Origin of the sequence: Chryseobacterium carnipullorum (genome assembly GCF_900142785.1) — a bacterium.
GTDB classification, from domain to species: domain Bacteria; phylum Bacteroidota; class Bacteroidia; order Flavobacteriales; family Weeksellaceae; genus Chryseobacterium; species Chryseobacterium carnipullorum.
Window position 1 is genome coordinate 115,344 of record NZ_FRCD01000003.1, and the last position, 57,671, is coordinate 173,014.

At 35.6% G+C, this 57,671-nt stretch carries 53 protein-coding genes (2 of these 53 cut by a window edge); 32 read left to right on the plus strand and 21 right to left on the minus strand.

Translation table 11 applies throughout. The features are described 5' to 3' along the window. From BUC06_RS04435 to rimP, 8 genes are all read right to left on the minus strand, one after another. Positions 1-661: the beginning of a LysM peptidoglycan-binding domain-containing protein gene (locus BUC06_RS04435; RefSeq protein WP_073330249.1), read on the minus strand. 1,277 nt of this gene lie to the left of the window's left edge; 661 of the gene's 1,938 nt are visible here — the first part of the coding sequence; the start codon lies at positions 659-661; its stop codon lies beyond the left edge, outside the window. 38 nt (positions 662-699) lie between these two features. Further along, on the minus strand, positions 700-2,286 hold the full coding sequence (gene bshC, locus BUC06_RS04440) for a bacillithiol biosynthesis cysteine-adding enzyme BshC (RefSeq protein ID WP_073330253.1): 1,587 nt from the start codon (positions 2,284-2,286) through the stop codon (positions 700-702). Positions 2,287-2,299: 13 nt separating this feature from the next. Beyond that, positions 2,300-4,237: a putative porin gene (locus tag BUC06_RS04445; protein ID WP_073330256.1), complete on the minus strand. Its 1,938-nt coding sequence runs from the start codon at positions 4,235-4,237 to the stop codon at positions 2,300-2,302. A gap of 137 nt (positions 4,238-4,374) precedes the next feature. Next, complete coding sequence (locus tag BUC06_RS04450; RefSeq protein ID WP_073330258.1) at positions 4,375-5,826, minus strand: RagB/SusD family nutrient uptake outer membrane protein; 1,452 nt, start codon at positions 5,824-5,826, stop codon at positions 4,375-4,377. Between the two features lie 12 nt (positions 5,827-5,838). Next, positions 5,839-8,637, minus strand: a complete 2,799-nt coding sequence (locus BUC06_RS04455) for a SusC/RagA family TonB-linked outer membrane protein (protein ID WP_073330261.1) — start codon at positions 8,635-8,637, stop codon at positions 5,839-5,841. A gap of 627 nt (positions 8,638-9,264) precedes the next feature. After that, on the minus strand, positions 9,265-12,234 hold the full coding sequence (gene infB / locus BUC06_RS04460) for a translation initiation factor IF-2 (RefSeq protein WP_073330264.1): 2,970 nt from the start codon (positions 12,232-12,234) through the stop codon (positions 9,265-9,267). 78 nt (positions 12,235-12,312) lie between these two features. After that, positions 12,313-13,548: a transcription termination factor NusA gene (nusA, locus tag BUC06_RS04465; protein ID WP_073330266.1), complete on the minus strand. Its 1,236-nt coding sequence runs from the start codon at positions 13,546-13,548 to the stop codon at positions 12,313-12,315. Positions 13,549-13,563: 15 nt separating this feature from the next. Next, positions 13,564-14,031 (minus strand): ribosome assembly cofactor RimP, encoded by a 468-nt coding sequence (gene rimP / locus BUC06_RS04470; protein WP_073330269.1) that lies wholly within the window; start codon positions 14,029-14,031, stop codon positions 13,564-13,566. A 217-nt stretch (positions 14,032-14,248) separates the two neighbouring features. Here rimP and BUC06_RS04475 point away from each other — a divergent pair, with 217 nt between their 5' ends. The 29 genes from BUC06_RS04475 to BUC06_RS04615 all read left to right on the plus strand — a co-directional run bounded on the left by BUC06_RS04475 (position 14,249) and on the right by BUC06_RS04615 (position 43,589). Further along, positions 14,249-15,568 carry a UDP-glucose dehydrogenase family protein gene (locus BUC06_RS04475; protein ID WP_073330272.1) on the plus strand — a complete coding sequence of 440 codons (1,320 nt, stop codon included), beginning with the start codon at positions 14,249-14,251 and terminating at the stop codon, positions 15,566-15,568. Between the two features lie 3 nt (positions 15,569-15,571). Further along, positions 15,572-16,651, plus strand: a complete 1,080-nt coding sequence (gene rfbB, locus BUC06_RS04480) for a dTDP-glucose 4,6-dehydratase (protein ID WP_073330275.1) — start codon at positions 15,572-15,574, stop codon at positions 16,649-16,651. Further along, positions 16,644-18,326, plus strand: coding sequence for a hypothetical protein (locus tag BUC06_RS04485; protein ID WP_139263292.1), 1,683 nt, complete (start codon positions 16,644-16,646; stop codon positions 18,324-18,326). The genes rfbB and BUC06_RS04485 overlap by 8 nt, the downstream gene beginning before the upstream one ends. Then, the gene (gene rfbA, locus BUC06_RS04490; RefSeq protein ID WP_073330280.1) at positions 18,323-19,186 is read left to right on the plus strand and encodes a glucose-1-phosphate thymidylyltransferase RfbA; all 864 of its coding nucleotides are present in this window, start codon (positions 18,323-18,325) and stop codon (positions 19,184-19,186) included. The genes BUC06_RS04485 and rfbA overlap by 4 nt, the downstream gene beginning before the upstream one ends. 204 nt (positions 19,187-19,390) lie before the next feature. After that, positions 19,391-19,804 (plus strand): sugar 3,4-ketoisomerase, encoded by a 414-nt coding sequence (locus tag BUC06_RS04495; RefSeq protein ID WP_073330283.1) that lies wholly within the window; start codon positions 19,391-19,393, stop codon positions 19,802-19,804. Between the two features lie 32 nt (positions 19,805-19,836). Then, a complete protein-coding gene (locus BUC06_RS04500) occupies positions 19,837-20,616 on the plus strand; it encodes an acyltransferase (protein WP_073330286.1) in 780 nt (259 codons plus the stop codon). Continuing rightward, positions 20,609-21,709 carry a DegT/DnrJ/EryC1/StrS family aminotransferase gene (locus tag BUC06_RS04505; protein WP_073330289.1) on the plus strand — a complete coding sequence of 367 codons (1,101 nt, stop codon included), beginning with the start codon at positions 20,609-20,611 and terminating at the stop codon, positions 21,707-21,709. Before BUC06_RS04500 ends, BUC06_RS04505 begins: the two co-directional genes overlap by 8 nt. Positions 21,710-21,963: 254 nt before the next feature. Then, positions 21,964-22,812, plus strand: coding sequence for an ABC transporter permease (locus BUC06_RS04510; RefSeq protein WP_073330292.1), 849 nt, complete (start codon positions 21,964-21,966; stop codon positions 22,810-22,812). Between the two features lie 40 nt (positions 22,813-22,852). Further along, complete coding sequence (locus BUC06_RS04515) at positions 22,853-24,088, plus strand: ABC transporter ATP-binding protein (RefSeq protein WP_073330296.1); 1,236 nt, start codon at positions 22,853-22,855, stop codon at positions 24,086-24,088. After that, positions 24,088-25,410: a glycosyltransferase gene (locus BUC06_RS04520; RefSeq protein WP_073330299.1), complete on the plus strand. Its 1,323-nt coding sequence runs from the start codon at positions 24,088-24,090 to the stop codon at positions 25,408-25,410. The genes BUC06_RS04515 and BUC06_RS04520 overlap by 1 nt, the downstream gene beginning before the upstream one ends. Before the next feature lie 3 nt (positions 25,411-25,413). Beyond that, positions 25,414-26,559 carry an ATP-grasp domain-containing protein gene (locus BUC06_RS04525; RefSeq protein WP_073330302.1) on the plus strand — a complete coding sequence of 382 codons (1,146 nt, stop codon included), beginning with the start codon at positions 25,414-25,416 and terminating at the stop codon, positions 26,557-26,559. A gap of 46 nt (positions 26,560-26,605) precedes the next feature. After that, positions 26,606-27,238: an acetyltransferase gene (locus BUC06_RS04530; RefSeq protein WP_073330305.1), complete on the plus strand. Its 633-nt coding sequence runs from the start codon at positions 26,606-26,608 to the stop codon at positions 27,236-27,238. Positions 27,239-27,305: 67 nt separating this feature from the next. Then, positions 27,306-28,457 carry a dTDP-4-amino-4,6-dideoxygalactose transaminase gene (rffA, locus tag BUC06_RS04535; protein WP_073330307.1) on the plus strand — a complete coding sequence of 384 codons (1,152 nt, stop codon included), beginning with the start codon at positions 27,306-27,308 and terminating at the stop codon, positions 28,455-28,457. A gap of 12 nt (positions 28,458-28,469) precedes the next feature. After that, entirely contained in the window at positions 28,470-29,084 is a 615-nt protein-coding gene (locus BUC06_RS24350; RefSeq protein ID WP_073330310.1) for a DapH/DapD/GlmU-related protein, read from the plus strand. Positions 29,085-29,087: 3 nt separating this feature from the next. Then, positions 29,088-30,212: a glycosyltransferase WbsX family protein gene (locus tag BUC06_RS04545; RefSeq protein WP_073330313.1), complete on the plus strand. Its 1,125-nt coding sequence runs from the start codon at positions 29,088-29,090 to the stop codon at positions 30,210-30,212. Further along, positions 30,205-31,059 carry a glycosyltransferase family 2 protein gene (locus BUC06_RS04550; protein ID WP_073330314.1) on the plus strand — a complete coding sequence of 285 codons (855 nt, stop codon included), beginning with the start codon at positions 30,205-30,207 and terminating at the stop codon, positions 31,057-31,059. The genes BUC06_RS04545 and BUC06_RS04550 overlap by 8 nt, the downstream gene beginning before the upstream one ends. Continuing rightward, entirely contained in the window at positions 31,059-31,925 is an 867-nt protein-coding gene (locus BUC06_RS04555) for a glycosyltransferase family 2 protein (RefSeq protein WP_073330317.1), read from the plus strand. The genes BUC06_RS04550 and BUC06_RS04555 overlap by 1 nt, the downstream gene beginning before the upstream one ends. Before the next feature lie 14 nt (positions 31,926-31,939). After that, a complete protein-coding gene (locus tag BUC06_RS04560) occupies positions 31,940-32,866 on the plus strand; it encodes a glycosyltransferase (protein ID WP_073330320.1) in 927 nt (308 codons plus the stop codon). An 85-nt stretch (positions 32,867-32,951) separates the two neighbouring features. Next, a complete protein-coding gene (locus tag BUC06_RS04565) occupies positions 32,952-33,620 on the plus strand; it encodes an NAD-dependent epimerase/dehydratase family protein (protein WP_073330323.1) in 669 nt (222 codons plus the stop codon). A 7-nt stretch (positions 33,621-33,627) separates the two neighbouring features. Then, positions 33,628-34,578, plus strand: coding sequence for a glycosyltransferase family 2 protein (locus BUC06_RS04570; protein ID WP_073330326.1), 951 nt, complete (start codon positions 33,628-33,630; stop codon positions 34,576-34,578). Positions 34,579-34,587: 9 nt separating this feature from the next. Beyond that, positions 34,588-35,376, plus strand: coding sequence for a glycosyltransferase family 2 protein (locus BUC06_RS04575; RefSeq protein ID WP_073330329.1), 789 nt, complete (start codon positions 34,588-34,590; stop codon positions 35,374-35,376). A 10-nt stretch (positions 35,377-35,386) separates the two neighbouring features. Then, positions 35,387-36,352, plus strand: a complete 966-nt coding sequence (locus tag BUC06_RS04580) for a glycosyltransferase (protein WP_073330332.1) — start codon at positions 35,387-35,389, stop codon at positions 36,350-36,352. A 25-nt stretch (positions 36,353-36,377) separates the two neighbouring features. Further along, entirely contained in the window at positions 36,378-36,677 is a 300-nt protein-coding gene (locus BUC06_RS04585; RefSeq protein ID WP_073330335.1) for an acyltransferase family protein, read from the plus strand. Positions 36,678-36,753: 76 nt separating this feature from the next. Further along, entirely contained in the window at positions 36,754-37,677 is a 924-nt protein-coding gene (locus tag BUC06_RS04590) for a glycosyltransferase family 2 protein (protein WP_073330338.1), read from the plus strand. A gap of 47 nt (positions 37,678-37,724) precedes the next feature. Then, positions 37,725-39,521 (plus strand): asparagine synthase (glutamine-hydrolyzing), encoded by a 1,797-nt coding sequence (asnB, locus tag BUC06_RS04595; protein WP_073330341.1) that lies wholly within the window; start codon positions 37,725-37,727, stop codon positions 39,519-39,521. Beyond that, positions 39,518-40,456 (plus strand): glycosyltransferase family 2 protein, encoded by a 939-nt coding sequence (locus BUC06_RS04600; RefSeq protein WP_073330344.1) that lies wholly within the window; start codon positions 39,518-39,520, stop codon positions 40,454-40,456. Before asnB ends, BUC06_RS04600 begins: the two co-directional genes overlap by 4 nt. Positions 40,457-40,458: 2 nt before the next feature. Then, complete coding sequence (locus BUC06_RS04605) at positions 40,459-41,394, plus strand: glycosyltransferase family 2 protein (protein WP_073330347.1); 936 nt, start codon at positions 40,459-40,461, stop codon at positions 41,392-41,394. A 218-nt stretch (positions 41,395-41,612) separates the two neighbouring features. Beyond that, positions 41,613-42,557, plus strand: a complete 945-nt coding sequence (locus tag BUC06_RS04610; RefSeq protein ID WP_073330786.1) for a glycosyltransferase family 2 protein — start codon at positions 41,613-41,615, stop codon at positions 42,555-42,557. A gap of 90 nt (positions 42,558-42,647) precedes the next feature. Next, positions 42,648-43,589 (plus strand): glycosyltransferase family 2 protein, encoded by a 942-nt coding sequence (locus BUC06_RS04615; protein ID WP_073330350.1) that lies wholly within the window; start codon positions 42,648-42,650, stop codon positions 43,587-43,589. On the opposite strand, the gene BUC06_RS04620 is transcribed toward BUC06_RS04615, so the two are convergent. The 10 genes from BUC06_RS04620 to BUC06_RS04665 all read right to left on the minus strand — a co-directional run bounded on the left by BUC06_RS04620 (position 43,581) and on the right by BUC06_RS04665 (position 53,528). Further along, positions 43,581-44,504, minus strand: a complete 924-nt coding sequence (locus BUC06_RS04620; RefSeq protein ID WP_073330352.1) for a hypothetical protein — start codon at positions 44,502-44,504, stop codon at positions 43,581-43,583. The genes BUC06_RS04615 and BUC06_RS04620 overlap by 9 nt on opposite strands. A gap of 1 nt (position 44,505) precedes the next feature. Continuing rightward, the gene (locus BUC06_RS04625) at positions 44,506-45,921 is read right to left on the minus strand and encodes an MBOAT family O-acyltransferase (protein ID WP_073330355.1); all 1,416 of its coding nucleotides are present in this window, start codon (positions 45,919-45,921) and stop codon (positions 44,506-44,508) included. A 21-nt stretch (positions 45,922-45,942) separates the two neighbouring features. After that, positions 45,943-46,656: an SDR family oxidoreductase gene (locus BUC06_RS04630; RefSeq protein ID WP_073330357.1), complete on the minus strand. Its 714-nt coding sequence runs from the start codon at positions 46,654-46,656 to the stop codon at positions 45,943-45,945. Beyond that, entirely contained in the window at positions 46,656-47,051 is a 396-nt protein-coding gene (locus BUC06_RS04635) for a MaoC/PaaZ C-terminal domain-containing protein (RefSeq protein ID WP_073330360.1), read from the minus strand. Before BUC06_RS04635 ends, BUC06_RS04630 begins: the two co-directional genes overlap by 1 nt. Further along, complete coding sequence (locus BUC06_RS04640; RefSeq protein WP_073330362.1) at positions 47,051-47,287, minus strand: acyl carrier protein; 237 nt, start codon at positions 47,285-47,287, stop codon at positions 47,051-47,053. The genes BUC06_RS04635 and BUC06_RS04640 overlap by 1 nt, the downstream gene beginning before the upstream one ends. 22 nt (positions 47,288-47,309) lie before the next feature. Then, positions 47,310-49,034 (minus strand): HAD-IIIC family phosphatase, encoded by a 1,725-nt coding sequence (locus BUC06_RS04645; RefSeq protein ID WP_073330365.1) that lies wholly within the window; start codon positions 49,032-49,034, stop codon positions 47,310-47,312. Between the two features lie 177 nt (positions 49,035-49,211). After that, a complete protein-coding gene (locus BUC06_RS04650; protein WP_073330368.1) occupies positions 49,212-50,240 on the minus strand; it encodes an acyltransferase family protein in 1,029 nt (342 codons plus the stop codon). Between the two features lie 78 nt (positions 50,241-50,318). Continuing rightward, a complete protein-coding gene (locus tag BUC06_RS04655; RefSeq protein WP_139263294.1) occupies positions 50,319-51,176 on the minus strand; it encodes a hypothetical protein in 858 nt (285 codons plus the stop codon). Positions 51,177-51,293: 117 nt separating this feature from the next. Further along, on the minus strand, positions 51,294-52,727 hold the full coding sequence (locus tag BUC06_RS04660) for an MBOAT family O-acyltransferase (protein ID WP_073330373.1): 1,434 nt from the start codon (positions 52,725-52,727) through the stop codon (positions 51,294-51,296). A gap of 30 nt (positions 52,728-52,757) precedes the next feature. Further along, complete coding sequence (locus tag BUC06_RS04665) at positions 52,758-53,528, minus strand: class I SAM-dependent methyltransferase (protein WP_073330376.1); 771 nt, start codon at positions 53,526-53,528, stop codon at positions 52,758-52,760. Positions 53,529-53,627: 99 nt separating this feature from the next. Here BUC06_RS04665 and BUC06_RS04670 point away from each other — a divergent pair, with 99 nt between their 5' ends. Next, positions 53,628-54,467, plus strand: a complete 840-nt coding sequence (locus BUC06_RS04670) for a glycosyltransferase family 2 protein (RefSeq protein WP_073330379.1) — start codon at positions 53,628-53,630, stop codon at positions 54,465-54,467. Between the two features lie 2 nt (positions 54,468-54,469). Continuing rightward, a complete protein-coding gene (locus BUC06_RS04675) occupies positions 54,470-55,630 on the plus strand; it encodes a glycosyltransferase (protein WP_073330381.1) in 1,161 nt (386 codons plus the stop codon). On the opposite strand, the gene BUC06_RS04680 is transcribed toward BUC06_RS04675, so the two are convergent. Genes BUC06_RS04680 through BUC06_RS04690 form a run of 3 tightly spaced genes read right to left on the minus strand, consistent with a single transcriptional unit; the run spans position 55,627 to position 57,622 of the window. After that, positions 55,627-56,385, minus strand: coding sequence for an SDR family NAD(P)-dependent oxidoreductase (locus BUC06_RS04680; RefSeq protein ID WP_073330383.1), 759 nt, complete (start codon positions 56,383-56,385; stop codon positions 55,627-55,629). The two genes, BUC06_RS04675 and BUC06_RS04680, sit on opposite strands and share 4 nt — an antisense overlap. Next, positions 56,385-56,618 (minus strand): phosphopantetheine-binding protein, encoded by a 234-nt coding sequence (locus BUC06_RS04685; protein ID WP_073330385.1) that lies wholly within the window; start codon positions 56,616-56,618, stop codon positions 56,385-56,387. The genes BUC06_RS04680 and BUC06_RS04685 overlap by 1 nt, the downstream gene beginning before the upstream one ends. 29 nt (positions 56,619-56,647) lie before the next feature. Next, positions 56,648-57,622 (minus strand): ketoacyl-ACP synthase III, encoded by a 975-nt coding sequence (locus BUC06_RS04690; protein WP_073330387.1) that lies wholly within the window; start codon positions 57,620-57,622, stop codon positions 56,648-56,650. A gap of 44 nt (positions 57,623-57,666) precedes the next feature. Here BUC06_RS04690 and BUC06_RS04695 point away from each other — a divergent pair, with 44 nt between their 5' ends. Continuing rightward, positions 57,667-57,671, plus strand: the 5' end (the start) of a protein-coding gene (locus BUC06_RS04695; protein ID WP_073330389.1) for an acyltransferase. It continues 565 nt past the right edge of the window; the window shows 5 of its 570 coding nt (coding positions 1-5); its start codon is at positions 57,667-57,669; the stop codon falls past the right edge of the window.

Sequence of the window (57,671 nt, forward strand, 5' to 3'; positions counted from 1 at the left end):
TTTTTGATTTTTTTACTTTGATGGTTTCACCCGGCTTAAGTCCTTTTTCTTCCAATCCAGGATTTAAAGCATAAAGCTCTTGCTGGCTGATTCCAAACTGTTTCGTAATTCTGTAATAATTATCTTTTGCCTGAATGACATACATTGATGTCTCTAAAGATGCTGATGCATCCATTCCACTATGAGGTTCTGTAGGTCTGGGATCTACAGTAAGCGGAGCAACCTGTTGGTCTCCACCATATTTCTTAATACTATCAAGTGGCAAGGTGATCTCATCCCCTATTTTCATATGAGAATCAAGTTCAGGGTTCAACTTTCTGAGATCTGTCTCAGAAATCCGGTATTGTTTTGTAATTCCGTAAACGGTCTGTTTAGGCTGAAGAATAATTTTTCCAACTTGCGCATTTGATTTTGCTTTTTCAACGACAGCAGGTTTGGAAACTGCAGTGGTATGTTTCTCAGCTTTCACTGTTACCACGTCTCCTATTGCCAGCTTACCGTCTTTGAATTTTGGATTCAGCTTTAACAATTCATCTACAGTTATCCCGTATTTTTTTGCAATATTGTAAGGATTATCTCCTTTTATAACGGTGTGTGAGTTCTGAGCAGATACCCCCAAAACCATACATAAACTGGATAAAATAAAAAACCTCTTTATCATACTCGATAATTATAATTTACAAAAATACTTCTTTAAAATTAAATGGCAACAATTATTAATTTGGATTCTTGAACGACCATTTCTTCCCAACAATTTTCAAGCCATGAATAGCCATAGTCTGAAAAGAACACACTGAAGTTATACACGCGTTCCTGCCAGGTTTTTGAAGGATGAACATCTAAAAACAGATTCTCAAGCCTTTCGAGCAGCTCGCTCTGTTTTATTTTTTCTGCATGAAGCAAACGCTTTTTCATTCTCTTAAATGATTTCAGCTGTCTTACTTCTTCTGCCTTTACCATATTTCCGAAAGAATGCTCTGTAGTTGCTGCTATCGCTTTCAATTCAGAGAACCCTTTTTCCAGAAGCATTTCTTTTTCTTCAAGCAAGGATAATACGGTACTGTCTTTTAAAATTTTTTGATTGGTAATGGCCGTAAAACGTCCAAAGAAGTCTTCTATATTCAGATCTAGTTTTTCAATTTTTCCCACTGTTTTTTCTTTAATGAAAAGCATTGAATTCCTTGGGATCAAAACAGGAAAAGGAATTTGGACTGTGGTAAAATAATCTTTCAGTTCCAGCCAGTACATAATTTCGGCATTTCCACCAATATAGGCAAGGTTGGGAAGTACTTTTTCCTGGTAAACAGGACGCATTAATGCGTTCGGACTGAATCTTTCCGGGTAGCTTTCCAACTCCTGAAGGATTTCTGTCCTGGTGAATTTTTTATGTGTATCTACTACAATATATTTTTCACCGTCAAAATCTATTCTATCCCGCGTTTCGGAAAGATAGAAAAGATTGATGTCACGAGGATTGACCTGTACTTTCCCATACTTCTCTGTAAGGAAATCTACTTTATCTTTAGCATTCTTCTGTAAGCTGAAATTTAATAATTCGTCTTTGAAGATGTCTTTAATTTGCTTTTTAAGTTCTTTAGAGTCACCATCTACAATTACCAGTCCGAATTCAGAGAAAAGGCGGTTAACAAGCGTTTTAATAGCATCCGTTAATGTATTTTCTACCTTGTAAGCTTCTTTCATCATGAGGATGAGCTCTGTCCCGAATACGGAATCTTTAAATTCTTTTTCAAATTCTGAAATAAAGAAGGTATCACTGATCTCGATTCTACCTACAGCACCTCCTGACTTTTCATTGATCTCATAATAATTATTTTCAGTCTTAAAATGATTAATCTCTGCAAAATCATGATCTTCCGAAGCCATCCAATACACGGGAACAAAGTTAAAATCCGGAAAATTTTCCTTTAGATATGAGCAGGTTTTAATCGTCTGTAAAATTTTATAGACAAAGAAAACAGGGCCCGAGAAAAGGTTCAGCTGATGTCCGGTAGTAATGGTGAATGTATTCGGCTGTTTCAGGTTTTCAAGATTCTCCTTCTGTTTCGATGAAAGGGTAATATCTGACAACTGTTTTTCCAGTACATCAGATAAGATTTCTCTTTGCTCTGATGCAAAAGAATTTTGTTTGAGATGGATCTGATCTTTAAAGTGATCTAAAGAAAAGGTATTGTTTTCAAAGCCCTCAATTTTTTGGTTCAAAAAATCTTTTACCAATTGAGGAATGCTTTCTATATCGTTAAATGATATTTTATTTATTGTTTTCAACTTTGTTTGGCTTTTAGTTGAACAAATACCACACAATTCCAATGTTTAATCTGAAATCGTACACCGGATAATGTGGAAATGCGTATGCTTTGTTGTTGGAAATCACAGTTCCTATCTGTTGGCCTTCTACATAGAAGAACATTTTTTTAACCTTCATATTGATATAAAGATCGGCGATAGGCTGTCCTCCGATAGAGAATGAATCTGCGTTAGGAAGTATATACTCGTTCAAAATAGGGAAATAATCTCTTGATGCAAATTTCGAAAAATAATAGATCTTTACGCCCATCTGAACTTCTGCAGCGTTTTTAAAGGCCATGCTTTGGAAGAAGAAATTGGCTCTTCCGATGAAACTTGGCATGGGAAGGAGTTCTTTATTCGTCAGTGCATTCTGGAAATGAAGTCTTGTATTAAGGTGGAATTTCCCGAAGCTGAATGTAGCATCACCTCCGATCTGAGAAATATTCAGCGAACTGCTGCTCTGTTGTGGCGCTCCGTCTGCATTGAAATAAGTGTAGTTATCTATTCTGAAATAATTGGCGAAAATTTCTGTCTTGAACCATTTCAGATTAATACTTCCTCCGATCTCTGTTACTGTCTGATTTTTGGCATCTTCAAGATAGTAATTGTATTTGTTGTAAACGGAAGTATTTAAAAGGTAATTAAATGATGGATAAGCACTCTGGAAGTTAACTTTCGCATTCACAAAATAATCTTTTATAGGTTCAAATTTAATATTGTTTGCCGTTCTAAGATAGCTTCCGAACTGGCTTCCATTTGAAAATTCAAGGAAAGATTTCAGCTGGAATTTATCCCAAAGTTTTACCTGAAGATTTCCAACGGCTCCAATTCTGTTTTCTTTTAGTTCACCTGGAAGAGTGACTCCATTAACCGTAGCAATATCTCTCACTCCAAATTTTAACATCTGATAACGTACTCCTCCATCAAGCTTGAATTTTTCATTATTAAAAACAAGACTTACGGTATTACTGAAATTATCTGAATATTTTTTTGTGGTCAGTGGGAAACCGTTCGTCAATTCTGAAACGTTATCATACCAGTAAGATTCTACTGAACTCTGATTATAAAAATATTTGTTTCCCTGATGTGAAAGGGTATGCCTGATGCTGAAAGGAAATTTTTCTGCATTGAATGGGGTAAACTGGTGGGTAAGGTAATATCTTCTGTAGGAATACTGAGAGCTTGACGAAGCCAGATTAACCTGGGCATTCTGTCTGTTTTTATAATTACTGTCCCCGCTCTGGAAAAGATCATCTTCTGTAATTCCTCCACTTTCCTGATTGTTTACATTCTGATGAAGGTAATGGGTAAAGAGTTCATAGTTTCCACTTTTGGAAACATAATGTCCCGAAAATAAAGTATTGTTATTTGAAGCTAAGGAATTTCTATAAAATCCCTGAGAACGGAGTCCCATATATTCAAGGGCAAAGTTGAACCGCTTGCCGATATTCTGTGTGTAGGTAGATTTCAATGCAGCCCCATTCTTCATCGCTGTATGATATATAAAAGTGGCAGTAGGGGTTTTTACGTCATAGTATTTTACATCATCAGCACCAATGATCATATAGGCTTTATTGGAAGGCAGTAAGGACAGATTTTGTTCCGGATTCACCTCATAAACCAATGGATTGAATCCTGCTCCTATATTGGCCACCTGGGCTCTCCCGAAATTGTCGGTGTTATTGTATTGTGAAAAGATGTTGGTCTTATCAAAAGTCATCACCGTATCAAAAATCTTCTTTTCAGAAAACTGGGTCTGATAGAGATAATCATTGATTGTAGGTTTAAAAATTTTCAGAGAATCTTTCTTACCAGAGTCTATGACCAGGGTATCTTCTTCTTTTGGTAAATTTTTAATGTCTGTTTTATTAACGACCTGCGCCTTCGAGACAAAACCGAAGAAGATGATTATAAAGAGGATGTACTTCATGCGTTTATTTATATTGTTCAAAAATGACAGGGCACCTAAAAGATTGCATTGTTCATTTTTGTACAGCAAAAATAAGAAATAAAAGGAAATAAAAACCCCTGCAAAAAGCAGGGGTTAAATTATATGATTATTATTGATTAATAATCTGCATTTTGTTGAATATTCGGGTTTGCCTGAATAGCTGTAATAGGAATTGGCCATTGCCATTTTGTATCTCCAGCCGCAAGTGTTTGCTTACCAGGTACCGTTCCTGTACCATCAAATAAATCTCCTTTACCTGATCTTTGAACAGGAAGATTTAATCTTTTCAACGTATACCATCTGTCATTCTCACAAGCTAATTCCAATCTTCTCTCTTTATAGATCGCATTTAACAAAGCTGTTCCAGTTTCAGCTCCTGGAGTAAAACCACTGTATCTTTGTTGTCTCAGAGAATTAAGTAATGTTAATGCTTTAGTAAAATCTCCTGATTTATATGCCGCTTCAGCTACATTCAAAAGTACTTCAGCTGATCTTAAATATTTAATTGGCACTACATTAGCAGGTCCGCCGTTAGTTGAATATTTTGTGACGTGATTATATGTTTTACCATTGTACGCAGCTGTAGTATAATAAGTTGTTTTTCTAATATCAGTAGTAGGATATGCACTAAACAAATCAAAATCTACAACAAATTCAGATCTGTAACCAGCTCCAAATAATTGATTGTATGCAACTCCAACTGTAACAGCTTCTGTGGCAGAATTTGATATTTGAAATAAAACTCCATCAACACCTGAAGATTTCCAAATACTATTAAAATTTGTTCTCGTAGTAATACTTGGAGAAGCACTCAATGAAAGTTCACCATATTGGATCGTTTTAGCGTAGTCTCCCTTATATAAATATACTCTTGATAACAAACCGTAAACAGCAGCTTTACTAAATCTACCTTTATCTGCATCATTCTGTGTAATATTATCAGCCGCAAACAATAAATCTGCAATAATTTTGTCATAAACCTGAGCCACTGTCAAATTTCTAGACCCAGTTGTATTAGCAGGATCAAATTTTTCTGAGTAATAAATACCAATACTAGAGTTAGCATCTGCCGATTGAGTAGGTATTTTAGAGTATGCTCTCACAATATCAAAATGAACCATTGCTCTAATTGCTCTTGCTTCTGCTTCTGCATTAGCTTTCTGCGTACCAGATAAAACTCCATTATTTACATAATTTAAGACAAAATTAGCTCTACTTATTACAAAATATGCAGCAGAAAACAATCCAGTGGTCTGGCCATTATCTGATGAAAATTCAAAATTAGAAGCAGCAAAATTACTATTTCTTCCTGCAGAACCACGAACTAAATTATCTGAGGTCAGATCTGCCATTATTATCTGATTTCCTGCATCAGAAGTATAGTAGCCTGATGTTTTCATAGCTGTATATGCTCCATCTAAAGCTTGTCTGAATGATTCTGGTCTTGACATTGCTTGGTCAGCAGGCTCATTAATGGAAGAATATTGATCTAAATTTCTATCACATGATGTTAAAGATACGAAAGCAGTTAAAGCTGCAAAACTTATTTTTATTATATTTCTTTTCATAATACGATTACATTAAAATTCTAATTGCATACCTACCATTACAGTTTTAACAGCAGGATAAGTATAAAGATTATATGATCCAGGAACGAACAGTGAAGAAGAGTTCGCTGAACCTAAAGAAACTTCTGGTTCCCCATGAAACTTAGTCGCTGTAAACAAGTTTTGTCCCTGTACATATGCTCTAAGTTTATTAATTGGGAATCCATCACCAAAAAAGCTTTTATCAAATGTATAACCCAAAGTAAGAGATCTCAATCTTAAATAATCTGATTTTTCTACAAACTGATCTGAGCTACGAAGTCCGTTTTCGTCTACTTTTTGGAAAACTCCGGTATCTCCAGGGTTCTGCCAGTAATTAGCAGCAGCCTGCGCTACATTGTATCCTCCAACAGCACTTGTAGGATCAACAGCATTCTGATACATATTATTATAAGTATACCCTCCTAACTTAAATGAGAAGTCAGCGCTAAAATCCAATCCTTTATACTGAACAGTAGTACCAAATCCTCCAAAACTTTTAGGGAAAGGTGATTTATCTGTAAGAGGAACAGCATCAGATGCACTGTAAACATTTGTTACATTACCATTTTTATCATAATATAATGCATCTCCATTACTAGGATCTACTCCAGCAAATCTTACATTATAGAACATGTAAGGAGTTTCTCCAACTTTTAAATAAGTATAACCTAAATTTCTTTCTGTTTGCTCTCCTGCTAGTTTATCTAACTTAGCTTTTTGGAAAGAAATATTAGCATGAAGATTCAAATTGAAATCTTGCTTTTTAAGCACATCTACACTCAATTCCATTTCCAATCCTTTTTGAGTCATGTCTCCAGCGTTGATATACTGATAATATCCACCTTGTTGTTTATCAAAAGGAACCATTTGTACAAAGTCTTTCCTTTTATTCTGATAAACTTCTACTGATCCTCTGATTCTTCTATTCCATATTGAATAATCAATTCCTAAGTTAGTAATGGCATTAGATTCCCATTTCAGATTCTCATTCCCAATAACAAAGTTCCCTCCACTTAAAGTTCCTGGGTACAGCGTAGCACCAGTACCATACAATCCATAGCTTACGTTTGTTACGTTAAAATAATCTGGAAGTGAGCCATCATTTCCAGTAGTTCCGTAAGATGCTCTTAATTTTAGGTCATTAATAAAACCTCCACTTAAGAAATCTTCTTTTGCTATATTCCATGCTGCACTTGCAGACCAGAATATACCACTTTGGTTATTTATTCCGAATCTTGAAGATGCATCTCTTCTAACTGATCCTGTTAACAAATACCTACCAGCATAATCATAATTCACAATACCTGCTAAACTAAATAATGTATTTCGCACTTTAGTTCCTGTGAATGTATTTCTTGCAGAAGGAGTTGTAATTGAAGGCACACTAATTACCGGAGATTTTAACCCATATGCGCTTGCATTCAATGTTTCGTTAAAATTATCATTGTATTCAACAAAACCTAATACATCAAAATTATGTTGACCAAATGATTTTTTATAATTCAATGAGTTATTCCATGTATAATTGAATCCATAGAATGAATTTTTAGCTATTTGACCTGTAGGTACCTGTTGATTAACAGTTAAATCTAGGTTTGACCCTTTCTTCAACCAGCTTGTATTCATGAACCAATCAAAAAGTCCGTTAAAGTTTGTTTTAAACTTCAGTCCATCAATAATTTTGTACTCTGCAAATAAATTAACAGGAATACGTAATCTCTGATCTTGTCTCTTCCATGTACGTATCTGTTCTACAACATTTGAACCAGCACTCATTGTTTGATTATAGCTACCATCTGGATTATATATCGACTCAAATGGTGCATATAAATACATTGCTGCAAAAGGGTTCTGAGTATTGAAAATATCAGAGAAGTTATCAGTAACTTGATATTGTACTCCAAGATTAACCCCTACATTTAATTTTTCACTTAGTTTATTTGTGAAACCAAAATTCCCAGTATATCTATCCAATCCATTTATATCCCTTAGAATACCCGTATCTTTATCATATCCTAATGAATAATAAAATGTATTCTCTTTGGTACCTCCCTGAGCACTAAACAAATAAGATTGAATACTTGAATTTCTCAACAAATCTTTTTGCCAATTGTGATCATTAGCTGCCAAAGTATTTATTTCATCTTGTGTTCTTGGATCAAAGTCCAGGAAACCTAACTGATTTTGAAAATTTAGTAACTCTCTTGAATTCATCATCTTGTAATTATTGTCTTTTAGCTTTTCACTAAAACCAAACTTACTCTCAAATGAATATAACGTTTTACCAGAACGTCCAGATTTAGTAGTTACTACTACTACTCCGTTAGCTCCTCTTGCTCCGTACTGTGCTGTAGCAGCAGCATCTTTAAGAATAGTGATGGACTCAACATCTGCAGGATTGATTGCACTAAACTGTCTAGCAGTCATATACATCCCATTTACTACATAAGTAGGCTCTGATGATCCTCCGACACCAGCAACACCTCTTACTAAAATTGTAGCTACAGAGCCCGGTTGTCCTGTTACACTTTGTACAAACACCCCTGAAGCTCTTCCCTGTAAGGAGTTACCAAGAGAGGTAGTAGGCGTGTTTCGTCTGATCTCATCTCCGCTTACAACTGCCTGAGCCTGATTAATTTCATCTGCTTTTTTTCGCTGATAACCTGTAACTATTACTTCATCAATTTTAGTTTCATTGTTTACAGTATCATTTTTTACAGTTTGTGCGAAAGCAACCTGTCCCAAAAAGAACAGCGCCCCAGCACTTAATACACGTAGTTTAACATTCATATTAACAAATTTTAATATATTTAATTGGCAAATATGTTAATAAATATTAACATTCACAAGTATTATAAAGATATATGTAAAAGCTTTTATATATATGTTGTTTTTAACTATTAAGTGAAATAATAAAGATTAAACAATAATATCTAGCTTTATTTGTATAAATATTTTATTTTCAAGCATGTTATTTTTTTTAACAAATTATTATTAATACAAAAAATATTATTTAGAATCAATACAAATTAAAATAAAATATTAATGAATCGAAAAATAGTTTTATAAAATTTTGATTTTCATGCATTTAGTTCAATAATTACAATATTTTTTTTTTAGAGATTTGTATTTTATAGCTCCCTTATTCTTACGTTTTTAGTAGTCTAATACTATTTAATCCGGCATTAATTATAATGCTTTACTTCGTTATTAACATAATTTATAAAAAAGTTTTAAGAGTGACTTTACTGAAGTAAAAATCTTACTACACAATTATTTCATTTGTATCTTAGGATAATTAATATAAATAAAATAGATCTTATTAACCTACAGCATACTAAGTATTTACAAGAAAAACAATAAAAAAAAAGCCACTTTTTACAAAGTGGCTTTCCTATATCAATAGTTTAAAAACTATTATTTCAATTTCTTCTTAACCGCTACTTGTTCGTAAACTTCAAGAATATCTCCGATTTCAATATCGTTGTAACCTTTCAAGTTCAGACCACATTCATAACCTTTGGTTACTTCTCTTACGTCATCTTTGAAACGCTTCAAGCTTTCCAGTTCCCCGTCAAATTTCACGATACCATCTCTCAGTACTCTTACTTTCGAGCTTCTCGTTACTTTTCCTGAAAGAACCATACATCCTGCGATTGTTCCAACTTTAGAGATTTTGAATACTTCTCTGATCTCAACATTACCCATCACCTGTTCTTTGATTTCAGGAGAAAGCATACCTTCCATGGCTTCTTTCACCTCATCAATAGCAGCATAAATTACGGAGTATGTTCTGATCTCAATTTCTTCTCTATCAGCTAATTCTTTAGCATTAGCACCAGCTCTTACGTTAAATCCGATGATAATCGCATCAGAAGCTGTAGCTAAGTTAACATCAGATTCGGTAATCTGTCCAACTCCTTTATGAAGGATATTCACATTGATCTCTGCAGTAGATAGTCTTTGTAACTGATCCGATAATGCTTCTACGGAACCATCCACGTCACCTTTAAGGATAATGTTCAATTCCTTAAACTCGCCTAATGCGATTCTTCTTCCAAGTTCTTCAAGCGTAGTATGCTTCTTAGTTCTTATCGAAAGTTCTCTCTGTAGTTGTTCTCTCTTATTAGCAATGGTTTTAGCTTCACTTTCGTCTGCGTATACCTTAAATTTATCACCAGCTGTTGGTGCTCCATCTAAACCTAAGATGGTAACAGGAATTGACGGACCAGCTTCTTTAAGGTTTCTTCCTCTTTCATCAAGCATTGCTTTTACTTTACCGTGGTTTTTACCAGCGACTACGTAATCACCAACCTTTAAGGTACCGGTCTGTACTAACATTGTAGCAACATATCCTCTACCTTTATCTAATGAAGCTTCAATAACAACCCCTTGAGCAGCTCTATCCGGATTAGCTTTCAGATCAAGCATTTCTGCCTGAAGTAATACCTTCTCCAATAGAACGTCCATATTGTTACCAAACTTCGCAGAAATCTCCTGTGCCTGAACATTCCCACCCCATTCTTCAACTAAGATGTTCATTCCAGAAAGCTGCTGACGGATATTATCAGGATTTGCACTTGGTCTGTCCACTTTGTTCAATGCAATGATCATTGGCACTCCTGCTGCCTGTGCGTGAGAAATTGCTTCTCTCGTTTGTGGCATTACATCATCATCCGCTGCAATCACAATAATAGCAATATCGGTGATCTGAGCACCTCTGGCTCTCATCGCGGTAAACGCTTCGTGACCCGGTGTATCTAAGAATGTAATTCTCTGTCCGTTTTCTAATTTTACGTTGTATGCTCCAATGTGCTGTGTAATACCTCCTGACTCACCAGCAATAACATTCGTTTTTCTGATGTAGTCAAGTAGAGACGTTTTACCGTGGTCAACGTGACCCATTACCGTTACAATTGGTGCTCTAAAGGATAGATCCTCTTCAGTATCCATATCTTCTTCAGACTCAACTTCTTCCAAATCAGCATCTGAGAATTCAATTTTAAAACCAAATTCATCGGCAACCAATAATAAGGTATCAGCTTCCAGTCTTTGGTTCATTGTTACCATTACTCCCAGTGAGAAACAAGCAGAAATAACTTCTGTAGGAGAAACATTCATCAAACTAGCCAGTTCACCTACTGTGATGAATTCAGTTACTTTTAATGTTCTGTCCTGAGCGTCAATCTCTTGCTGACGTTCGTCCTGTTCTCTACGGTAGGTTCTCTTGTCTTTTCTGTGTTTTGCAGATTTAGACTTACCTCCTTTGTTGGTAAGCTTTTCAAGGGTTTCCTTAATCTGGTTTTTAACCTGCTCGTCAGTAAGCTCAACAGGCATCGTTCTTTGCCCCGGTCTGTTGTTGTTATTGTTTCCACCCGGGCCTTTCTTGAATCCTCCTCCTTGACCTGGTGGACGATTTCCCTGATTGTTTCCAAAACGGTTTCCTCCCGGACCTCCCTGTCCTGGTGGACGGTTTCCTCCTGGGCCTCCTTGTCCTGGTGGACGGTTTCCTCCCGGGCCTCCCTGGCCTTGCGGACGGTTTTGACCTCCTTGGTTATTGTTATTATTTCCAGAGTTTTGATTATTCCCTTGACCTGGTTGGTTCGGACCTCCTGGTTTTTCAATTCTCTTTCTTTTCTTTTTAGCGCCTGAACCAGGTTTTGGTGCAAATTGCGTTAAGTCTATCTTTTCACCTACGATCTTAGGACCATCAAGCTTTTGATAAACAGTTTCTATTTTCTGAGGTTCCTGAGATTCAGGCTCAGCTGGTTTTTGAGGCTCTGCCTTCTTTTCAGCAGCAGGCTCTGGCTGTTTTGGAGTTTCTTTCACAGGTTCTGCCGGTTTTTCCTCTTCTTTTTTCTCCTCCATTTTGGGTTTATCTTTTTTTACAGGTCTATTTCTAGATTCTATTTGGGACAGGTCAATTTTATCCAGAACTTTGAATTCCTGCTTTTCAGGAGCAGCTTTAACTTCCGGTTCAGCCACAACTTCTTCTTTCTTCTCTTCAACCTTAGCCACGACAGGCTCTGGTACTGGTGTTGGTGCAACAGGCACCTCTTCAACTTCAGGGGCTTTAGGTTCAAGATCAATCTTACCTAAAATCTTAGTTTCTGGTTTATTTGCTTTAGCTCTTATTACTTCAGGGGTTTTCTTTTCCTCAATTTCCAGTTTTTCTTCCGGAACTTTCGTGATCACCACCTCATGGGAAGCCTTTCTTTGTTCACCGTCTTTGGCAAACTCAGCCTCCAATGCAGAATATGCCGCTTCTTCTAATTGAGCGTTAGGATTATTTTCAACCTCGAAATCCTTGGACTGTAAAAACTCTACCAATCTAGACATCGAAATGTTGAATTCCTTAACCGCTTTATTTAATCTTATTTTTGGCATCTATATTATTTACTATTTTTTTTAATTCTTAAAATTAAAGTATTTCTTTTTTACTGTTTATTAAAATTTATTAAAATCTTAATCTTCAAATTCTTCTTTTAGAATACGCTTTACATCTTCGATGGTTTCCTCTTCAAGGTCTACCATATTTAAAAGACTTTCAGTATCCTTATCCAGTACTGATTTCGCAGTAGTAAGACCTACTTTCTTAAATTCATCCAAAATCCACTGCTCGATATCATCATTAAATTCTCTCAAATCAACGTCGTCATCTTCGCTAGCTTCTCTATATACATCAATTTCATATCCTGTCAACCAAGAAGCCAGTCTGATATTCTGACCTTGTTTTCCGATTACTTTGGAAATCTCTTCAACCGGTGTATAAACTAAAGCATAGTTTGAATCCTCGTTGATATCAATTTTATTAATGGTTACATTTCCTAAAGCTCTCTTAACCAAAATTTCAGGGTTTTTAGACCACTGAATAACATCGATGTTTTCATTTCTCAACTCTCTTACTACTCCATGAATTCTGGATCCCTTCACCCCCACACAGGCTCCTACAGGATCTATTCTGTCATCGTAAGCATCTACTGCGATCTTCGCCTTTTCGCCAGGAATTCTCACTACTTTTTTAAGCATAATGGTTCCGTCCTGGATTTCAGGAATTTCCAGCTCTAATAATTTCTCTAGGAATTTAGGTGCAGTTCTGGAAATAATAATTTGCGGTTTTGAACCTTTAAAATCTACTGTTTCAACAATAGCTCTGATATTTTCGCCTTTTTTAAAGAAATCGGACGGGATCTGGTTTTCTTTTGGTAAAATAAATTCATTCTCTTCATCATCCAACAGGATCACATGTTTGTGACGGATGTGATGAATCTCTCCAATAACAATTTCCCCGATTTTGTCCCTGAACTGCTCATAAAGCATTGCATTATTATGCTCCTGAAGTTTTGTAGCCAGGATTTGCTTTAAAGTAAGGATATTTCTTCTTCCCAATTGGGCAACAGGAATTTCCATTGTAAAATCTTCCCCTACTTCAAAAGTAGGATCAATTTTCTTTGCTTCAGAAAGTTCGATTTCCAGATCATCATCTTCAGACATCTCGTCCTCTACAATCGTTTTATTTAAAAATATCTGAAAATCTCCTTTATCAGGGTTTACAATGACATCAAAATGATCATCTGAATCAAATCTTTTTCTCAAAAGAGTCTTCAGTGAATCTTCAATAATCGCCATAAGATCGATCTTACTGATCCCCTTTTCGTCTTTAAAATCACCAAAGGATTCAATCAACGCTATATTATCCATCTATTCTTTTTTCTTTTAAAATTTAATTACTACTAACGCCTTTTTTATCTCAGAGTAAGGAATTTCTTTTTCCTCCTCCACATCCACTTTTCCTTTTCCGACCTCTTTCGGTTTTCGGTAGCGTAAAACAAGTGTGATTTTTTCATCATCCACTTTTACCAGTTCGCCTTCAATTTTGGTAGAATCATTCAGTAAAACTTCAATTTCTCTTCCAAAATTTTTCTTAAACTGTCTGGGAGCCGACAGAGGCTCACTCAATCCTGCAGACATCACCTGAAGGCTGAAGTCATGCTCTTCACGATCCATATTAAACTCTATGGCACGGCTTGCATCAAGGCAGTCCTGAAGAGTCACCCCATTATCACCATCCAAGATTACTGTGATATCATCTCCTGCAGAAATCTTAAGATCAACAAGAAACAAATCCTCTCTGGTATCAAGGAATTCGTTTAATAATTCTTCAATTCTTTTTCTAAACTCCATACATTAATTATCTTGATTTACCAGTACGAAAAAAGGCTTTCTTCCGAAGCCTTTTCATTTTTTCCTGTAAATCCTCTGCAAATATACGCATTTTTTCTAAAAAAGCAAAATCTACTTAGTTATCAAGTAAATACCTTATAATTTTTATTAAAGCAAATTAAAGAAGCAGGTGAAAGTATTTTTATTATTTTTGTCCTAAAATTTAAAAACATACATTTTGAATATAACAATTGTAGGAACAGGTTATGTAGGGCTGGTTACAGGTACTACCCTGGCAGAACTTGGCAATTCAGTTTACTGTGTTGATATTGATGAAAAGAAAGTAGAAGGTATGAAAAACGGCATTGTTCCCATCTATGAGCCGAACCTTGAAGAAATGTTTTTAAGAAACATTCAATCTGAAAGATTATTTTTCACCACCAATCTTAAGGAAGCTCTGGATAAAAGTGAAGTCATTTATCTTGCACTGCCAACACCTCCGGGTGAGGATGGCTCTGCAGATCTTTCATATGTCATTCAGGTTGCCAATAACATTGGAGAAATGATGACTGAATACAAAGTAATTGTCAATAAAAGCACCGTTCCTGTAGGAACAGCAGATAAAGTCAGAGAAGTAATTGCTTCCAAAACAAACATCCCTTTTGATGTCGTTTCAAACCCTGAATTTTTAAGAGAAGGCTTTGCAGTGGAAGATTCTATGAATCCTTCAAGAGTCGTTGTGGGGGCAAGCTCCGAAAAAGCAAAAAACATCATGGCTCAGATTTATCAACCCTTTACCAATACGGGAATCCCTATCATCTTTATGGATGAGAAGTCATCAGAGCTTACAAAATATGCATCCAACTCATTCTTAGCAGTAAAGATTACGTTCATGAATGAAATTGCCAATTACTGTGAAAAAGTAGGAGCTGATGTAGACAAAGTAAGACTTGGAATGGGAAGTGATGATAGAATTGGGCAACGATTTCTTTTCCCGGGAATTGGATATGGAGGAAGCTGTTTTCCTAAAGATGTAAAAGCGCTTATCAAGTCCGGAATACAGGAAGATTTCAATTTTCAGATTCTTGAGGCTACTGAAAGAGTAAATACCGCTCAAAAAGTAATTCTGGTTTCAGAGATTGAAAAATATTTCGGAGGAAATATCAAAGGAAAAAAAATCGCCATGTGGGGGCTAGCCTTCAAAGCCAACACAGATGATATTCGCGAAGCATCTTCTTTGGACAATATTGCCCTTTTATTGGAAAAGGGCGCAGAAATTGCTGCGTATGATTCGGTAGCGGAAAGTAATGTAAAGAAAATCCTTGGGGATAAAATTCATTACGCAAAAGGAATGTATGATGCACTGGAAGATGCAGACGCGTTGTTTATCGCTACAGAATGGCCTGAGTTTAAGAATCCTAATTTTGAACTGATGGCAAAAAAAATGAAAAACAAAGTCATTTTTGACGGAAGAAATATGTATCCTCTGGAGACTCCAGAACAAAATGGATTCCATTATAAAAGTATAGGAAGAAAAACAATAGAAAATAGAAATTAACAGATGAAAAATATAATCATTACTGGAGGAGCCGGCTTTATAGGCTCTCATGTAGTTAGAGAATTTGTGAACAATAATCCGGAAACTACGATCATTAACCTAGACGCCCTTACTTACGCGGGAAATTTAGAAAACCTGAAGGACATTGAAAACGAGCCCAATTATGTTTTCGAAAAGGCAGATATTACAAAGCCTGAAGAATTAAGAAAAGTTTTTGAAAAATATAATCCTGACGCTGTAGTACATCTTGCAGCAGAAAGCCACGTAGACAGAAGTATTACAGACCCAATGGCTTTTATTAATACGAATGTGAACGGGACGGCTAATCTACTTAACTTATGTAAAGAATTCTGGATATTAAATCCAGATCATACCCACGGAAGATTCCCTAACGAGAAAAGAAGTAATTTGTTCTATCATGTTTCTACAGACGAGGTATATGGAAGTCTTGGTGAAACGGGATTCTTTTTAGAAACAACTGCCTACGACCCTCAATCTCCATACTCTGCTTCGAAGGCTGCCTCAGACCACTTGGTAAGAGCATATGGAAATACCTATGGAATGCCATTTATAGTTTCCAATTGCTCCAATAACTATGGCCCCAATCACTTTCCTGAGAAACTGATTCCGCTTTGTATCTCTAATATTATCAACGAAAGACCATTGCCAATTTATGGTGATGGAAAATATACAAGAGACTGGTTATATGTTATAGACCACGCAAAAGCGATCCATCAGATATTTAATGACGCAAAAACCGGTGAAACATACAATATCGGAGGTTTCAATGAATGGCAGAATATTGACCTTGTCAAAGAACTGATCAAACAAATGGATGAAAAACTTGGAAAACCTGAAGGTTATTCTGAAAAACTAATCACATTCGTAAAAGACAGACCCGGACATGACAAAAGATATGCTATCGATGCAGATAAACTTAATAAAAATTTAGGATGGAAGCCATCCGTAACTTTTGAAGAAGGTTTAGGAAAAACGATCGACTGGTACCTTGAGAACAAAGAGTGGCTTGAGAATGTAACCAGTGGCGACTACCAAAAGTATTATAATTCACAGTATGAATAATATTTTAAACTTCGAATTAAATAAAATTTTAACACCCCGATTTTATCTCGTTTTTGCAATAATAACTATTATTTGTATTATTTTGAATGTTGAAATAATGGTAAATGATGACACATATGTCTATTTCAACTATGCTAAAAATTTTGTCAACGGTAATTATTTTGCATATGACTCAAGAAAAATTCCAAGTGAAGGATTTACAAGTTTAATCTACCTTTTACTCCTCATTCCTTTCGAGTACATAAAATTTCCATTACCAGTTGCTGGTTTTTTTATCAACTCCACTGCTCTAATTTTATCTGGATTTTTTTTACTAAAAGCAATAAACTTAAATACCAGCAAAAAAAGCAATGGTGTTTTGGCAGCTATCCTTTTCGTAAGCTTTTGCTTTATTGACAAAAATATCACAGGAATCATTGGATGGACTTTTGAGACCCTACTAAATCTGCTTTGTTTTTTAATAATGATCTATGGTTGTGTACGGATAAAAACCTCTCAGAAGGGAACATTATTATTATTTATTATTTATTTTATTTCTATCTTAATAAGACCTGAAAACATTGTTATATTCTCCCCTTTTTTACTCTATGTATTGCTAATTTTTGCAGATAAAATAAAATACATAAGACATTTTATTTACTTTCTTAGTGTATTTATTGCCTATCTTCTGGTTAAATATTTAATATTTGGTGATATTTTTCCTACTGGTTTCTACCGGAAAATGAGCAGTCCGGGATTGCTTAACAAGGATGGCATTTTATATGTAAAAGATTTTTTACTGGAGTATAAGTTTCATATTATATTTATTATTGTAGCAACAATCGGTTTTAAGATTCTAAAAAAAGACGAAAAATTTATTGATAAAAATATAATAATCTCTTCAGTTATTATCTGTTTTGTGACCATCCTGTTCTTTCTTAAAAGCAATCCACTTATTGGTGTTCATTTCCGCTACCTGATTAATATTATTGGAATGATTTATATTCTGATGTCATTCATTATTATCCAGATATTTTCAAATAAAAGAGGTGTCCTGCTTGCAGGTATTGCTATTTTACAGATCGGTAAGACTTCAGCTAATGTAAGAAATAATATTTTTTCATTTATTCCAGATACAGAGACTCAAATTAATCAACATAAATACATTCAGCTAGGAAAATATTTTAACGAAAATATTAAAAACCCTGGCGATATTTATTTTGCATTTGGAGACGCAGGGGCAATTCCTTATTCATTCTCTTGTAAATTTATCGATCTGAATGGTCTCTCTGAACCTTATTTGGCAAAATTAGTATCAAACAAGAATAGCTCTTTAAAAACAGAACTATATATAAGATATCTTAATAAATATAAGCCAGATATTATTGTCATACTAAACGGAGAAGAAAATCAGAAAAACCCTGTATTATTACACGGTCCACTACAAAAGCCCGATGAATATCGCTCTTTCTTAAAAAATCTATCTGAAAACGGATATTTATATGGAGGAACAATTAAGGCATATTATAAACTCCATATTGCGCTGAACAAAAATTCTAAAAATTTTGAAGAGCTATCAAATGCTTTGAAAAAATACAGCCAATATGAAAATCTTTCAGATCGCAATGGCAGATTTATCATAAATTTTGATGCAGGAAATATCCAATTCAATAGTATAAATACAAACTTAAAATGAAAGGAATCATATTAGCCGGAGGATCCGGAACAAGACTTTACCCTCTTACAATCGCAGTAAGCAAGCAGCTTATGCCTGTTTATGACAAACCAATGATCTATTATCCCCTATCAACGTTGCTACTGGCAGGGATCAAAGATATTTTGATCATCACAACGCCCCATGACCAGCCAGGGTTTATTAAGCTTTTAGGTGACGGATCTCAGATCGGATGTAACATAGAATATGTTGTACAACCAAGTCCAGACGGACTGGCTCAGGCTTTCATTTTAGGTGACACTTTCATCGGAAATGATCCTGTTGCCCTTGTTTTAGGAGACAATATATTCTACGGTTCTGAAATGGGCACCTTGCTTAAAAATAAAACCAATCCACAGGGTGGTGTTGTTTTCGCCTACCACGTATCTGACCCGGAAAGATACGGTGTTGTAGAATTTGACAATGATTTTAAGGCTATTTCTATAGAAGAAAAACCTTTAAATCCAAAATCAAACTATGCAGTTCCAGGGCTTTATTTTTATGATAATGAGGTTGTGGAAATAGCAAAAAATATTCAACCCTCCCCAAGAGGAGAGCTTGAAATCACGGACGTCAACAACGTTTATTTAAGCAAAGATAAGCTTGAGGTAGGTGTTCTTGACAGAGGTACTGCCTGGCTGGATACTGGAACTTTTGATTCTCTGCATGATGCTTCTGAATTTGTAAGCGTTATTGAAAAAAGACAGGGTTTCAAAATCGGATGTATAGAAGAAATTGCCTTCAGAAACAAATTTATCAACGAAGAAAAGCTACTGGAAACTGCCGAAAAATATGGAAAAAGCGGTTACGGTGAATACCTTAAACAACTCGTCAAAAAATAGCATTATAGTATTTATAAATTTCAACAACTATTGGCTTTACAGCCGATAGTTGTTAATATAAAACATTCTATTCCTTTATTGTAATCTGAAGCAGATATTTTGTTGTGGATTTTTATACAAAGTTATATAATAATAACAGGCTTCTTCCGATAGTAATTTTATAATTAACTTTGGGGACTTTAAAGAACTTTTTTAGAAACATTAATGGAATACAATACACCACAAATCGTTACATTTGACAAAATAGGATCATCACAACTTGGCTACATTACGATAGCAGAGACGCAGAAGAATGTTCCTTTTGAAATACAACGTGTCTACTGGACCTACTATACGCCTCATGATGTAACGAGAGGCGGCCATGCCCATAAGGAACTGCAGCAGATGATATTTGCTGTTTCCGGGACCATTATCTTTAATACGGAAGACGAGAATGGCAAAAAAGAGACCTTTACTTTAGATCATCCTACAAAAGGCTTATATATTCCAAAACTCGTATGGCGAGACATTCAGTTCTCACATAATGCTGTACTGTTGTGTCTGGCTTCAGAAATATATGATGAAGAAGACTACTTTAGAGATTATGAAGAATTTAAAAAAATTACAGCCCAAAAGTAAAGAAGTCAGAAATCATAATACCTAAAAAATATATGAAATTCAATAATAGGAATGTATATATCAGTGAAAAAGCCAAAATAGGCAAAAATGTCAGAATAGGCGACAATACTGTTATATATGACAATGTGATCATCGGTGATAATTCTATTATCTGTAACGACTGTGTGATAGGAGAACCTGTAAATGATTACTATTTTACCAGCAGTTACGAAAACCCTGAAACCCTTTTAAAAGAAGGTGCTTTTATCAGAAGCCATAGTATAATTTATGCAGGTTCTGTTTTTGGGGAAAATTTTTCTACAGGACATCGTGTAACCATACGAGAACATTCAAAATTTGGAAACAACTGCAGAATTGGAACTGTTTCAGATATTCAGGGATATGTAGAATTTGGAAACAATTGCTGGTTGCACAGCAATGTGCATATAGGACAGCAATCTAAAATTGGAAATTTTGTCTTTATTTATCCTTATGCTGTTTTCACCAATGATCCCACCCCTCCTTCAGACACCTGTATTGGTCCTACTGTTGGAGATTTCTCACAAATTGCCGTGGGTACAGTTCTTTTACCAGCTGCCGAGATCGGAAAGCATTGTTTAGTGGGAGCCCAGTCCCTAGTAGGTGGGAAATATGATGATTATTCTTTAATTATTGGAAATCCCGCAAAAAAGATCAAGGATGTAAGAGAGCTTAAATCCAGAAATGCAGATAAGTCTCACTATCCATGGCCTTATAGTTTTTCAAGAAATATGCCTTGGGAACATGAAGGTTTTGAAAATTGGAAATTAAAAAACGGTTACGAAAATGATTAACTTTTTAGATCTAAAAAAAATAAACCTAACGTATCAGGAAGAAATTGAAGATAAACTTTTAAGTGTCTTCAGAAGTGGCTGGTATCTTTTGGGAAATGAACTCAAAAACTTTGAAACCAACCTGGCTTCATACATCGGTTCTGAATATGCCTTGGGTGTAGCCAACGGTCTGGATGCCCTTCGTCTGATTTTCCGCGCTTATATTCAATTAGGTATAATGAAAGCAGGAGATGAAGTTATTGTTCCTGCCAATACATATATCGCTTCAGTTCTGGCTTTATCTGACAATGGACTAATTCCTGTATTTGTAGAGCCTGATGTCAACACTTATAATATTGACATTACAAAAATTGAAGAAAAAATAAGTTCAAAAACAAAAGCAATACTCATCGTGCATCTTCAGGGAAGAATTGTCTTTTCCGAAGAACTTAAAAATATTGCCGAAAAATATCATCTAAAAATAGTAGAAGACAACGCTCAAGCGATCGGAGCTGAATGGAATGGTATAAAATCAGGAAATCTTGGTGATGCTGCTGGATTCAGCTTCTACCCAGGTAAAAACCTAGGAGCCTTGGGCGATGCCGGAGCAGTGACTACAAATGATAAGGAACTTTTTGAAACCATTCGTGCGGTAGCAAATTACGGATCAAATCAGAAATATGTGAACATTTATAAAGGATTAAATTCCAGGCTGGATGAAATTCAGGCAGCTGTATTAGATGTAAAGCTAAAGTATATTGGTCACGAAAATGGAACCAGAAGAGAAATCGCTAAAAGATTTATCTCAGAAATCAATAATCCAAAGATTATCCTTCCTGCAAATCCTGCAGATGAAAACGAGCACGTATGGCATGTTTTTGTGATAAGAACCGAAAAAAGAGATGAACTTCAAGCTTATTTAACGGAAAAAGGTATTCACACCATCATACACTATCCTATACCTCCTCATAAGCAGGAAGCATATAAGGAATATAATGACCTTTCATTCCCTATCACCGAAAAAATGCATGATCAAGTATTGAGTCTTCCTATTTCATCGGTTTTAGAAGAAGAAGAAATCCAGACTATCATTAAAGCTGTCAATGATTTTTAAATCAGAAATGCATAATTAAATCCCCATTTTATGTATAAAAAACAGCTATGCGACTATTTCACATAAATGGTCTGTAAATAAAAATACAATATTACAAATTTTAAAAACTATTGGCTTTATGGTCAATAGTTTTTGTTCATAATAACAAATATTATTATATTAGTCAGTATTTTTCATTTTATATGAATTATTATTAACTATTAGGAAAAGTAGAATAAAAATTAAATATTTTAAATTTGCATAAACTTACACAAATGAATGAACCACAACAAAAGTGGACAGAAACAATTGAAGAGAGCCATTCTCTCTTTGATCTGAAGCTCAAAGAGGTTTGGAAATATAAGGACCTTGTTTATATGTTTGTAAAAAGAGACTTTGTTTCAAGTTTCAAACAGACTATTTTAGGCCCTATCTGGTTTTTTATTAACCCTATCTTTACAACCATCGTTTACCTCGTGGTATTTGGTAGAATTGCCAAGCTTCCAACAGATGGGGCGCCTCCCATTTTATTTTACCTTGCCGGCGTTACCCTCTGGAATTATTTTTCCACATCGCTGCTTGCCACATCCTCTACATTTTCAGGAAACTCAGCGATCTTTGGAAAAGTTTACTTTCCAAGACTTGTAACTCCCCTGTCTATCGTGCTATCCAACCTTATGAGATTTGGAGTACAGTTCCTTTTATTTCTTGTATGCTGGGCTTATTATTTTAGTAAGGGAGCCGTACACCCTAATATCTGGATCTTGGCCACTCCCTTTCTAATCATCCTTATGGCATTTTTCGCATTAGGGGTCGGAATGATTTTTTCTTCACTTACCACAAAATATAAAGACCTCAGCATGTTATTAGGATTCGGAGTCAGTCTGTATATGTATTCAACTCCTGTAATCTATCCGGTATCAGCACTAAAAGGTATTTTTAAAAGTTTGGCTTATTATAATCCCCTGACAGGTATTTTTGAATGTTTTAAATATGCATGGCTGGGCGTTGGAGATTTCTCACCGGTAATGCTGGGAATCAGCTCAGTGATCATTGTGATTCTTCTGATGATCGGAATCGTAGTTTTCAATAAGGTGGAAAAAACCTTTATGGACACTGTGTAATATTTGCAATCTTTATTAATTTTAAATTCCAATTAAAAATATGCTGGCCATAAAAGCAGAAAATATATCAAAACAATACCGTCTGGGACAAGTGGGAACAGGTACCCTGTCTCATGATCTGAACCGTTTTTGGCATAAAGTAAGAGGTAAGGAAGATCCTTATTTAAAAATCGGGGAAACCAATGACAGAACAACAAAAGGAAATTCTGAATACGTATGGTCCCTAAGTGATATCAATTTCGAAATTGAGCAAGGAAGTGCAGTAGGGATCATAGGCCGGAATGGAGCAGGAAAATCTACTTTGCTTAAAATCTTAAGTAAAATAACCAAACCTACCACAGGAAAAATTTATACCAATGGAAGAATTGCTTCTTTACTGGAAGTGGGCACAGGCTTTCATCCCGAGATGACAGGTCGTGAAAACGTTTATCTCAATGGGGCTATTCTGGGAATGACACGAAAAGAGATTACACGAAAATTTGATGAAATCGTTGCTTTTTCAGGGGTAGAAAGATATATTGACACTCCGGTAAAAAGGTATTCTTCTGGAATGTATGTTCGTTTAGCATTTGCCGTAGCCGCGCATCTGGAATCAGAAATTTTGATTGTTGATGAAGTTTTAGCGGTGGGTGATGCTGATTTTCAGAAAAAATGTTTGGGAAAAATGGGCGATGTGACCAAGGGAGAAGGACGTACGATCTTATTTGTGAGCCACAATATGGCTGCCGTTAAACAATTATGTAATACAGGCATTCTCATGAAACACGGCAATATTGTAGATCAGGGTGGTGTCAATAAAATAATGGAGAACTACATCATTAATGAATTATCCCCTAATTCAGAATTCAAATATATTGAAGATTTAAGTAAAAAAGCTCAAATTCATAATATTAAAATTTCGAATAATAAACATATTGAGACAACAGAGTTCAGCCATATAGATGATATCAATATTACGATAGACTACATCAACAGGAGTGTTGACAAGGGAGTCCGTATTAATATTGCCATACTGGATAAGTTTGAAAATGTCATCTTTATTACAAGAAAAAGATTTGAAGACATGCACGAAAACAGCCTATCCTTACAGATTGAAGGAAACAGACTGATTCCTAATACCTATATACTTTCCGTTGCTTTGGATACTCCCGGAGTAGAGCTTTACGATTATATAAAAGGAGGCATACAGATTAATATCGTTGAAACAGGGCATGAAAACTTTCTTGCAGGAGATACAGATAATGGTATAATTCATCCTCCTGTAATCTGGATGTAATGATGAAAAAAAAAATATTAGTTTTATCTACAGGTGATGTCAATGGGGCATATGAGGCGATGTATAAAGTCGCTCATATCTTAAAAAATATGGGCCATGAAGTGGTATTATGTGTCCGCAACAAAACAAAAACTGATGATTTTATAAAACCATATATTCATATACAAAATGTCCCGCCTCCTAAAAAAAACTTTTTTATAGAGAAGGTTGTTCGAAAAATTAAAGCATACCTCCCACAGTCAGAACCAGAAAAAGCCGTACAGCCAAAACTGACCACAGACAGAAAATATTCTTTCCTAAGTAAAGACGAAATTACAGAAAATATTAATGTAGATAGTCTGCTAAAATCAGTAGGATTCATACCTGAATATATTTTCACAGGGATGACAATTGATTTTCTTAACAGCACTGATCTTTTTAATATTTATAAAGCTACCCAAGCCAAAATGTATAATATCACGGTGGATATGAACCATTTTACAGGTGGATGTCATTTTTCATGGGGTTGTGAAGGATATGTCAACAATTGTGAGCATTGTCCTGCAATTCTTGAAGAATCGCAAAAGTTTGTGGCAAAAGACAATTTAGAAAGGAAATATGATAATGCTCAAAAAGCTTTTTTTCAGATCATAGCCGGATCCGGTTTAACATTAGAGCAGGCTAAAAAATCAAAAATCTATAAAAACCAGGAAATTATATATAATGTCAATAGTTTAATAGATACCACCCTGCTGAATGATAGAAATAAAAATATAGCCAAAGCCGTTTTTTCATTATCTGATGACCATTTTTATATACTCACCGGAGCACAGAACATGGAGGATCCTAGAAAAGGCTTTAAATATCTCATTGAAGCTTTGGAACTGCTGGATAAGCAGCTTCCGGATGAGAAAAAAAAGAAAATATGCCTTTTAGTCGTATCCAACAGTATCAATGAAGAATTTGACAGGATTCATTTTAAAAAACAAAAAATAGATTACATAAAAGACTACAGATTGTTGTCATTATTATATCAGGCCACGGATGTTTATATCAATACATCCATTGAAGATTCCGGTCCTATGATGGTTTCAGAAGCGTTAGCGTGTGGAACACCCGTTGTAGGGTTTGATACAGGAGTAGTCACCAATATGGTTGTAGATGATTACAACGGGTATAAAATACCAATGAAAGACAGCCAAAAATTGGCGGAAGGAATTCAAAAGATATTTGAACTGGATAAAGACCGCTATGCTGCTTTTTCAAAAAATGCAGTACAGCAGGTGAAGGAGTTTTCTTCCTATGAATATGCTGAAAACATTTTTACAAAAATTTTAGAATAGAATATGATCAAAAGACTCTATAATAAAAAAATTGCAATATTAGGAGCCAGCTACTTACAGCTTCCCCTTGTACAAAAGGCGAAAGAGAATGGACTTGAAGTTCATTGTTTTGCCTGGGACGACGGACGCGCAGTTTGTAAAGATATTGCTGATTGCTTCTATGACATTTCCGTCCTGGAGAAAGAGCTTATTCTTACTGAATGTGAAAAAATCGGAATACACGGCATCCTTACAATCGCTACAGACATCTGTATTCCTACCATATCATACGTAGCCAACCATTTAAAACTGTCAGGAAACAGTATTGAATGTTCATTACTGACCACCAATAAATCTTTAATGAGGAAATGCTTTGAAGAGAATGGTATTGAATCTCCTAAGTCGGTCACAGTTTCTGAATTTAAACCAGAAGACTTCCAATCATTTACTTACCCTGTTATCATTAAGCCATCCGACAGATCGGGAAGCTTAGGGGTCATAAAAGCATCTTCTCTTGAAGAATGCAAAAAAGCAATTGAAAATGCTGTCAGTGTTTCTTTTTCTAAAACATGTGTTGTTGAAGAATTTGTTGCAGGGAAAGAAGTGAGTGTAGAAACCGTTAGTTTTAAAGGAAAACACCGGATCATTACCATTACAGATAAAGAAATAACCGCAGAGCCGTATTTTGTAGAGTTAGCCCACCATCAGCCAAGTGCTTTTTCTGAAGAAATCAAGAATAAAATCAATGAAATAAGCTATGCTATTTTAAATGCTACAAAAGTTGAAAACGGAGCTTCCCACATAGAACTTATGATCACAGAAGATGAAAAGGTCTATCCCATAGAAATAGGAAGCCGTATGGGTGGGGATTTTATAGGCTCGGATCTTGTTCCTTTATCTACAGGTTTTGACTATATGCAAGCTGTATTGGATATCGCACTGGATCAGTATATTCTACCTGAAAGCATACAATCAACAGCCTTCTCAGGGGTCTATTTTTTATCAAAAGAAACAGAGTTTCTTCTTCCTTTTATCAGCAGTAACAAAGAAGAAAAAGATATTGTAAAAAAAGAACTTTTATCAGATCATCTCCAACCGGCCCACTCCAGTAATGACAGATCCGGTTACTTAATTTATAAGTCTGATCACAAAATAAAAGTAACAGGATAAAATCCTTAAGATAGAAACAGATTTTAAAGCATATAATACACCCGTTATGAAACGAATTGCCATCATAGGATCAGGCCATTTAGGCCAGCAGATTGCTTATCATATTCATCATGATTCCAATGATAAAGTGATTGCTTTTTTTGATGAATTTCAGCATGTCAACACCATAATAGATGACATCCCGGTAATTGGTGGAAATAATGATGTGATAACAAAATACCAGCAAAATGAATTCGATGCCATCTTAATAGCGATTGGCTATAAACATATGAATGCGAAAAAAGAACTGTTTCAAAAACTTGACGGAAAGGTTCCTTTTCATACCTTTATCCATTCTTCATGTTACAAAGACCCTTCTGCTACCATTGGACCGGGATCTGTAATATATCCCGGGTGCGTTATTGATCAGAACGTCAGCATTGAAGAAAATGTACTGATCAATATTTCATGTACAGTGGCTCATGATTCGGTTATAGGAAAACATTCGTTCTTATCCCCTTCTGTGGCCATTGCAGGTTTTGTAAAAATTAGAGAACAGTGTATTATCGGTATTAATTCTACCATTATAGATAATATAACGATCGCGGCACAAACCCATATTGGAGGAGGTGGCGTCGTCATTAAAAACATTGATATACCGGGATTATATGTAGGAAATCCGGTGAGGTATATACGATAAAATAAATGTATTTTTATATCGTCACATCTTAGAAGCTTATAAATAAAGATTCAAAATTTAAAACACTATGATCCCATTCAATAAACCATTTATAGTAGGAAACGAACTGAAGTATATAGAAGAAGCGGTAAAAAGCGGTAAAATTTCGGGTGACGGAATTTTCACCAAGAAGTGCCACACATTTTTTGAAGAAAATTTTGGATTTCAAAAAGTACTGCTTACGACCTCATGTACCGATGCACTGGAAATGGCTGCTATACTTTGTAATATTCAGGAGGGAGATGAAGTTATTGTTCCTAGTTATACCTTCGTTTCGTCCGCCAATGCTTTTGTTTTGCGTGGAGCTAAAATCGTTTTTGTAGATTCATATCCTGACAATCCGAATATTGATCCGGCAGAAATAGAAAAACATATTACCGAAAAAACAAAGGTTATCGTTCCGGTTCACTATGCCGGTATTGCCTGTGATATGGAAAAAATAATGGAGCTGGCTAAAAAACATGATCTTTTTGTGGTGGAAGATGCAGCACAGGCTATCGACAGCTACTACACTTTTTCCGATGGTACAAAAAAAGCATTAGGATCTATTGGAGATTTTGCGGCTTTCTCCTTTCATGAAACTAAGAATATCATTTGCGGAGAAGGAGGAATGCTGGTGATCAACAACCCTGAATATAATGTACGGGCTGAAATCATTCGTGAAAAAGGAACCAACAGAAGTGCATTTTTCAGAGGCGAAGTCAATAAATACGGTTGGGTAGATCTTGGATCATCTTTCCTTCCTTCAGAAATACTTTCTGCCTTTTTATACGCACAGCTTGAAAACCTCGGTGCCATCCAGGAAAAAAGAATCAGGATATGGAAAGAATATTACAGGAACCTTTTACCATTACAGGAAAAAGGATTCATAAAAATGCCTGAAATCCCTGCTTTTGCCACTAATAATGCCCATATGTTCTATATTACATGCAGAAATTATGAGGAAAGATCGAATCTGATCCAATATTTAAAAACAAAAGACATCCACCCTGTCTTCCATTATTTAAGTTTGAATAAAAGTGAATTCTTCCTGAAAGACAATGCTCCTATTGACATTCCTAATTCAGATCATTTTACAGATTGCCTGCTGAGACTTCCATTCTATTTTGAACTTGAGGAAGCGGAACAGAAAAACATAAATAACATGATCCATGAGTATTATTCATTATTGGAAAAATGATAAATAAGACCTATGAGCTTTATAAAAAAATATATCATTAAGTTTTTATTCGGAGTTTTGCATTCTGATGCCTATAAAAAATATAAGCAGCAGCAGAACAACGAGTGGGGGAAAAACCATTTCAAAACTTTTGGAAAACAATCCGGTCTTCCCGACATATTCTGGATCAAAAACCCTCAATACATAAGCATAGGAGACAATTTCAGCTCATTATTCAATCTCAGACTTGAGGCGTGGGATCATTTTCAGGGAAAGACCTTCCAGCCGGAGATTCGCATTGGAAATAATGTAAATTTTAATTCTGATGTTCACATTGGAGCTATAGACAAAATTATCATCGGTAATAATGTGCTGATGGCCAGTAGAATATACATTTCAGACCATTATCATGGAAACATAAGTGCTGAAGATTTGAACACTGTACCAGCAGAAAGACCACTTTCCTCCAAAGGTCCGGTTGTCATTGAAGATAATGTCTGGATTGGAGAGGGAGTTTGCATATTACCCGGCGTTACCATTGGTGAGAACTCTATTATAGGCGCTAATTCTGTTGTCAACAAAAGTTTTCCCAGAAACTCTGTTATTGCAGGAATACCTGCCAGATTGATAAAAACACTAGAAAAATAATTTATGAAACACATAAAAACACTTGCATTTTACCTTCCACAATACCACCCCATTCCCGAAAATGACGAATGGTGGGGAAAGGGATTTACAGAATGGACTAATGTAGGCAAGGCCAAGCCTTTATTTGAAGGACATGAACAACCGATTTGTCCAGGAGATCTGGGATATTATGATCTGAGGGTTCCTGAAGTAAGAGAACAACAGGCCCAGATGGCACGTGATTATGGAGTACACGGTTTTATTTATTACCATTACTGGTTTGGAAACGGAAAACAACTGCTTGAACGTATTGCCAACGAAGTACTGGAATCCGGAAAACCGGATTTTCCTTTCTGCTTTTGCTGGGCTAATGAAACTTGGTCCGGAGTCTGGCATGGATTAGAAAATAAAATTCTCGCAGAACAGGTATATCCTACGGATGAAGATCTAATCGCTCATTTCAACTATCTCCTTCCTTTCTTCAAAGACAAAAGATATATTAAAGTAGATAACAAACCTGTATTTGTGGTGTATGACGCTATCAATATCAATGAAAAATCACCCGAATATCTTGAAAAATTCACTGATCTTGCCAAAGAAAATGGTTTTGATGGCCTTTATCTCATAGCCAGTAATAAAACAGAAGATGATCATGGGTATAAAGAATTAGGATACCAGGCGAAAATATCAAATGCGTTTCTTAGAGCATGGCGTCCTCATATGAATCAGAAACCTTATATTTCAGCAAAACAATATTACACCAACAGATTAAAAGGAATATTAGGACTTAAAACTGTTGATTTCAAAAAACCTGTTGATATTCAGAATGCACCTGATGTCATTAATGATCTTCATTTTGATGAAACAGATGTAGATACCTTTCCATGTCTTATTTCCAATTGGGATAACACACCAAGAAGCGGAAATCGTGGCATTATTTTAGGCAACAACAGCCCTGCCCTTTTCGAAAAACAGGTAGAAAAAGCAGTCAACTTCCTAAAAGATAAAAATTATTCACAAAAATTTTTAGTGGTAAAATCGTGGAATGAATGGGCAGAAGGAAATATCCTGGAACCAGACAGAAAAAATGGATACGGATATCTGGAAGCTCTGAAAAAAATAGTATCAAAAGAAAACAGCAATGACTAAAATAACGGTTTTAATCGCCAATTATAATAACGGACGTTTTTTCAAAGATTGCTTTGACAGCCTTATTAAGCAAACTATTGTAGAATGGGAAGCTATTATTTTAGATGATGCATCAACAGATGATTCACTGGAAGTTATCAGAAATATCACAAGAGATGATTCCCGGTTTACAATTTATACCAACGAAAGTAATAAAGGAATAGGATACACTAAAAGACGGCTGATTGAACTAAGCACATCTGAAATTTGCGGATTTCTTGATCCTGATGATGTATTGATAAGCAGTGCCCTGGAAATTGTATTTAATGCACATATCCAGAATCCGGAAGTAGGTTTGGTCTACTCCAATTTTGTGTATTGCGATGATCAGCTGAATGAAGTAAGAGTTCATAAAGCAGCTCAAATTACTGCTTTAGATGAAAAATATTTGAATTTCAATGCTGAAATCACCAGTTTTGCCACCTTAAAAAAATCAATTTATCAGAAAACATCCGGGATTGATATTTCTCTGAAAATTGCGGAAGACAAAGATTGGTACATGAAGATGTGTGAAGTAGCTCCGGTAAAATACATTGATGAAAATCTTTATCTTTACAGAGTCCATAAAGGAGGAATATCGAATAAAAGCGAAGACCAGGCTTATTTCTGGCATTGGCTGGCATTAATTAAAATGTCTGAACGGAGAGGAATCAGTATTGAAGAATTGTTTTTGGAAAGTTTCGTTCGTAGAAAAGTATACAATAAGGAATTAACGCACAATACGAACCTAAAAAAAGAAATTAAAAATTCCGGGTGGGTAAAATTAGGCTATAAGCTAGGTTTCTGTAAATTTTATAAATATCTGTAATGAGTAATACAGTAATCTCCGTCATCGTTGCTTGTTATAATCAGGAACAGTTTCTAGATGAATGCCTGCAATCCGTCCTGGAACAAACCTATCCGTACTGGGAATGTATCATCGTCAATGACGGCTCCACTGATGACACTGAAAAAACAGCTGAAAAATGGATCAAAAAAGATCCGCGCTTTCGGTATATTTATAAAGAAAATGGCGGGATATCTTCCGCAAGAAACGCAGGACTTGAAAAATCTTCAGGAGACTATATTCAGTTTTTGGACTCTGATGATACCATAGATCGTGAAAAGTTCACCAAAAGTCTTGCCGGTGATAAAGAATACCCTCTCATCATAAGCCAGTTCACAATCTATAAGAATAACACTCATTATAAAGGCTACAACCACATTGAAAAGGCTTTTGTGTCATTTGAAAATATAGTATTCGGATGGAACCTTAAATTTACCATCCCTATACATTGTGCCTTAATCTCCACGAAACTTCTTGAGGGATTCATCTTTGATACTACTTTAAGTATTAATGAAGACTGGTTGATGTGGATCTACATCACTAAAAATAATCCGGAAGTGCGTCTGATTGATGAACCTCTCGCCCATTACCGGAAAGAAGATAATAAAAAAAGTCTGTCTTCTGATCCCTACAAAGTTCTTCGTCAAAGAACCACAGTGCTTCCTATATTGAAAAAATTATATGGTGACGATCTTCATGACAGGCTCGCTTACCATATGATAGAGGTACATATTACCCAACTCTCCCAGTTGAAGCACGAATTCAATAAAGTAACTGGCGGTAAGGTAGTATCCGGCTATCTCGCATTTAAAAGATATTATTACAATTTTTTTCAGAAAAAAAACTGAGAAATCAATACTTTATGACCTCATCCGTAGCACTTTGTACCTATAACGGCCAAACTTATATTTCTGAGCAACTGGACAGTATTCTGAACCAGACCAGGCCGGTATCTGAAATCGTTATCTGTGATGATGGCTCTACAGATGGCACCTTAGAACTTCTTTCAAATTATGCAGAAAGATATCCTGAGATCATTAAAGTGTTTCGAAACCCTGACAACTTAGGATATGTTGGCAATTTTGAAAAGGCAATGAGCCTATGTTCGGGTGATATTGTTTTTTTATGCGATCAGGATGACCGCTGGTATGGCAATAAAACCGAAGCAATTACTGACATCTTCATAAATAACAAAAACACCAATATTATATGCCACAATATCAAGCTTTTTGGGAATTCTCTGGAAGGTTCTGATGAAATGGTTTACTGGCATATGGAATCTTTTGATCCTGACAATTTCTCAAAACCTGAGGACCTTTTCAAACGCCTTTTATACGAAGGAAATGTTTTTCCCGGAATGAGTATGGCGATTCGCAATGGCTTTCTGAAAAATCATCTTCCTTTAAAAAAAGTTAATTCTGTAATCATCCACGACTATGAGCTGCTGCTGCTTGCTGCTGATCAAAATTCACTTTGGATAGAAAGAAGTATTTTGGGTGAATACCGCATACATCCCAAGCAAAGTATCGGATATAAAGCATTCTCCGAATTTAATCCTTCAGAAGTAAAAAATTTATCCCGGGAAGATCTCTTTAAAGTCTTCCAAAGATATTCATTTGTAAAAAAGATAATCTCAGGATTGAATTTAAATACAAAATTTGATGCAGAATACATACAGTACTGCCATCAAAAGTATAAAGACTATCTTAAAAAGCTCCCTCTTTTGGATCGTCTTGTCAACCAAATAAAAATGAAATACTATTTTCATATATTTGATTACCTGAAATAAACAATACTGTTGATTTTAAGCTTCAATGATAAAGAAACGGATTCAACAATTTTTATAAGACACAATTAATGAAAACACTTAAAACATGATTATTGGAAATGGTATTATAGCCAACGCTGTAAAATCTTATGATAAAGATAGTATAGTCTTCTTTGCTTCAGGAGTCTCCAATTCACTGGAAACGAGACCTTCAGAATTCGAAAGAGAATTTTCTCTTCTGAAAACCGTACTTGCAGAAAATAAAGGAAAAAAAATCATTTACTTTTCTACTTTAAGTATCCATGACCAGTCCAAGCAGAACAGTCTTTACGTTCTGCATAAAAAAGCAATTGAAGATCATATAAAAATTGGTGCCGAGCATTTTCTTATTGTAAGGATAGGCAATATTGTGGGAAAAGGAGGAAACCCTAATACACTTTTTAATTTTCTAACCTCCAGAATCAGAAATCAGGACCAATTCACCCTGCACCTTAAAGCCAGACGACTTCTTTTAGACATTGACGATATCTCTAAGTTTTTGGGTTCCCACTGTATGCATCTGGACAATAAAACCATCAATCTGGCTTTTCCTTATTACTACGATCTGAAAGAGATCATTAATGCAATAGAAAAAAAAACCGATCAGAAAGCGCTCTTTTCTGAGACAGATGAAGGAGATTTTTACAAAGTAGATTTTGATCAAGATATAGAAACATTTTTCTCCGGAATAAACCCTGAAGATTATCTTGAAACTTTAACCCAAAAGTATATTTAAAATTAAAATGTCTGATATTCACGTTATTATTGTTACATACAATGCTATGAAATGGGCTGAAAGATGTTTTACCAGTTTAAGGCATTCTTCTGTCCCTTTACAGTGCACGGTTATAGACAACGGATCTACAGATGGAACCCGGGAATACATTACAAAATATTTCCCCGAAATCGATCTCATACAGTCATCTGAAAATTTAGGCTTTGGAAAGGCTAATAATTTAGGAATAGAAAAGGCGTACAAAGAGGGAGCCAATTTTTTTTTCCTTATGAATCAGGATGCCTGGATTTTTCCGGACAGTTTTCAACATATGCTTGATGTGTACAACAATGCACCGGATAAAAATAAGATAGGAATCTTGAGTCCTATGCATTTGGACGGAAGTGAGAAAAAATTTGACATCCATTTTGAGAACTATCTTGCTAAAGATGTAAGAAACAACAGAATGTTTTCCGATGTATATTTTGGAGACGCAAAACCTTTTTATGAAATAAGCTTCGTCAATGCTGCCCATTGGTTTATTCCCAAAAATACCATTGAAAAAGTAGGCGGATTCAATCCTTATTTTTTTTATGGCGCTGAAGATTATGAGTATGTGAACAGAATCAGCTACTTCGGATTAAAAATAATGGTATGTACAAAAAGTAAAGTAGTACATGATGCCGTACAGTCGTTTCATAAAAATCCACCTAAGGATAAGGCCGAATTACTTGCAAACACGAGGCTTTCGATGAGAATGCAGAGAGAGACAAAGTATCTTGATCCTAATTATGATTATAATGTCAAAAGAGAAAAAACAGCAATTTTATCTTACATTTTAAAATTAAGTGCAAAAGGAAATATCAACGAATCGAAGTTTTACCTCGAGCAGTATAAATATTTTTCAAAAAAATTTAAAGAGATCGAAGCTGCGAGAAGAACTTCCATGACGGGCAAACATCCTTTCCTCAATCTTTAATGTATTCCTATGGAAAAATTACCCATAACCATCTGTATACTCTCCTGGAAAACAGGAAATACACTGAAAAATACACTGAAATCCTATAAAAAACATGGTCTCCTGGAAATGACCGATGATATTGTCATCCTTTTTCAGGAAGTCAGTGAGCAGGATAAAAAAACGGCAGATAAATACAGAATCAGGTACATCGGGTTGGATGAAAATATCGGGATTGGTAAAGGAATGAAATTATTGGCAGAAAAGGCTTCTTCTAAAAATATCCTTTTTCTGGAGCACGACTGGGAACTTATTGAAGATCAAAAAACAACTCTTTCTCAGCTTAAGAGCGGTATTAAACTTCTTGATCAGGGATTTGATGTTATACGATACCGGAGTAGAAAAAATCCAGGATATCCTCTCATCTCAATACGGCATAAAGGCAATGAGCTTGATTATTATGACGACTGGCATGAATGTACGTCCCCTCACCTTCTGGAGTCTCTGCACTGGCTGGATCCTGCCAAAGAATTTCCGGACAAAATACAAAAGCAAGGTGAATATTTTATAACCACTTCACGCTGGGCAAACTGGACCAATAATCCATACCTTGTCCGAAAAGATTTTCTGCTCGGCAAAATCATTCCATTCTCAGGAGAAACCGCATCCCTTGAAAGGAATATCGCATCCTGGTGGGTGAAACAGAATTTTAAAATCGCACAGGGAGAAGGTCTTTTCAAACACAATGATCTTACCAAGTATCCGAAGAAAAATATAATTCGGAAAATACTTAGTAAATTGAAAAATAAATTTAAATAAATAGCACAGAATGAAAATTCTTTTCCACGAGAATGAACTCAATTACAGAGGGACCTCCATCGCATTATATGATTATGCAGATTTCAATGAAAGATACCTGGGGAATGAATCATTGATCGTGTATGATAAAAATTCGAAGACCAACCATCCGCTGGGTATAGAAAAATTCACCAAACGTTTTAATGTGTTTGGTTATTCCGATTTTAAAGAAGTAGATGATCTCATCAACAAAAATAATATCGATCTTTTTTATGCGATTAAAAACGGAGATATCGACCATATAGAAACCAGAGAATGCAAAACGGTTGTCCACAGCGTTTTTAAACATTTTGAACCTCACGGAGACGTCTATGCCTATGTTTCAGAATGGCTGAGTCAGGAAATGACCGGTTCAAAATACCCTTTTGTCCCCCATATGGTTAATTTTGAAGCAGAAACAGATCAGGATCTCAGAAAAGATCTTAACATTCCTCCCAACGCAAAAGTATATGGATATTATGGAGGCAATGCCAGTTTCAACATCCTTTTTGCGCAGCAAACTATAGAAAAAATAGCCTCCAGGTATAAGGATATTTATTTCATTTTTATGGGGGTCGATGCATTTGTGAAAAAAAGATGGTGGAAGTCAGCTCCGTCAAATATTATTTTTCTGCCACCAAGCTCAGATGTTATGATGAAACAAAAATTCATCAACACCTGCAGTGCTCTTCTTCATGCCCGTGAGAGAGGAGAAACTTTCGGAATCACTGTGGCAGAGTTTGCCATCAAGGGAAAACCGGTCATCGCTTTTGCCAACCCTCCTGAAAAAGCCCATATCAATCATCTGGGTGAGAGAGCTTATTATTACAGTGATGACAGAGAGCTTAGAGATATTATTTTAGATAGTGATCTGACTATCTCTGCAGAAAAAGAATTCCAAAAATTTCTGCCACACCCTGTTATGGATACTTTTAAACAGGTTTTTATAAATAAGTAGTATTCCAGCCCTGAGTTTATTATGTATGCAGATTAAAAAATTTCTTAAATTGGACATTGCCCACAACAGGATATTTGGGTTTGATATCCTGAGGATGCTTGCCATATTATTTGTGGTATTCAGCCATAACGCCTCTTTAATTCCTGATACGGTATATATGTTTTTTGATCTTTTCTACTTTGATGGAGTTTGTATATTCTTTGCTCTCAGTGGTTTTATCATAGGAAATATTATGATCAAAGCCGTTGAGAAATATAGAGTTCATTGTATTGAAGAATATATTTTATTGGACAGCATCCATCTTGGGAGCATTAATCCTGTATAAATACTTTGAGATTCCGACCATGAAACTGAAAGATAAAATTAAATTCAAATAAAGATCTGTTAAAATATAAAATAAAATGTCTGAGATCCATATTATAATCGTTACATACAATGCCATGAAATGGGCAGAACGCTGCTTTACAAGCCTAAGGAAATCTTCGGTTCCTGTGAAATGTATCGTGATCGATAACGGATCTGTGGACGGCACACAAGAGTATATAAAAACTCATTTTCCGGAAGTGGAGCTCACTCAGTCCGAAGTCAATCTTGGTTTTGGAAAAGCCAATAATATAGGCATTGAAAAAGCCTATAAAGACGGGGCGGATTTCTTTTATCTGATGAATCAGGATGCCTGGTTGTATGAGGACAGTCTAGAAAAAATGCTGGAAGTTTACCAGATCTATCCAGACAAGGAAGAAATTGGAATCATGAGTCCAATACATATAGACGGTTCAGAAAAGTATCTTGACATTTTTCTTGATCAGTATATTGCCAAAAACTACGAAAAGACCAGAATGATTTCAGACCTGTATTTTAAAACTCTGAAGCCCTGGTATGAGATTCATTTTATCAATGCAGCCCATTGGCTTATACCCAAAAAAACAATAGAATCGGTAGGAGGATTCAATCCCTATTTTTTTCACTACGGTGAAGATGATGAGTATGTAAACCGTATTCACTTTCATAAAAAGAAAGTTATCCTCGTTCCAGGTAGCAAAGTGGTACATGACGGTGTGCAACGTCTTCATAAAATAGATTTCACAAAATACGAAGATGTCCGTATTGAGATTAATACGATGAATCCTAATATAGCCAACGGTCTTCAGCTGGAAAAAAAATATCTTCAACAAGCGATGCTTAAAAATCTTCTCAAGGGAAATATCAGCAATTATAAAATACTTTCAAAAAAGTATAAAAAAATATCTACTGACAGTACAACATTAAGCAAATTTAGAAATCAAGTGATGCAGAAGGGTCCCGTATTTCTGAATCTGTCGTAAATTAGCATAAGCATTAACGAAAAATAAATGATGAAAAATAAAATATTATGTGTGGAATAGCAGGAATCATTAGCAGCAATGCCAGAAACTACCGGGATGAGATCCAAAAAATGACGGATTCTCTGAAACACCGAGGTCCGGACTCTTCACATTATGAATTTTATGATCATGCAGCATTGGGTCATCGCAGACTTTCCATTATAGATTTGTCTGAAAATGGCAAACAGCCCATGTTCTCAAATACAAAAAATGAATGCATTGTCCTTAATGGTGAAATCTACGGATATCAGGACATCAAAAAAAAATATGCAGAATATCCTTATCGCGGTGGCTCAGATACAGAAGTTATACTAGCTATGTATCAATGGAAACAGGAAAACCTCATCCATGATCTTCCGGGTATGTTTGCCTTTGCAGTCTGGGATGATCAGCGACAGCAGTTGTTCTGTGCCAGGGACCGATTTGGGGAAAAACCATTTTATTATGCCTTCGGAAATAATAATGAATTTATTTTTGCCTCAGAGATAAAGGCTATTTTAGCTTCGGGGCTTATACAGCCAAAAGTAAGTTCAGAAGCACTCTCCCACTATCTGCAATACGGCTATGTAAGCACCTATCAAAGCATTTACAGTAATATTTTCACCCTTCCACCCGCTCATCAACTGATCTGGAAAGATGGAAAAATCACAGTTTCCAGATATTACTCTATGCCAGCCAAAGACAGAACAATCAGTCTATCTGATGCCAAAGAAGAGTTTGTTTACCTGCTGAAAAATGCAGTAAAAAAACAGCTTATTGCAGATGTAGAAGTAGGCAGCTTTTTAAGCGGAGGCCTGGATTCTTCTTCAGTGGTAGCAATGGTTGATGAATTCCTTCCTCATCAGACCACGATCAGCTTCGGATATGATCACAAGGATAATGAACTGAAGTATGCCAAAGAAATTGCCGATAAATACAATACCCATCATATAGAAGTTCACGAAAAAAAAGAAGATCTTGTCTCATCTTTGCTGAAGATTTCTCCTTTTTTTGATGAGCCATTTGCCGACGCGTCTTTTATCCCACATTACGAAATCTGTAAATACGCCAAAGAAAATCTTACGGTAGTATTGTCCGGTGATGTAGGTGATGAACTTTTTGGTGGATATCATTTTTATACCGTTGAAAATAAACTGAAAAATCATTTCAGTTATAAAAATATGGTTGCGCAGTTTGGCCTAAAACTATATCAAAAACTGAAATCAACCTCTTATTTAACCCAGAAAAATCTACAGTATTCTTCAATCATGGATTTCCATCTGAATGCAGTGAGAAATGCTTTTGACAAAAAAGAGCGCGATCTTCTGGGAGTTACCGCCAACTATTTTCAGGACTATAGCTTTACCCCGGATCCTGATTCTTTAAATGACATCATGAGAATAGATCTGGAAAACTATGTTCCTGCCAACATGATGGTAAAATCAGATAGAATGGCAATGGCTAATTCATTGGAAGTAAGAACCCCCTTCCTTGATCTGGATTTTGCGGAATTTTGTATACAGCTTCCGGATCAGCTGAAACTGGATGAAAAAAATGATAAGATCATACTCCGTGAGGCTATGGGATCTTACTGGACGGAAACCATCAGAAAACGACATAAGCAAGGATTTGGATTAGGCGTGAAGAACTGGTTTGCAGAAGAAAATCTAATGAATCTCTCCAATGATTTACTTACCAACTCCAATCATAAAGTTTTTAATTTCATTGATTATAAAGCAACCCAACAGTTTCTGCAAAAAGATGAGAAACACTGGAATCTTCTTCAGCTTGCTCTTTGGGCGGATAATAACCAATCTATATTATGATTGAAATCTCTGTTATCATACCCGTTTATAACGCTGCTGAGTTCCTGGAAAAAGCAGTTAAATCAGCTGCTTACTTTGACGAGGTAAAAGAAATTATTCTGGCTGAAGATCAATCTACCGATCATTCATTAGAGATCTGCAGAAGACTGGTGTCCGAAATTCCTAAAGTAAAACTATTTCAGCATCCGAATGGAGAAAACCGTGGCGCAGGCGCTTCAAGAAACTTAGGTATTGATCATGCAACGTCTGACTTTATTGCTTTTCTTGATGCAGATGATTATTATCTTCCCAATAGATTTGACGCTGAAAAAAAACTTTTCTCCAACCCTGCTATAGAGGGCGTTTTCGGCGCTATTGGTACAGAATATTTAACAGAAAAAGGAAAACAGGAATTTCAATCCAAATTCAAGGAGGTTTCTCTCAGTACGGTTAATTACCCGGCAGAAGGAAAAGAAGTCTTCAGGGGGCTTTTAAGTTTAACTCCTGAAGTTTTCGGTACCTCATTTCACCTTAACTCTCTTACCATAAGAAAGCTTTCTCTGGATCGTCATCATATCCGTTTTAATGAATCGCTACGGGTTCATCAGGATACAGAACTGATCATGAGACTGGCCTACCATTGTTATCTGAAAACAGGGATTATAGATGAGGCTATTGCAGTAAGAGGAATTCACGATGATAACAGAATTACAAAAATCATAAAATATACACCACAGTACAACCAGAGACAATTACTACTATGGAAATCGATGTATAACTGGGCTCTCTCAAACCGCATTTCTCCTGAATATAAAAAAAGGATTTATTTAATTTATAAATCATTTGATCTCTCTTTAAAAGATGGACTGATAAAATATGGGTGCATCTTTTTAGAACTATTGAAAAACCCGGAAATTGCTAAAACTAAATACCGCTTCACTTATTACAATAGATAGCAATGAAAATATCTGTGATCATTCCTGTATATAATGCAGAAAAGTATGTTTCTAAAGCCGTAGAATCTGCTCTGCAGTTTCGTGAAGTAGAAGAAGTGATTCTGATAGAAGATCAATCTCCGGACAATGCGCTGATGATATGCAGGGAACTTAGCCTGAAATATGACAGGGTGAAGCTATTCCAGCATCCGGATCAAGGCAATCATGGTGCCGGATCCAGCAGAAATCTCGGAATTGAAAAATCCTCTAGTGATTTCATTGCGTTTCTTGATGCTGATGATTACTTTCTTCCCAACAGATTTGATGCAGAAAGAGTGCTTTTTAAAGATCCTAGAATCGAAGGCGTTTTTAATGCAATCGGAACAGAATTCCTGACTGAAAAAGGCAAAGAAGACTTTTTATTAAATATCAATGACGAATATTTATTGACGGTGAATTATCCGGCGGAAGGACAAGAAGTTTTTAAAGGATTATTAGGTCAGACTCCCAAAAAATTTGGCACTTTTTTTACTTTGGATGCTCTGACTGTAAGAAAATCAGCTCTTGAAAAAAACAAACTGAAATTTAACGAGGAATTGCGTGTCCATCAGGACTCGGATCTGATTATTAAATTGGCCCATCATTGCCACTTAAAATCAGGGATTATAGATCAACCTGTGGCTATAAGAGGCATACATGATGATAATAGGATTACAAAAATCATCAAATATACTCCTCAGTATAATCAAAGGCAATCTCTTTTCTGGAATTCTTTATACCAATGGTCCAGGAAAAATAGAATAGATCCGGATGCCAAACGACATATTTTTCTGCAAAAAAAATCTTTTGAACTTTCTTTAAAAAAAGGTCCGGCCAAAGCAACAGCTTTATTTGCGGCAATTGTTAAAGATCCGAGAATTCTGAAAACAAAATATCGCTTCACTTATTTAAAGCAATGAAAATCAACACAATAAAATCAAAACAGGCTATAAATATCAGAGAAATTAAGCCCATGGATTGTGTCACATTCCTTTTTTAACGATAAAAACGGTTATTGTCATTGAAGTTACAGAATTTTTTGTCTTATTTTGTAGTGAAAAGAAATTGAATAGGACCGAAAGTAGCCTATTATAAAAACACAAAAATTATTTTAATTGTTCCAAAGATGAAGATGAAAATGAAAATTTCAGTTATCATTCCCGTCTACAATGCGGAGAATTTTGTTTCTCACGCGGTAGAATCAGCACTTCAGTTCGACGAAGTTTACGAAGTTATCCTGATAGAGGATCAATCTCCGGATAATGCCCTGCAGATCTGCAGGCAGCTCTCCGAAAACCATGAAAGAGTAAAATTATACCAGCATCCGGATAAAGGTAATCATGGATCGGGTCCAAGCAGAAATTTAGGAATGGAGAAAGCAACCGGTGATTTTTTAGCCTTCTTAGATGCTGATGATTACTTTCTTCCTAACCGGTTTACTGCAGAAAAAGAACTTTTTAAAAATCCTGAGGTAGAAGGCGTCTATGGAGCTCTCGGTGTGCAGTATTACTCTGAAAAAGCTAAAGAGCAGTATTACCGTTTATTCGCGGACAGGCTAACCACGATCTATAAAAAACATCATCCAAAAGATATCTTTTTCGGACTGATTCATATGCGGGGAACTTTTGGGCTTTTCAGTATTGACACACTAACAGTGAGGAGAGAATCCTTAATGAAAAAGATGAAGATACTCTTTAAATCTCATTTGAGGCTTCATGAAGATACCGAGTTTCTGCTGCGTCTGTCCTACTATCTTGATCTTTATCCGGGCAGTATTGATAAGGCTGTTGCGATAAGAGGCGTACATGAGCATAACAGAATCACAAAAGTAGACACCCATATCATAAATCCTGCTTTCTCAAGAGCTTTGTTATGGAATGAAATATACAACTGGGTACAGACAGAAGACCAGATTCCTGAAGAAGCTAAAATTCACGTCAAAAGAATGCGTCGCAGTTTTGAAATAGCCAAAGCACCCAAATTAAAAAAATGGAAAATGGTGATCAAATTTTTGTTCATTGATTACAGAAGTATAAGGTCAGGGTTGTATAATATTAACTTCAAACATTCTTTAATTCCTTAGCATAAAAATACATTATTAACTATTTGAAACTAAATCAGCTATAAAGCTTGATAGAATACTATCTTTGTCGTAGAAAATTTTAATTAAAAAATGAAAATCTCAGTAATTATCCCCGTTTACAATGCTGAAGAATTTGTTTCTCAGGCCGTAGAATCTGCACTGCAATTTGATGAAGTACATGAAGTGATTCTGGTAGAAGATAAATCTCCGGATAATGCACTTCAGGTATGCACTCAACTTGCCGAAAAGCATACAAGAGTGCGACTTTATCAGCATCCGGACAAAGGTAACCACGGCGCCGGACCCAGCAGAAATTTGGGAATAGAAAAATCTACCGGAGATTTCATTGCTTTTCTGGATGCAGATGATTATTTCCTTCCCAACCGCTTTGATGCAGAAAGGGAACTTTTCAAAAGACCCGAAGTGGAAGGAGTTTACGGAGCATTGGGGGTACATTATTATTCTGCAAAAGCTAAGGAGCAGTACTATTCCTTATTTGAAGATAAGCTTACCACCGTTTATGAAAGACATAGTCCAAAAGATGTTTTTCTTGGACAGATTTATATGTTGGGAAGTTTCGGACTTTTCAGTATTGATGCTCTTACAATCCGCAAAGAATCACTACTACAAAAAATGGACATCTTATTCCGGACCAATTTAAGGCTACATCAGGATACCGAATTTCTTTTCCGTCTTTCTTTCTATCTTGATCTTTATCCCGGAATTCTTGATGAGGCTGTAGCGGTAAGAGGGGTTCATGAAAATAACCGAATTACTCTGGTAGATTCCAAAAAAATAAATCCTGCAAGTACCCGGATTCTTTTATGGAAGGAAATTGACCGCTGGGCTCATGATGAGAACAAAGTACCTGGTAACGTAAAACAACACATCAGCAGGATGCACCGGAGCTTTGAGATCGCTAACGCCCCGCTAACGAAGAAATGGGGTATGATTCTGAAATACCTGTTGACAGATTACAAGAGTATACGTTCCGGGCTTTATAATATTAATTTCAGAGATAATTTATTTTGATTTCCTTACATCGGCTTTTATAGAATCGGCTATTTTTGAAGTAAGAATTTTACTGGATTCTCTGTACATATGATTTCCATCCGTATACACAAAATCATCCGGGTGGTCAGAAAAATCATAAAACTTGATATTCTTTTTATGGGAGAGATCTCTCATTAATCCGTTAAATTCAGGAAATCTTCCGTTTTCAAGCGTAATAATATTCTTAGAAGCCGGTATGCGGACCAGGTACACCTTCCCTTTGGGTTGCAGATAGTCTATGATCTCTGTGAGTGCCTTCATCCGTTCCTGGGACAACGTATAATTCTTCAGCATAGCTCTGTAATATTCTGTTTTTTCAGCTGTTCTTGCTGCTACAGAATCTTTGTTCATATCAATTTGAACTTCCATCCAGCCGTCTTTATGCAGGAAAGTGTTTGATCTTCCCACTTCTTCCCTGTCGAGATAAATTCTAAACCAGCTTTTGTCTAAGTTTTTAATCAGATACTCGTAATTGGGAGACATATTGTAAAAATACATATTCTTAAACGGGGAATTCTCTTCAGGAAAATCCTCTGACTTCTTTACAATATTATTGAGTGACAGGTTCCATGGATTGACGGTCAGGATAAAAATTCCATTTTTAGTATCGGGATCCAGTTTTCTTTTTAAAGCTTTAAGATAAATCGGTCCGTAAGGAGATTGCACTATATTGAGTGAAAAATTGTCAAAAGGGACTGAAAGTTTACGTTTCAAAACATCAGGTACAATCCCCTGAACACTTCTTGAATCCCCTAAAATAATATTCTTAGGCTTTTCAACGGCAAAATGCATATAATTATCGTCTGTATTGCCATCAGCATAAGACCCCAGCAATAGCAGAACTCCTGCTACTCCAATGATATAGAACGATATTTTAAATAAAAAATTTCTCATATTAAAACTGTTCGTAGATATAACTTCCGTTGGAAAACACTCCGTAATACATGATCAAGAAAATAAGAAAAACATATAAACTTCTTCTCGTCAAAGGGTTTAATCTTTTGACATCGAGCCCATGTTCCTGATCTTTATTCATCCAATCAATCAGAATCAGAATCCCAATTAATCCCAATATTTTAATCTTAATAAACTGAGGAACAGAAAAAAGTGAAATACTGAAAATCTTTCCATACATCCCTAAAGCAGCTTTCAGATCAGGCGCAGCAAAAAGAACCAGTGCAAAACATACCATTACCATTGTAAGTAATATATTCCCCAATTCTGTAAGGGTGGGAAAGTTGCCTGTTATTTTTTTCTTTTTATTTAGCTTATCTTTTACAATCAAAGGAATATAATAGAGACCGTGAAGCAGTCCAAACAATACAAATGTAAATCTCGGTCCATGCCAGGCCCCGATCAGTATAAAATTAAGAATAATCGCCGCGATAAGCCCTCTCTTTCCATAATCTCTGAACTGAATCACTAAAGGTGTAAAAACATATTCTGTCAGCCACGAAGTAAGCGATATATGCCACTTTCTCCAATATTCTGCAATATTCTGTGCAAAAAGGGGAAAAGCAAAGTTTTTGGTGATTTTAAAGCCCAGAAGCCGCGCAAATCCTACTGCCATATCAGAATATCCTGAAAAATCCGCATACAGCTCAAAAAGAAACAGAATAGCACCAAACGCCACTGTGCTGCCAGAGTGGGCTTCATAGTTTTGAAAAATTCCCTGGGTAATTGGCGTAATACTATTGGCTACTACCAGTTTTTTAAATGCTCCGTACAGGATCTGTCTTGCAGCATCAGCACCATCTTCTGCTTTAAAAATCCTTTCTTTTTTTAACTGGGGGAGCAAAAGTCCCCCTTTATCAATAGGTCCGGAAGTCATACTCGGAAAGAACGCAATATAATTGAAAAGAGCCAAAGCATCTGTCTCAGGCTTTAGCTTGTTATTTTTAATATCAAGGAAATAACTAACAATTCTAAAAGTATAAAAACTGATTCCCAGTGGTAAAATAATACTAAGCGTGATCTTATTTTTAATATCAAAAAGGTCAGCAAAGGAATCAATAAAAAATCCAAAATATTTAAAATAAAACAGGGTTCCTATAGCAAGGACCAAACCTGTATTAAGATAAATTTTCTTTGTTTTCCCATGCGTCTCAGCAATTTTGGGTCCCAAATAATAGGTAATTGCAGAACTTCCAACCAGAAGAGCCAGAAATCTCCAGTCCCAAAATCCATAAAAAATATAGCTGGAAGCCAGCAGCAAAAAATTCTGCAACTTCAGATTCTTTTTGCATACGAACCAGTAAAGACCGAAAACGCCGGTAAAAAATAGAAAAAAAGCAATAGAGGTAAACTGCATTAATCTTTGTTTAAAATCTTATTAATAGTGGGATGCATCTACAAAAAGATGGTTTCCGTTAAAATGTTTTCCACCGTTGATGCAAAGTTCTATAATATGAGCCACATCTCCGCCTTCAAGTTTATCTTTCAACGGATACCCCGAAACAATCATTTCCTTCATCCTGTCATCCATATCCTTATGAAAATCTGTCGGGATAAAAGATGGAGAAACAGAATTACAGGTAATACCGAATTTCACATTTTCAATTGCCCAGCTTTTATTCATCTGAAGCAGATAAGCTTTATTGGAATTATATACCGATGTTCCTATCGCGGGAGCGACCATAGACGAAGAAAGAATATTGATAATTCTCCCCAGTTTTTTCTTCCGGAAAATATGAATCGATTGCTGTGTGATCTGAAGAGTAGGTAGTATATTGTTCTTAAAATCCTCAAGAATTTTTTCTGCTTCTGTCTTATGAAAATAGGTGCCTATAAAACTTCCGCTGTAATAATTATTAATCAGAATATCCGGGTCAAAATTTTCAATTTCAGCCAGAAAATCTGTCATTTGTTCTTCGGAAGTAAAATCGATATGAAATGCTTTTGCATTGGGAAACCTATTCTCTATTTCTTTTGCAGAACTTTCTGAATGACAGTACGTAAATAATACTTCATACCCTTTTTCCAAAAGAAAAACATTGATTTCTTTACCTATTCCGGATGAACCTCCGGTCAAAACAACTTTTTTCACTAGAATTCTTTTATTTGTATTTTACCGGAAGCAACCGTTTTAAGGCTGGCATTAATGAACTTAAATGAAAATGTATTCACCTGCACAGCTTCTGATTGATCTGTGAGTATCGCTTCAAAATTTAACACATCATCCAGATATACCGGATTCTTGAAATTAATGTTCTGCGAAAGAATCATTACATCTTCTGTAGGAAGCAGTTCGCCAACAAAATAAGAAAGGAAACCATTCAGAATATTGCCGTGCATTACCTTGGACTGAAATCCTTTATTCTTTGCAAATTCCTCATCGGTATGCAGAGAATTACGGTCATCAAAAACAGAGATAAAACCATTATAAATATGGTCATCTACTTTAAACTGATGCTTGAAAGCCTGGTTTTCCTGAAGTATCATTATTTGGAGAGTATACAGTCGATCATTTCTCCTACATTATTCCAGCTTTGGATTTCCGAGGATGTAAAACGTACTTTAAAAGCTTTTTCCACAGCTACAATCAGCTGAATGTGAGAAAGAGAATCCCATTCTTCTATATCTTCAGCAGTGGTTTCAAAACTTAATACAATGGCATCGTTATCCAGTTCATCATGGAAAATTCCTGTCAGTTTTGCTAAAATTTCATCTTTGTTCATAATGTTTTTAGATATGATTTTATTATTTATTGTTGATATATACTTGTTTAGATTGGTAAGTGTCTATGTCAAGGACCCATTTCTCATTGTCTTCTGCAAATCCCAGTCTTTCATAATGGTCTTTTACCATCTGGTTTTTGGCTGTAGGAAGATATTCTCCGACAACATATTTGTAGCCATTTTTCTTCGCAGCTTCTACGATAGTATTCAGCGTAAAGTCCTCCATCCCTCTTTTCAGAACCCGGCAGCTCATCAGCCAGGTATCAATAAAAAGGGTCTCAGGAGTTTTCTTTTCAAGAACGATCACGCAAATCAGTCCGTTATCTCCATATTTATCCTCCAGCGTAAATGAAAAAGTATAGTGCTCTTCAGAATGGATCAGACGGTCTATATCCTGTTCCGTATATCGTATAGTTCTCAAATTAAACTGATTGGAGCGCTGGGTTAGCTGGGAAACCCGGGGTTTTGAAAAGTTGTCAAAAGATTTTACATCAGAGATCATTCCCATACTTTTCAGAAAATCTTCCACATTTGTGAAGCTATCCAGATCCACCGCACGCTGTGCCTCTACCTGGTACTGTTTTGTCCTTTCGGCATCATTTTGAGAAAAACTTGCCGTTTCAAAGAGGTTTAAACCATACAAATATTCCAGATATTCAGCCGGATCTTCCGGTAATTCGGGAACGCATACCTCAGGGAGATTTTCACGTACAATGTTTCTTTCAAAAGGATTGTCATCCAAAAACACCATAGAATCAAAACCAATATTGAGTATACTCTGTATTTTTCTGATATTATCGGCTTTGTTATCCCAATTCGCCACAAAAACTGCAATATCGTCTAGTTTAAGGACCATATCCGGATGTTTTTCAAAAGGCTCTTTGGCTTTATCCTCATCATTTTTGCTGCATACTGCAAGAATAACTCCTCTTCTCTGAAGTGCTTTGATCCAGTATTGAAATTCTGTGAATGCTTTTCCTATTCCCAGGCTTCCGATCTGGATTTTTTCAAGACCATCATCACCAATGATACCGCCCCAGGTTGTATTGTCAAGATCAAGGATCAGACATTTTTTAAACTTCCCTTCCAGAGAGGAAATAATGCCGGCTATGTGATGGGCAACAATGGGCAGTACATCCAGTGAAAGCACCATTTCGGTATTGACATAAATGCTAGGTGAAAACATAAAGTCTCTTCCCCATTTATTTTGAATAGAATTCAGGTCTGCAATAAAGAAATTATCCTGAGTAAAGGCAATCTGCGCAGACAAAAGATAATTAAGCTTATTCAACTGAAAAACGAAGGAAGATTCTACTTTATTGGCAAAATTTCCAAAAACCTGATTATTAATCGATGGAAAATTACAATAGATCACCCTGCTTTTGGTTCTGTTCTGTATATTTTGGTAAAGATCTTCAATAGAAGATATTTTATGCTCTGCAAAAGAAGGCTGTGTATCGTAGGATTTATAATATTGGCTTAATAGTTTATGAGAAGATTCAAAAATAATGGTGTAATCTGCATTAAACTCATAATATTCTGAGGTGGGATCCAGAATCTGTCTTGAAATCTGACCAAAATCTGCCTCGAAAATTTCAAACTCAAAACCTTCATTGATGGCGGTTCCTTTCAAAGCAATATTGAGAAACTGTGTAGCAGTATCGCCCAATAATGCAACTTTGATCTTCTTAAGCTGAGGAATATCTCTGCGGAGTTCCTTTTTCAATTCCGAAAAAGTTTTGTACATAAATTCTTTTATTTTATTAAAACCTTAATGTACCGTTCACCAATTCTGTCAGATCTCCATTATTCTTTTTAGAGGTCATTGAACAACCTTTATTTGTAGTGCAGATATACTTAATATATGTTTTGGGAACGTTTTTCATTTTTTTCTATTGTGTTTATTGATACAAAAATAAAGATTTTATCTGATATTTAGTTTTTTAAGATAATCTCTGAGCGGTTTTTCAACAAATTGATAAAACAGTAGGGAAGTAAGGATTAGAAAAATCAGGTAAATCCAGAATATGCTGTTGATATCTAGTGTATACTTCTGCCATTTCAGAAACTCTCTCAGGATATAAAGAATGGGAATATGGGTAATATATACCGCATAACTTGCTTCACCAAGATATTCCAGAGGCTTTAGTGAAAAAAGTTGGGTTACAAAACCATTATTACAGGAAATTAAAATAATTAGCGGAATAAAAAGCAACGCCATGAGTCCATTGTGATAAAAAAGAGGAATGAAGATCAGGGCAAGCATAATCGCTGTAAAGATCAAGACTACCGGAATATCATAATTTTTCTGTTTCAAATTATTTACAAAAAACAGTCCTGCAAGATTTCCCACCAGAAATTCGCTCACGTGCATCAGCGGAAAATAATATAAAAATTCATGACTTTCTGTATGCGGCCCTTTATAAGATGGTGAAGCTTCATAAAGATGGGAAAATACCTGGGTAACGACCCATATAACGATAGCTGCTACCCAGATGCTTTTATTTTTTTTGGAATAAAAATAATTATAGAGCAATGGAAAAATCATATAGAACAAAAACTCTACGGAAATAGACCATCCCGGAAAATTCAAGATCATAGCCTTTCCAGGGATCCAGCTTTGCAAACCAAAAAGATACAGAAATACCTTATCTGTGCTGAAGTTGGAATATCTCGTCACAAGATAGAGTAACAGCCCCATAACATATAGCGGATAGATCCTTGCAAATCTGTTTTTATAGTAGTCAAAATAGGCGATTTTTTCTTTCTTATGATAAGCCACGATCATAATAAAACCCGAAAGAATGAAAAAATAACTAACTCCTACATTGGCTTTTAGAAATATACTTGAAATATAATCTGTCTTATAGACAAACATATCCTTATTAAAATGAGAAATTACGATGGCTATCGCTGCAAGAAATCGGGTAAAGGTAATCTGACTTATCTTCATTCATGAAAGCTGTTCAACAGCATTTATTTCATTTTGACTAAAGCAATCAAGGACTTTTAAATCACTCATTATGCCCTTTTACTTCTCTATATCTTTTTGCAAAATATTTTTCAGAAAAGGCACTAATTTATTTGATAAAATTTTAGACCCTTTTTCATTCAAATGTCCATAATCCCATCTGTTTTCATAGAGGTAAAATTCAGGATATTCATCCGGATCTACAAGACTTATGACAGGAACACTGAATTTATCTTTATATACCTCAAGTTTTTTTGCATCCGGTTCTGCCGGTCCCGGAATAAACATGATAAGCTGAATATTTCTTTTTTTACATTTTCCGGCAATTTCATTGATTTTTTCAACCAAGGCTCTATTTAAACCATGCTTTTCATGATCTGCATGATATCCCGCAAGCCTATCTTTAATGACCCTTTTTAATTGATTTTCTTTAGTTCTTGGAACAACACTGTATTCCAGCGGTGAAAAGCCCTGATCTTCATAAACAAAACGATTGTAATTTTCCTGAACAGCTTTTTCATCACTATTTTTATTAAAATGAAAAACATTGAGCACAAATGAAGCCCAAGCCAGAACAACCTGTTTGTAATTGTCATTATTCAGTTGAAACTGACTTGCAAAAATTGTATTTTCATAGTTAAAAGCACCAAAACTTCTTTCTGTTTTCAGGTTCAATCTGGTAATATTTATTTTATCCTGAAGTTCAAGAACAATATATTTCGGTTTAAAAGATGGATTTTCAAGGACATATTCCAGCGTTTGGAAATTTTCTAAATTGAAACTTGCATTTGCTCCTAAGTTGTATGATTTTAAACCTTCAACATTTGCATCAAGTAATTTACAGTCAATTTGATTATTAATTTTCGAGCTCCCTATAAAGTAAAGATTGTATTCGGGATGCTTTTTTAAATATTCCATTTTTGCACTTAAAAATGGATAAGAATAATTACTGTTGGGACTTATCGCAAGCTTGATTAAGCCAATAATAAACATTATGGCTATAAATAAAGATAATATGGAAAGAAATCTTTTCATTTAAAACTGAAAATATATAAATTCATTACTCCCGAAATTAGCATAATTCAATATAAGGTAAGCTACTACAATGTAAATAACTGCCTTCATAATTGGTTTTTTCTCTTGGATTTTCAGGCCATAGTCTTGTGTTCTGTTTGCCCATTCCATTCCAAGCATAAACAAAATGAGACCAAATAAAACCGGGTTAAAAGAAGTGGGAAATGAAAATAAACTCTGACTGAAAATTCCTTTTATATACCCAATGGCATCAGAAACACTTGCTGCGCGAAAAAAAATCCAGGCAAAACAGGTCAACGCAAAAGTCATCAGAATGTTAAAAACCTCCCTGAATGAGGGAATAATTTTTCCCATTGCCACCACTTCCAGGTTATGTCTGTTTTTTTCAGCAATTAATAATGGAAGAAAAAACAGAGCGTTTAGTCCACCCCAGATAATAAAAGTCCAGTTGGCACCATGCCAGAAACCGCTTACCAGAAAGATGATAAAAGTATTTCTGATTTTCATCCACAATCCTCCTTTACTCCCCCCTAAAGGTATATAAAGATAGTCTCTGAACCATGAAGAAAGCGAAATATGCCATCTTCTCCAGAACTCCGCAATGTCTCTGGAAAAATAGGGGTATGAAAAGTTTTTTAATAATTCAATACCAAATAATCTGGACGTTCCCAGTGCAATGTCAGAATATCCCGAGAAATCGCCATAAATCTGGAAAGCGAAAAGAATGGCTCCTACAACTAGATTACTGGCACTTTCGGTAGGGTAATTATTGAATATTTCATTGACAATGGGTGCGCAATTATCAGCAATGACCATTTTCTTAAAGAAGCCCCAAAGAATCTGTGCTACCCCATCTTTTGCTTTTTCATAATCAAAAGATCTTTTTCGCTGAATCTGTGGAAGAAGATGGGTTGCTCTTTCAATAGGTCCTGCTACCAATAACGGGAAATAGCTTACAAAAACAGCATAATCCACATAATTTCTTTCTGCCGGAATCCTTTTTTTGTAAACATCTATAACGTATGATAAGCCATGGAAAGTATAGAATGAGATACCAACGGGTAAAATCACCTTTAGAATCCACATATTGACCCCAAAACCAAATGTTTTTAATAATTCAGCAAAGTTTTCAATGAAAAAATTATAGTATTTAAAGAATCCTAAGAAACCCAGATTGATCGTAATACTTAAGACAAGCCAGAATGTGGCCTGCTTTTTTGTCTTACTGTTTTCTATTTGAATACCTGAAAAATAATCCAGCAGGATAGAAAACACAAGAAGAAACAGGAAACGCCAATCCCAACAGCCATAGAAATAGAAACTGGCCGCTAATAAAAGCATATTCTGGAATTTATAATTTTTATTACAGACACACCAGTACAGAATAAAAATTACAGGCAGAAAAATGAGAAAAGCAATAGAATTAAAGAGCATAAAGTTTTCTTTAATGTAGTAAGTATAAAATTACTTTATGAAAACTCCAATATATTTCCCTTCATACTCTACTACTGTGGTATCTATATTATTTTTTTCACAAAAATCCTGATAAGCAGAATTATCACCAATGTCGTCACTGATAAAAACCCCACCTTTTTTGAGGTGTTTATATAAGACTTCATAAGCCCACATCCTGCCGTTATAGCTTTTATCTGAGTCATAATGAAGAACATCAAAAACAGAATTTTCAGCAAAAATTTTGGGAAGTGATTCTTTGTCTGCAAAACGGAATAATTTCCAGCTTTTTTTAAGGTTATCCGGCACTACGTACCCCACATACTGATCACCGTCCTGCGCCAGATAGGGCATATCCGAACTGTACAATATCCCGTTTCTTTTCACCAAAGACAGAAGGGAAGCCAATGATGACCATCCGTAGGCTACTCCCGTTTCCACGACATTCTTTGCGTGGGTAAATTCACATGCATAGTAAATCAGCTCCAGAGCTCCCGGACCACCCATTTTTACCGGACAATCTTGCTCCCTCTGTGCAGCTGTCTTTAAAACATCTGCATAACCGTTCCTAAACTCACTTATATCAAGACCAAACAACCTAGATACCGCTTCCGTTTGGGAAACGGATCTTTCTGAAGCCCAGGAATTCGTTTTATCCTTTCCTTTAAAGGCATTGCCTCTGTTGACTGTATTTTTTATGATTTTCCGGCCAAGTTCCGGATAAAGATCGGGTCTTTTCAAATACCCTAGAAATGTTTTGAGAACTCTATTTATTTCACTCACTGTGTTAAAGTTTAATCCACAAAAATAAATATTTTTCTGTAATGTTTAATTTTTATATTTGTAAAAAATTTATTAATTCAAAAAACACTTATATGTCCAATGAAGTTTTCTATCCTGATAGCTAATTATAATAATGGTAAATTTTTCAAAACCTGCTATGATTCCATTATTGCACAAACTTATGACAATTGGGAAGCTATCATCCTTGACGACTGCTCTACAGACAATTCTTTAGAAGTCATAAAAGGAATAGTTGGAAACGACCCTCGCTTCAAAATATACGAAAACACAAAAAACAGTGGTGTAGGAGTTACAAAAAACAAACTCATTGAGCTTGGAGAAGGTAACATCTGTGGTTTTGTAGATCCTGATGATGCCATTTCTCCCAATGCGTTGCTTTCAAGCATTACCATTTTCAAGAAAAACAGTAGTGTCGTACTTACCTACTCAAAATTTGTAAAGTGTGACGAAAACCTTGTTCCGATAGAGATTCCTAAACTTACAATGAGTGTTCCCAATAATGATCCGTACTTTTTTAATTGTCCGGTTCATATTGTTCATTTCGTGAGTTTCAGAAAAGACGTTTATAACCAGACTGAAAAGATGGATACCGTCATGAGAATTGCTGAAGATCAGGATCTGTATTTAAAAATGTATGAAAAAGGAAAAGTTCAGTTTATCAACGAGGCTCACTATCTTTACAGAACACATTCAGGAGGAATTTCCCAAAATGAAAACAGACCCAAATCCCGTGAGTATTTTGCAAAGGTAATTTTCAATGCCATGAAACGCAGAAATCTAAAGACTATAAACGGTAAAGCTGTCCCAAACGAGTACAGCAACTCTACCGAAATTTATAGTTTACTAGAATATCAAAGTTCAATTCTTTTTAGGATTAAGAAAAAATTAAAAATATTTGTACAACAAGTATTTAGTTAATCATGAAGAAAAATAAAATTAATGTACTTTTCAGACACCGCTCTATGGAAATGGGAGGGGTAGAAAAAGTGGTTCTCAGTATTCTCCATAATCTTGATCCTGAAAAATTTGATATCACAGTCTGCCTGAATCTGAATCAGGGAGAACTTAGAAATGAATTTCCGGCCCATGTAAAAAAGGTCTACTTTACAGAGGGGAAGGAAGATTTCTCTAAAAACCCTCTTATCCATAAACTGCAGTTGGTCCGCAGAAGGCTGATGCTTGCCCGTATTTTGAAAAATAATAAAGTGTCAGACCGCATTTTAGGAAATAAAAAATTTGATATCGAGATTGCTCCTACCTATTCAGCATTTTCATCGGTCATCAATTCAAGCAACAAAGCGTCTAAAAAAATTGGATGGTTCCATTCTGAGATCAACGTACTCTCTCTGCAACCCCTGGTTGCTGATATCCTTAAAAACTTTCCGGAATTCGACCATATAATCTATTGTTCACAAAAAATCAAAGATCTGATGCACGAGCATTATCCTGATCTAAAATACCCCCAGGAAAGTGTGGTAATCAATGCCATCCCTATCGATGAAATAAAACAAAAAGCCGAAGAAAAGATAGAAGCTCTTCCTGAAGGCCCCGTTTTTGTTTCCGTCGGGAGACTGCACAGCAGAAAAGGGTATCACAAACTTATTGATGCTCACAAGAGGTTAATAGATGAAGGTTTTCATCATAGTATTGTGGTCGTAGGAAGTGGCGAAGAAATGAAGAATCTTACGGATCAGATCTCTAAACATAGTGTTCAGGAAACATTTATTTTATTAGGAAACAGAATGAATCCCTATCCCTATGTAAAAAATGCAGATTACTTCATTTTACCTTCCGAATCGGAGGCATGGCCCCTGGTAATTGCGGAAGCACTGATCCTTCAAAAACCCATTATCGCAACCAATACCGGAGATGTAGGAGTGATGATTAAAGATCAGGAAACCGGATACCTCATCAATTATGAAACTGATGAAATGTATTCTGCTATGAAAAAATTTCTAACAGATCATGAACTTCTTTCTAAAATCAGAAAAAATCTGGAAAACATAGAGGACCAGTTTGATAATCAAAAAATATTTGATACGGTGGAAAGTATTCTTGAGGATCTTTATCAAAAGAATTAATGGGCGGAATACCCTCCGTCTACGACAAGATTAGATCCTGTAATCCATTTTGAAGCTTCTGAAAGTAAGAAGATACATGCATTGGCCACATCTTCAGGTTGTCCTATTCCCAATGGATGTTTTTTAAGAATTTCTCCAGCAGCATCTTCACCAATATTTTCAAACATTTTTTCCAATATCGGCGTATGTACCATTGCTGGACTTACGCTGTTGACCCTTATTCCACTTCGTGACAGCTCCATCGCAAGAGAACGTGCTCCTGAAACTACCGCCCCCTTACTTGCCGAATAAGCCGCCTTTCCAATCTCTCCTACCACTCCTGCTACTGAAGAAATGAAGACAAAACTAGACGTTTCGTTTTTATATTTTTTCAGGGACAGGATTTTAGCAATTTCAAAACCGGAAATAACGTTAACGGCGAAAATATCTGTATAAATCTGAGCGGTGTGCTTCTTCAACGGAAGTGTTTTTTCTATTCCTGCACAGTGGATAAATCCTGAAATCTTACCTAAGATTGATACTTTATCAGCGATCAGCTCTTCAAGGTTTTCAGCATTCGTAATATCTGCAATAATGGTTTCTGTTCTGGTACCAGGAGTCAGCATCGATACCGTTTTCTGCAGTTCTTCTTCATTTCTTGCTATAAGTATAAGATGGGCACCACTCCTGCTGCATTCTACAGAACAGCTTCTTCCAATACCGGAAGAAGCGCCTGTAATAAGAATTATTCTATCTTTTAAAGAAAACTGATTCATTAATCTTCAAAATTTTCTTTACCGATAATATTCATAAGATCAGAAACAGTTTCTATATCCTTAAAATGCTTTGTATCAATTTTCTTATCGAAATTTTCATCAACAAATGCAATCACGGAAAGCAGACTGATAGAATCATAACTTTCCAGTTGCTTCAAGTTCGTTTCAAGTGTAAGTGTTTCGTCTTCTTCTAATTCTTCCTGTAATTTCTCTAAAAAAACGGATGTCTTCATATTCTTTATTTTAATATTTATGTTATTCTTTAAATTTCAAGTATCGTTGCTCCCCACGAATATCCTACTCCAAAACCGGCAATCAATATACGGTCTCCTTCTTTAAGTATTGCTTTATCCATCATATTTTTCAGGGCAATCGGAATCGTTGCTGATACGGTATTGCCTGTATATTCCATATCAATATAAAATTTTTCTGACGGTATTTTAGTTTTTTTTCTTAGGTAATTCAACATAAAAGAATTAGCCTGGTGAAAAACAAAATAATCAATATCCTCCATCGTGAGGCCGTTTGTTTCTAAAGTTTCTTTTACCAATCCCGGAACATTGTCAATTGTAAAATTAAAAATCTCAGGTCCGTTCATGTAAAGATTTTCCGGTTCAAAATCATTTTCAGGATTCAGTTCAAAATCTGTTTTAAAAGCTCCTTTTTTTACAATAAGATTTTCAGCACCACTTCCGTCTGTTCCAAGACAGAACTGATAATCTTTGCTATTTGCACACTTCTCTACAATTACGGATGCTGATGCATCACCAAATATACTTCGGTTTGCCTTATCCTTAGGATTGATATGCTTTGTATAAGTTTCTGATGTGATCAGTAAAATACTTTTTGCAATACCGGCAGCAATTAATCCTTTAGCAAAAGCCAGTCCATAAACAAATCCGGAACAGCCCAAGTTAAAATCTATAGCTCCAATATTTCTCCGAAGTCCCAGCCTATCCTGGAGTATACAGGCAGTTGTTGGTAGAAAATAGTCAGGACTTTGGGTACAGAAAAGGATAAAATCTACTTTATTTCTGTCATAATTCTCAAAAAGTTTTTCTGAAGACTTTACTGCAAGCTCCAGTACAGTCTCGCTGTCTGAGGAAATGTGGCGCTGCCTGATACCCACCTTATCATGGATTCTATCTGAACTCCACTCAGGGAATTCTTTCTCAAGATCCTCATTAGTAAGAACCTGCTGAGGCAAATAATATTCTATTTTGGAAACTTTTATCATATAAATTCTTTTTCTTTGCAAAAGTAAACAACAAATTTACAATAATGAT

What these genes read in the sequence shown, in the direction of transcription:
- BUC06_RS04680 (WP_073330383.1), bottom strand. Translation starts at nt 56,385, where the DNA reads ATGAATCAGTTTTCTTTAAAAGATAGAATAATTCTTATTACAGGCGCT.
- infB (WP_073330264.1), bottom strand. Translation starts at nt 12,234, where the DNA reads ATGCCAAAAATAAGATTAAATAAAGCGGTTAAGGAATTCAACATTTCG.
- BUC06_RS04545 (WP_073330313.1), top strand. Translation starts at nt 29,088, where the DNA reads ATGAAACACATAAAAACACTTGCATTTTACCTTCCACAATACCACCCC.
- BUC06_RS04580 (WP_073330332.1), top strand. Translation starts at nt 35,387, where the DNA reads ATGAAAATTCTTTTCCACGAGAATGAACTCAATTACAGAGGGACCTCC.
- BUC06_RS04600 (WP_073330344.1), top strand. Translation starts at nt 39,518, where the DNA reads ATGATTGAAATCTCTGTTATCATACCCGTTTATAACGCTGCTGAGTTC.
- BUC06_RS04445 (WP_073330256.1), bottom strand. Translation starts at nt 4,237, where the DNA reads ATGAAGTACATCCTCTTTATAATCATCTTCTTCGGTTTTGTCTCGAAG.
- BUC06_RS04495 (WP_073330283.1), top strand. Translation starts at nt 19,391, where the DNA reads ATGGAATACAATACACCACAAATCGTTACATTTGACAAAATAGGATCA.
- BUC06_RS24350 (WP_073330310.1), top strand. Translation starts at nt 28,470, where the DNA reads ATGAGCTTTATAAAAAAATATATCATTAAGTTTTTATTCGGAGTTTTG.
- BUC06_RS04555 (WP_073330317.1), top strand. Translation starts at nt 31,059, where the DNA reads ATGAGTAATACAGTAATCTCCGTCATCGTTGCTTGTTATAATCAGGAA.
- BUC06_RS04635 (WP_073330360.1), bottom strand. Translation starts at nt 47,051, where the DNA reads ATGATACTTCAGGAAAACCAGGCTTTCAAGCATCAGTTTAAAGTAGAT.
- rfbB (WP_073330275.1), top strand. Translation starts at nt 15,572, where the DNA reads ATGAAAAATATAATCATTACTGGAGGAGCCGGCTTTATAGGCTCTCAT.
- BUC06_RS04510 (WP_073330292.1), top strand. Translation starts at nt 21,964, where the DNA reads ATGAATGAACCACAACAAAAGTGGACAGAAACAATTGAAGAGAGCCAT.
- BUC06_RS04585 (WP_073330335.1), top strand. Translation starts at nt 36,378, where the DNA reads ATGCAGATTAAAAAATTTCTTAAATTGGACATTGCCCACAACAGGATA.
- BUC06_RS04520 (WP_073330299.1), top strand. Translation starts at nt 24,088, where the DNA reads ATGATGAAAAAAAAAATATTAGTTTTATCTACAGGTGATGTCAATGGG.
- rimP (WP_073330269.1), bottom strand. Translation starts at nt 14,031, where the DNA reads ATGGAGTTTAGAAAAAGAATTGAAGAATTATTAAACGAATTCCTTGAT.
- BUC06_RS04530 (WP_073330305.1), top strand. Translation starts at nt 26,606, where the DNA reads ATGAAACGAATTGCCATCATAGGATCAGGCCATTTAGGCCAGCAGATT.
- BUC06_RS04605 (WP_073330347.1), top strand. Translation starts at nt 40,459, where the DNA reads ATGAAAATATCTGTGATCATTCCTGTATATAATGCAGAAAAGTATGTT.
- rffA (WP_073330307.1), top strand. Translation starts at nt 27,306, where the DNA reads ATGATCCCATTCAATAAACCATTTATAGTAGGAAACGAACTGAAGTAT.
- BUC06_RS04625 (WP_073330355.1), bottom strand. Translation starts at nt 45,921, where the DNA reads ATGCAGTTTACCTCTATTGCTTTTTTTCTATTTTTTACCGGCGTTTTC.
- BUC06_RS04565 (WP_073330323.1), top strand. Translation starts at nt 32,952, where the DNA reads ATGATTATTGGAAATGGTATTATAGCCAACGCTGTAAAATCTTATGAT.
- BUC06_RS04485 (WP_139263292.1), top strand. Translation starts at nt 16,644, where the DNA reads ATGAATAATATTTTAAACTTCGAATTAAATAAAATTTTAACACCCCGA.
- rfbA (WP_073330280.1), top strand. Translation starts at nt 18,323, where the DNA reads ATGAAAGGAATCATATTAGCCGGAGGATCCGGAACAAGACTTTACCCT.
- BUC06_RS04610 (WP_073330786.1), top strand. Translation starts at nt 41,613, where the DNA reads ATGAAAATTTCAGTTATCATTCCCGTCTACAATGCGGAGAATTTTGTT.
- BUC06_RS04685 (WP_073330385.1), bottom strand. Translation starts at nt 56,618, where the DNA reads ATGAAGACATCCGTTTTTTTAGAGAAATTACAGGAAGAATTAGAAGAA.
- BUC06_RS04660 (WP_073330373.1), bottom strand. Translation starts at nt 52,727, where the DNA reads ATGCTCTTTAATTCTATTGCTTTTCTCATTTTTCTGCCTGTAATTTTT.
- BUC06_RS04450 (WP_073330258.1), bottom strand. Translation starts at nt 5,826, where the DNA reads ATGAAAAGAAATATAATAAAAATAAGTTTTGCAGCTTTAACTGCTTTC.
- BUC06_RS04515 (WP_073330296.1), top strand. Translation starts at nt 22,853, where the DNA reads ATGCTGGCCATAAAAGCAGAAAATATATCAAAACAATACCGTCTGGGA.
- BUC06_RS04505 (WP_073330289.1), top strand. Translation starts at nt 20,609, where the DNA reads ATGATTAACTTTTTAGATCTAAAAAAAATAAACCTAACGTATCAGGAA.
- BUC06_RS04500 (WP_073330286.1), top strand. Translation starts at nt 19,837, where the DNA reads ATGAAATTCAATAATAGGAATGTATATATCAGTGAAAAAGCCAAAATA.
- BUC06_RS04455 (WP_073330261.1), bottom strand. Translation starts at nt 8,637, where the DNA reads ATGAATGTTAAACTACGTGTATTAAGTGCTGGGGCGCTGTTCTTTTTG.
- nusA (WP_073330266.1), bottom strand. Translation starts at nt 13,548, where the DNA reads ATGGATAATATAGCGTTGATTGAATCCTTTGGTGATTTTAAAGACGAA.
- BUC06_RS04670 (WP_073330379.1), top strand. Translation starts at nt 53,628, where the DNA reads ATGAAGTTTTCTATCCTGATAGCTAATTATAATAATGGTAAATTTTTC.
- BUC06_RS04590 (WP_073330338.1), top strand. Translation starts at nt 36,754, where the DNA reads ATGTCTGAGATCCATATTATAATCGTTACATACAATGCCATGAAATGG.
- asnB (WP_073330341.1), top strand. Translation starts at nt 37,725, where the DNA reads ATGTGTGGAATAGCAGGAATCATTAGCAGCAATGCCAGAAACTACCGG.
- BUC06_RS04560 (WP_073330320.1), top strand. Translation starts at nt 31,940, where the DNA reads ATGACCTCATCCGTAGCACTTTGTACCTATAACGGCCAAACTTATATT.
- BUC06_RS04615 (WP_073330350.1), top strand. Translation starts at nt 42,648, where the DNA reads ATGAAAATCTCAGTAATTATCCCCGTTTACAATGCTGAAGAATTTGTT.
- BUC06_RS04620 (WP_073330352.1), bottom strand. Translation starts at nt 44,504, where the DNA reads ATGAGAAATTTTTTATTTAAAATATCGTTCTATATCATTGGAGTAGCA.
- BUC06_RS04655 (WP_139263294.1), bottom strand. Translation starts at nt 51,176, where the DNA reads ATGGAATATTTAAAAAAGCATCCCGAATACAATCTTTACTTTATAGGG.
- BUC06_RS04570 (WP_073330326.1), top strand. Translation starts at nt 33,628, where the DNA reads ATGTCTGATATTCACGTTATTATTGTTACATACAATGCTATGAAATGG.
- BUC06_RS04650 (WP_073330368.1), bottom strand. Translation starts at nt 50,240, where the DNA reads ATGAAGATAAGTCAGATTACCTTTACCCGATTTCTTGCAGCGATAGCC.
- BUC06_RS04645 (WP_073330365.1), bottom strand. Translation starts at nt 49,034, where the DNA reads ATGTACAAAACTTTTTCGGAATTGAAAAAGGAACTCCGCAGAGATATT.
- BUC06_RS04640 (WP_073330362.1), bottom strand. Translation starts at nt 47,287, where the DNA reads ATGAACAAAGATGAAATTTTAGCAAAACTGACAGGAATTTTCCATGAT.
- BUC06_RS04550 (WP_073330314.1), top strand. Translation starts at nt 30,205, where the DNA reads ATGACTAAAATAACGGTTTTAATCGCCAATTATAATAACGGACGTTTT.
- BUC06_RS04575 (WP_073330329.1), top strand. Translation starts at nt 34,588, where the DNA reads ATGGAAAAATTACCCATAACCATCTGTATACTCTCCTGGAAAACAGGA.
- BUC06_RS04675 (WP_073330381.1), top strand. Translation starts at nt 54,470, where the DNA reads ATGAAGAAAAATAAAATTAATGTACTTTTCAGACACCGCTCTATGGAA.
- BUC06_RS04690 (WP_073330387.1), bottom strand. Translation starts at nt 57,622, where the DNA reads ATGATAAAAGTTTCCAAAATAGAATATTATTTGCCTCAGCAGGTTCTT.
- BUC06_RS04525 (WP_073330302.1), top strand. Translation starts at nt 25,414, where the DNA reads ATGATCAAAAGACTCTATAATAAAAAAATTGCAATATTAGGAGCCAGC.